Genomic DNA, 57671 nt, shown 5'->3' with positions numbered 1-57671 from the left:
GCGTTATCGTTGACGACCATCGTCGGATCGCCGCCCGGAGCACTCGCTCCTACATTCCCCCAATGCATTGCGCAGTGACAGGCGCACCCAATCACAGGATAATGCGCCATCTTTTTCGACGGCCCTGCCTTGCGGGCTGTCTGATGTGTTTGCTTGTTTGGCCGCCATAGCCTGACAACCCTGGAGTGTCTGGTTTGATTGTCTTCCGTTATCTATCCCGCGAAGTCCTGTTGACCTTGAGCGCCGTCAGTGCGGTGCTGCTGGTCATCATCATGAGCGGACGCTTCATCAAGTACCTCGCGCAGGCCGCTTCCGGTCAACTGGATCCGGGCTCGCTGTTCCTCATCATGGGTTTTCGCCTGCCGGGGTTCCTGCAGCTGATCCTGCCGCTGGGCCTGTTTCTCGGGATCCTGCTGGCGTACGGTCGCCTGTACCTTGAAAGCGAAATGACCGTGCTGTCGGCCACCGGCATGAGCCAGCAACGCCTGTTTCGCATGACCCTGTTCCCGGCCACCCTGGTTGCACTGCTCGTTGCCTGGTTGAGCCTGAGCCTGGCGCCACAGGGCGCCAATCAGTTCCAGTTGCTTCTGAACAAGCAGGATGCCCTGACCGAGTTCGACACCCTCGAGCCTGGCCGCTTCCAGGCCCTGCGCGATGGCACGCGGGTGACCTATACCGAGCAGCTGTCTGACGACCGCATCAATCTGGCGGGGGTCTTCATTTCGCAAAAGAACATCAGTTCCGACAAGAAGGATCGCGGGATCTCCGTGCTGGTGGCGGAAAAAGGCCGACAGGAAATCCGCCCCGACGGCAACCGCTACCTGATCCTCGATAACGGCTACCGCTATGACGGCAACCCTGGGCAGGCCGATTACCGGGCGATCAAGTACGACGAATACGGCGTGCTGTTGCCCAAGCCGGACGTCAGCGACGAAGTGACCGATCGTGACGCCATGACCACGGCTTCCTTACTGGGCAGCGAAGACATCCGTTCGCGCACCGAACTGCAATGGCGCCTGTCCCTGCCGTTGCTGGTGTTCATCGTCACCTTGATGGCGGTGCCGCTGTCGCGGGTCAACCCGCGCCAAGGGCGTTTCCTCAAGCTGTTGCCGGCAATCCTTCTCTATATGGCCTACCTGACCATCCTGATTGCCGCTCGCGGCGCCCTTGAAAAGGGCAAGATCCCGCCAGCGCTGGGCTTGTGGTGGGTGCACGGGATATTCCTGGCCATTGGCCTGGGCCTGCTCTACTGGGAGCCTTTACGCTTGAAGATGGCGAGTCGCCGCAGCGCGCTGGAGGTGGCCCGTGGTTAAGCTCGACCGCTACATCGGTAGCAGCGTGTTCGTGGCGATCCTGGCGGTATTGGGGATTATTCTCGGCCTGGCCACGTTGTTCGCGTTCATCGACGAGATGGGCGACGCCAGCGATACCTACACCCTGGTCGACGTCCTGAGCTACGTGTTGCTGACGGCGCCACGCCGGCTCTACGACATGCTGCCGATGGCGGCCCTGATCGGTTGCCTGATCGGTCTCGGCAGCCTGGCCAGCAACAGCGAGCTGACCATCATGCGTGCGGCCGGCGTGTCCATCGGGCGGATCGTCTGGGCGGTCATGAAGCCGATGCTGGTGCTGATGGTGGTGGGGGTGCTGATTGGTGAGTATGTGGCGCCAGCGACTGAAAGCGCCGCCCAGGCCAACCGCTCGCTGGCCCAGGGCAGTGGCGACGCGCAAAGCGCCAAGCACGGCCTGTGGCATCGCCAGGGTGACGAATTCATCCACGTCAACTCCGTGCAACCCAATGGCCTGCTGTATGGCGTGACCCGCTATCACTTCGACAAAGAGCGGCACATGCTGTCGGCGAGCTTCGCCAAGCGCGCCGAGTTCGACAAGGATCACTGGCAGTTGTCCGATGTCACCACCACGGTATTCCACGAAAAGAGCACCGAAGTGGTGGCTGCCCCAGTCGAGCGCTGGGACGTGGCGTTGAGCCCGCAATTGCTGAGCACGGTGGTCATGGCACCGGAATCGCTGTCGATCTCGGGGCTGTGGGGCTATATCCACTATCTTGCCGACCAGGGACTGAACAATGGCCGCTACTGGCTGGCATTTTGGGTCAAGGTGTTGCAGCCGCTGGTTACCGCTGCCCTGGTACTGATGGCAATCTCCTTCATCTTTGGTCCGCTGCGCTCGGTGACCCTCGGTCAGCGGGTGTTTACCGGTGTGCTGGTGGGCTTCACCTTCCGTATTGCCCAGGATCTGCTGGGGCCTTCAAGCCTGGTTTTCGGTTTTTCGCCCCTGTTTGCGGTGCTCGTGCCAGCCAGTGTCTGTGCCCTGGCCGGGCTGTGGTTGTTGCGTCGCGCCGGTTGATGGCGACCAATTCCTCGCTTCACTGCTGATAAAAAACGCCCCTGTCGCAAGACCGGGGCGTTTTTGTACGGGCCGTCTGGCCTGCAAACGTGACGCTTGCGCCGTGGATCAGGTACAATTCCCGGCTATTTTTCGGCGGGCTATGCCTGCAGCCTTTTTGAGTGTTGATCCGTGAGTGATTTGAGTCATATCCGCAATTTCTCCATCATCGCCCACATTGACCATGGCAAGTCGACGCTGGCCGATCGTTTCATCCAGATGTGCGGCGGCCTGGCCGAGCGTGAAATGGAAGCCCAGGTATTGGATTCCATGGATCTTGAGCGTGAGCGCGGGATCACCATCAAGGCGCACAGCGTCACGCTGTATTACAAGGCTCGCGATGGGATCAACTACCAGTTGAACTTCATCGATACCCCAGGTCACGTTGACTTCACCTATGAAGTGAGCCGCTCGCTGGCAGCCTGTGAAGGCGCGCTGCTGGTGGTCGATGCCGGTCAAGGTGTTGAAGCGCAGTCGGTTGCCAACTGCTACACGGCCATCGAACAGGGCCTGGAAGTGATGCCGGTGCTGAACAAGATCGACCTGCCACAGGCCGATCCGGACCGCGTCAAGGAAGAAATCGAAAAAATCATCGGCATCGATGCCACCGACGCGGTCACGTGCTCTGCCAAGACCGGCCTGGGCGTTGATGAAGTGCTTGAGCGCCTGGTCACCACCATTCCTGCGCCGACCGGCAACATCGAGGATCCGCTGCAAGCGTTGATCATCGACTCCTGGTTCGACAACTACCTGGGCGTCGTGTCCCTGGTGCGAGTGCGCCACGGTCGCGTGAAGAAGGGTGACAAGATCCTGGTCAAGTCCACCGGCAAGGTCCACCTGGTGGACAGCGTCGGTGTATTCAACCCGAAACACACCCCGACCGTCGACCTGAAGGCCGGTGAAGTGGGCTTCATCATCGCCAGCATCAAGGACATTCACGGTGCGCCGGTGGGTGACACCCTGACCTTGAGCTCGACGCCGGATGTCGATGTACTGCCAGGTTTCAAGCGCATCCAGCCGCAGGTCTACGCCGGCCTGTTCCCGGTCAGCTCCGACGACTTCGAAGACTTCCGTGAGGCCCTGCAAAAGCTCACCCTGAACGATTCGTCGCTGCAGTACACCCCGGAAAGCTCCGACGCCCTGGGCTTCGGCTTCCGTTGCGGGTTCCTCGGCATGCTGCACATGGAAATCATCCAGGAGCGCCTGGAGCGCGAGTATGACCTGGACCTGATTACCACGGCGCCGACGGTAATCTTCGAACTGCTGCTCAAGACCGGCGAGACGATCTACGTCGATAACCCGTCGAAGCTGCCGGACCTGTCTACCATCGAAGACATGCGCGAGCCGATCGTGCGCGCCAACATTCTTGTGCCGCAAGAGCACCTGGGTAACGTCATTACGCTGTGCATCGAGAAACGTGGTGTGCAGGTCGACATGCTGTTCCTTGGCTCCCAGGTCCAAGTGACCTACGACTTGCCGATGAACGAAGTGGTCCTGGACTTCTTCGATCGCCTGAAATCCACCAGCCGCGGCTATGCTTCGCTGGATTACCATTTCGATCGTTACCAATCGGCTAGTCTGGTGAAACTGGACGTGCTGATCAACGGCGACAAGGTCGACGCCCTGGCGTTGATCGTGCACCGTGACAATGCGCACTACAAAGGTCGCCAGTTGACCGAGAAGATGAAAGAACTGATTCCGCGGCAGATGTTCGACGTGGCAATCCAGGCCGCCATTGGCGGGCAGATTGTGGCGCGTACAACCGTCAAGGCGCTCAGAAAGAACGTATTGGCCAAATGCTACGGCGGTGACGTAAGCCGTAAGAAAAAGCTGCTGGAAAAGCAAAAGGCCGGTAAAAAACGCATGAAGCAGGTCGGCAACGTGGAAATTCCACAGGAAGCCTTCCTTGCCGTGCTCAGGTTGGATAGCTAGGTCCTATGTCACTAAATTTCCCGCTGTTGCTGGTCATCGCCGTGTTCGTCTGCGGCCTGTTGGCGTTGCTTGATCTGTTGATCCTGGCGCCGCGTCGGCGTGCTGCCATCGCTTCCTATCAGGGCAGCGTCAGCCAGCCTGACGGGGTGGTGGTCGAGAAGCTGAGCAAGGAACCCTTGCTGGTCGAATACGGCAAGTCGTTCTTCCCGGTGTTGTTCATCGTGCTGGTGCTGCGTTCGTTCCTGGTGGAACCGTTCCAGATCCCTTCCGGCTCGATGAAACCGACCCTGGACGTCGGCGACTTCATCCTGGTGAGCAAGTTTTCCTACGGGATTCGCTTGCCGGTGATCGACAAGAAAGTCATCGAAGTCGGTGAGCCGCAGCGTGGCGATGTGATGGTGTTCCGTTATCCGAGCGATCCGAACGTCAACTACATCAAGCGTGTAGTGGGGCTGCCGGGCGATACGGTGCGGTACACCGCTGACAAGCGTCTGTTCGTCAACGGTGAGTCGATTGCCGAAAAGCTGGTCGGCTCCGAGCCGGGCACGCTGGGCAGCGCCGAGCTCTACAAGGAAAAACTCGGTGTCGCCGAGCACCTGATCCGCAAGGAAATGAGCCGTTACCGCGCAGCGCCGGACCGTACATGGACCGTGCCCGCCGGGCACTACTTCATGATGGGCGACAACCGCGACAACTCCAACGACAGTCGCTATTGGGATGATCCAGCCATTCCCAAGGATCTGCTGGGCATGGTTCCCGACAAGAATATCGTCGGCAAGGCCTTCGCGGTCTGGATGAGCTGGCCGGAACCCAAACTCAGTCACCTGCCGAATTTCTCGCGGGTTGGCCTGATCCAGTAATCAGACACGGCGCTGTTGAACACAGCGCCGAATGCATTTCTGGAGTCGGCACAATCGGCGACAGAGGCATGAAAACAACGATATTCAGGACGTTATTTTTGAACACAGCGTTAATTGTCCCAAGCCTGCGCCAATTCCCGGCGATGGCGGTGGAATCCAACCACGAACTCAGCGTGGGTAAACCGTGAGCGTCTCCTTAAGCCGTCTCGAGCGTCAGCTCGGCTACACCTTCAAGGACCAGGAACTGATGGTCCTGGCCCTGACTCACCGCAGTTTTGCCGGGCGTAACAACGAACGCCTGGAATTCCTCGGTGATGCCATCCTCAACTTCGTTGCCGGCGAGGCGTTGTTCGATCGCTTCCCGCTGGCCCGCGAAGGCCAGCTGTCGCGTTTGCGCGCACGCCTGGTCAAAGGTGAGACCCTGGCCGTACTGGCCCGTGGTTTCGATCTGGGCGAATACCTGCGCCTGGGCTCCGGTGAACTGAAAAGCGGCGGTTTCCGTCGCGAGTCGATTCTGGCCGATGCCCTGGAGGCACTGATTGGCGCGATCTACCTGGACGCCGGCATGGAAGTGGCGCGCGAGCGCGTGCTGGCCTGGCTGGCTGGGGAGTTCGAAGGCCTGACGCTGGTCGACACCAACAAAGATCCAAAAACCCGCCTGCAGGAATTCCTGCAGTCCCGTGGTTGCGAGCTGCCGCGTTACGAAGTGGTGGATATCCAGGGTGAACCGCATTGCCGGACGTTCTTCGTCGAATGTGAAATCACCCTTCTGAATGAAAAAAGCCGAGGTCAGGGTGTGAGCCGTCGTATTGCCGAACAGGTAGCGGCCGCCGCAGCACTGATTGCCCTGGGTGTGGAGAATGGCAATGACTGATACAAACGCAACGCGCTGTGGCTATGTTGCCATCGTCGGCCGTCCGAACGTGGGCAAGTCCACGCTGCTCAACCACATCCTCGGCCAGAAGCTGGCGATCACCTCGCGCAAGCCGCAAACCACCCGTCACAACATGCTCGGCATCAAGACCGAGGGTGATGTGCAGGCGATCTACGTCGATACGCCCGGTATGCACAAGGGCGGCGAAAAGGCCTTGAACCGCTACATGAACAAGACCGCTTCGGCGGCGTTGAAAGACGTCGACGTGGTGATCTTCGTGGTCGACCGTACCAAGTGGACCGACGAAGACCAGATGGTCCTCGAGCGCGTGCAATACGTGACCGGTCCGCTGATCGTGGCGCTGAACAAGACCGATCGTATCGAGGACAAGGCCGAGCTGATGCCGCACCTGAGTTGGTTGCAGGAGCAGCTGCCGAACGCACAGATCATCCCGATTTCCGCGCAGCACGGGCACAACCTCGACGCGCTGGAGCGGGTGATCGCCGACCATTTGCCGGAAAACGATCACTTCTTCCCGGAAGACCAGATCACCGACCGCAGCAGCCGTTTCCTCGCCGCCGAGCTGGTACGCGAGAAAATCATGCGCCAGATGGGCGCCGAGCTGCCGTACCAGATCACCGTCGAAATCGAAGAGTTCAAGCAGCAGGGCAAGACCCTGCATATCCATGCCTTGATTCTCGTCGAGCGTGATGGCCAGAAGAAGATCATCATTGGCGACAAGGGCGAGCGTATCAAGCGCATCGGCACTGAAGCGCGCAAGGACATGGAGCTGTTGTTCGACTCCAAGATCATGCTCAACCTGTGGGTCAAGGTGAAGGGCGGCTGGTCCGACGACGAGCGCGCCTTGCGTTCGCTGGGTTACGGCGACCTGTAAACCTGAGTCCAGGTGATAAAACTGTGGGAGCGAGCCTGCTCGCGATAGCGGTCTGTCAGTCAACAGATTTGTTGAATGTTAGTCCCTCATCGCGAGCAGGCTCGCTCCCACAGTGGTTTTGGGTGGTCAGTAAAATCGCGATCCATCATTGAGAGCTCCATGTCCCAACCCATCCCGCAACCCGCCTACGTCCTGCATTCCCGAGCCTACCGCGAAAACAGCGCCCTGGTGGACTTCCTCACGCCCCAAGGTCGGCTGCGGGCGGTATTGCGCAGTGCGCGGGGCAAGGCCGGGACGCTGGCGCGGCCGTTCGTGCCGCTGGAGGTCGAGTTTCGCGGGCGTAGCGAACTGAAGAATGTCGGGCGCATGGAGAGTGCCGGCATCGCCACCTGGCTCAACGGCGAGGCACTGTTCAGCGGTCTTTACCTCAACGAGCTGCTGATTCGCCTGCTGCCCGCTGAAGACCCTTTCCCTTCGGTGTTCGATCACTATGCCGCGACCTTGCTCGCCCTGGCCGAGGGTCGGGCGCTGGAGCCGTTGCTGCGTTCGTTCGAATGGCGCTTGCTGGATGATCTGGGCTACGGCTTTTCATTGACGGCCGATATCCACGACGAACCCATTGCACCAGACGGTCTTTACCGTCTGCAGGTGGATGCGGGACTGGAGCGGGTCTATCTGCTGCAGCCCGGGTTGTTCAACGGCGCCGAACTGCTGGCCATGGCTGAAGCCGACTGGAGTGCACCGGGTGCGTTGTCCGCGGCCAAGCGTTTGATGCGCCAGGCACTGGCCGTTCATTTGGGCGGTCGTCCCCTGGTCAGTCGCGAGCTGTTTCGCAAGCCGTAGTCTCCCCGTATGCTGTGCACCGAACTTTTTCTTATTCTGGAGCGCTTCCGTGACCACCAGCACCCGCATTCTTCTTGGCGTGAACATCGACCACGTTGCCACCCTGCGTCAGGCCCGGGGCACTCGCTACCCGGACCCGGTCAAGGCAGCACTGGATGCGGAAGAGGCGGGTGCGGACGGCATCACCGTGCACCTGCGCGAAGACCGCCGACACATCCAGGAGCGCGACGTGCTGGTGCTCAAGGACGTGCTGCAAACCCGCATGAACTTCGAAATGGGCATCACCGAGGAAATGATGCAGTTCGCCGAACGCATCCGCCCGGCGCACATCTGCCTCGTGCCGGAAACCCGTCAGGAACTGACGACCGAAGGTGGACTGGACGTGGCAGGGCAGGAGGCGCGGATCAAGGCCGCCGTGGAGCGCCTGTCGAAGATCGGCTCTGAAGTGTCGCTGTTCATCGATGCCGACGAACGGCAGATCGAAGCCTCACGCCGTGTGGGTGCACCGGCCATCGAATTGCACACCGGTCGTTATGCCGATGCCGAGACACCGACCGAAGTGGCTGAAGAGCTCAAGCGCGTCGCCGACGGCGTAGCGTTCGGCCTGGCGCAAGGCCTGATCGTCAATGCCGGCCACGGTCTGCACTATCACAACGTCGAGGCGGTGGCCGCGATCAAGGGCATCAACGAACTGAACATCGGCCACGCGCTGGTGGCCCATGCGTTGTTCGTGGGCTTCAAGTCGGCTGTTTCGGAGATGAAGGCGCTGATTCTGGCGGCTGCCGCCAAGGCCTAAGATCCAATACAAAACCCTGTAGGAGTGAGCCTGCTCGCGATAGCGGAGTGTCAGCCAACAGAAATGTTGAATGATGAACCGCTATCGCGAGCAGGCTCGCTCCCACATTTGATGGGTGGTGGCGATTAGAGCGGGGCCGGTTCCTGGGTCGGTTTGGACTTGTCGATCCCCGGCACATGCAATTTGCCCTCGGCCACCTGTTCGCCTTCAAGCTGTGGCTGCGTTACCCAGGTCAGGATGTCGTAATAGCGACGAATGTTCGCCACGAAATGCACCGGCTCGCCGCCACGGGCGTAGCCGTAACGGGTTTTGCTGTACCACTTCTTCTCGGACAGGCGCGGCAGGATTTTTTTTACGTCCAGCCATTTGTCCGGATTCAAGCCTTCCTTGGCCGCCAGCTTGCGGGCGTCGTCAAGGTGACCGCTGCCGACGTTGTAGGCGGCCAGGGCAAACCAGGTGCGATCTGGTTCCTGGATCGACTCGTCCAGCTGATCCTTCATGTAGGCCAGGTACTTGGCGCCACCCATGATGCTCTGCTTGGGATCGAGGCGGTTGGACACGCCCATGGCTTGCGCGGTGTTCTGGGTCAGCATCATCAGGCCGCGCACGCCGGTCTTGGACGTCACTGCGGGCTGCCATAACGATTCCTGATAACCGACTGCCGCCAGCAGACGCCAGTCGACTTTCTCTTTCTTGGCATACGCCTTGAAGTGCTGCTCGTACTTGGGCAGGCGTTGCTGCAGGTGCTGCGCGAACGTGGTGGCGCCCATGTAGCCGAGTACGTCGACGTGCCCGTAGTAGCGGTCCTTCAAGCGTTGCAGGGTGCCGTTTTTCTTGACCTTGTCGAGGTACTCGTTGATCTCGTTGAGCAGGCTGTTGTCGTCACCGGCCGCCACCGCCCAGCTCTGGTTGCTGGCGTCACCCAGGTCGAAGGCGACCCGGATGTTGGTGAAGTACACCTGGTTCATCGCCACTTCATTGGAGTCGACCAGGGTCAGATCGATCTGACCTTCGTCGACCATGCGCAGGAGATCAACGACCTCGACCGCGTCGGATTCTTCGTATTCGATGCCGGGAAACTTCTGTTTCAGCTGTGCGAGCTGCTCGGCATGGGTGCTGCCCTTGAGCACCATGATCTTCTTGCCGACCAGGTCCTTCGCATCGGTAGGGCGCGACTTGCCGTTGCGGTAGATGATCTGCGGAGTGACTTCCAGGTAGGGGTGGGAAAACCGCACCTGCTTCTTGCGTGCTTCGCTGCTGACCAGGCCGGCGGCCGCCAGCACCGGGCCATTGGGCTTGCCCACCTGGTTGAACAGGTCGTCGAGGTTGTCGGCCGTCTCGATCTTGAGCTCGACCCCCAGATCGTCGGCGAAGCGCTTCACCAGCTCGTATTCGAAGCCGGTTTCACCGTTGCGATCCTGAAAGTAGGTGGCGGGGCTGTTACGGGTAACCACCCGCAGCACACCATCCTCCTTTACGCGCTCCAGTGTGTTGGGTTTATCAACACAGCCACTGAGCATCAGGAAGAGTCCGGTTGCGATCAGCCATTTGGCGTACCGCGGACGCAAAGCCGTTGGGGAAAACATTTGCGCAGTATACGCAAAGGACCACGAGCGCCATATCTCGACAGTGATGGGGGAGTCTGCTAGCAATCAAAAAAAGGGCTGAAACACCGTAGGAATGGGCCTTTTCTGCATTTTGATACAGTAAAAATAACCTGCCGTTACACGCCCGGTTAACCTGACTTTCGAATCAGAAACACAGATCGGCACTCGAGTGCAACCGTGCGTAGCGTTTCGGGTGCTGTCGCGGGCTGTTTAGGCTAGAATGCACGGCCTCAAAGCACACCCCTTCCCGAGGCTGTCCCGAAGATGTTGATCCTGCGCGGCGCTCCTGCCCTTTCTGCCTTTCGCCACAGCAAGCTCCTTGAGCAACTGAGCCAGAAGGTCCCGGCTGTCAGTGGCCTGTATGCTGAATTCGCTCACTTCGCCGAAGTTACCGGCGTCCTGACCGGCGACGAACAGCAGGTGCTTGCGCGCCTTCTGAAGTACGGTCCAAGCGTTCCTGTCCAGGAGCCTACCGGTCGTCTGTTCCTGGTGCTGCCGCGTTTCGGCACCATCTCGCCGTGGTCGAGCAAGGCCAGCGACATCGCTCGCAACTGCGGCCTTACCAAGATCCAGCGCCTGGAACGCGGCATTGCGTTCTACGTTGCCGGCCAGTTCAGCGATGCTGACGCCCAGCTGATCGCCGATGCACTGCACGATCGCATGACCCAGATCGTCCTGGGCAACCTGGAACAGGCCGCCGGCCTGTTCAGCCACGCCGAGCCAAAACCCCTGACCGCGATCGACGTGTTAGGTGGCGGCCGCGCCGCGCTGGAAAAAGCCAACACCGAGCTGGGCCTGGCCCTGGCCGAAGACGAGATCGACTACCTGGTCAACGCCTTCGTTGGCTTGAAGCGCAACCCGCACGACATCGAATTGATGATGTTCGCCCAGGCGAACTCCGAGCACTGCCGCCACAAGATCTTCAACGCCAGCTGGGACATCGATGGCGAGAGCCAGGAAAAAAGCCTGTTCGGCATGATCAAGAACACCTACGTGATGCACAGCGAAGGTGTCCTGTCGGCTTACAAGGACAACGCTTCGGTGATCGTCGGCTCCGTGGCCGGGCGTTTCTTCCCGGACCCTGAAACCCGCCAGTACGGCGCGGTGCAGGAGCCGGTGCACATCCTGATGAAAGTCGAGACCCACAACCACCCGACCGCGATCGCCCCGTTCCCGGGCGCATCCACCGGTTCCGGTGGCGAGATCCGCGACGAAGGCGCGACCGGTCGTGGTGCCAAGCCAAAAGCCGGCCTGACCGGTTTCACCGTGTCCAACCTGCAGATCCCGGGCTTCGAACAGCCGTGGGAAGTGCCGTACGGCAAGCCGGAGCGCATCGTCACCGCGCTGGACATCATGATCGAAGGCCCGCTGGGCGGCGCTGCGTTCAACAACGAATTCGGTCGTCCGGCCCTGACCGGCTACTTCCGTACCTTCGAGCAATCGATCACCACCCCGCACGGTGACGAAGTTCGCGGTTACCACAAGCCGATCATGCTGGCCGGCGGCATGGGCAACATCCGTGAAGAGCACGTCAAGAAAGGCGAGATCCTGGTCGGCTCCAAGCTGATCGTGCTTGGCGGCCCGGCAATGCTGATCGGCCTGGGCGGCGGCGCCGCTTCCTCCATGGCCACCGGCACCAGCTCGGCAGACCTGGACTTCGCCTCCGTACAGCGTGAAAACCCTGAAATGGAGCGCCGTTGCCAGGAAGTCATCGACCGTTGCTGGCAGCTGGGCGACAAGAACCCGATCAGCTTCATCCACGACGTGGGTGCCGGTGGCCTGTCCAACGCCTTCCCGGAACTGGTCAACGACGGCGACCGCGGTGGCCGTTTCGAACTGCGCAACATTCCAAACGACGAGCCGGGCATGGCCCCGCACGAAATCTGGAGTAACGAATCCCAGGAACGCTACGTACTGGCAGTCGGCCCGGCCGATTTCGAGCGCTTCAAGGCGATCTGCGAACGCGAGCGTTGCCCGTTTGCCGTCGTCGGCGAAGCCACGGCCGAGCCGCAGCTGACCGTCACCGACAGCCACTTCGGCAACAGCCCGGTGGACATGCCGCTCGAAGTGCTGCTGGGCAAAGCCCCGCGCATGCACCGTTCGGTGGTCCGTGAAAACGAGCTGGGCGACGATTTCGATCCGTCGACCCTGGACATCGCCAACTGCGTCGAGCGCGTCCTGCATCACCCGGCCGTGGCGAGCAAGAGCTTCCTGATCACCATCGGCGACCGCACCATCACCGGCCTCGTGGCACGTGACCAGATGGTCGGCCCGTGGCAGGTTCCGGTGGCCGACGTTGCCGTTACCGCCACCAGCTTCGACGTCTACACCGGTGAAGCCATGGCCATGGGCGAGCGTACTCCGCTGGCGCTGCTGGACGCTCCGGCGTCGGGCCGCATGGCCATCGGTGAAACCCTGACCAACATCGCGGCTTCGCGCATCGGCAAGATCTCCGACATCAAGTTGTCGGCGAACTGGATGTCCGCTGCCGGTCACCCGGGTGAAGACGCGCGTCTGTACGACACCGTGAAAGCGGTCGGCATGGAGTTGTGCCCTGAGCTGGGCATCACCATTCCGGTGGGCAAGGACTCGATGTCCATGGCCACGCGCTGGAACGATGACGGCGTGGACAAGGCCGTGACTTCGCCAATGTCCCTGATCGTGACCGGTTTTGCGCCAGTGACTGACATCCGTCAGACCCTGACCCCGCAACTGCGCATGGACAAGGGCACCACCGACCTGATCCTGATCGACCTGGGCCGTGGCCAGAACCGCATGGGCGCCTCGATCCTGGCACAGGTTCACGGCAAGCTCGGCAAGCAGGCTCCGGACGTCGACGACGCCGAAGACCTGAAAGCGTTCTTCGCGGTGATCCAGGGCCTCAACGCCGACGGCCACCTGCTGGCCTACCACGACCGTTCCGACGGTGGTCTGTTGACCAGCGTGGTGGAAATGGCCTTCGCCGGTCATTGCGGCCTGAGCCTGAACCTCGACGGCCTGGCGGAAACGTCTGCTGACATCGCCGCGATCCTGTTCAACGAAGAACTGGGCGCCGTGATCCAGGTTCGTCAGGATGCAACCCCGGACATCCTCGCGCAGTTCAGCGCTGCCGGCCTGGGCGAGTGCGTGTCGGTGATCGGTCAGCCGATCAACAACGGCCAGATCGACATCACCTTCAACGGTGACACCGTGTTCGAAGGCCAGCGTCGTCTGCTGCAGCGCCAGTGGGCCGAGACCAGCTACCAGATCCAGCGTCTGCGTGACAACGCCGACTGCGCCGATCAGGAATTCGACGTGCTCCTGGAAGAAGACAACCCGGGCCTGAGCGTCAAGCTCAGCTACGACGTCAACCAGGACATCGCCGCGCCTTACATCAAGAAAGGCATCCGCCCACAGGTTGCCGTGCTGCGTGAGCAGGGCGTCAACGGTCAGGTGGAAATGGCGGCTGCGTTCGACCGCGCCGGCTTCAACGCGATCGACGTGCACATGAGCGACATCCTGGCCGGTCGCGTCGACCTGAACGAGTTCAAGGGCCTGGTTGCCTGCGGCGGCTTCTCCTACGGTGACGTACTGGGCGCCGGTGAAGGCTGGGCTAAGTCGGCGCTGTTCAACAGCCGCGCCCGCGATGCGTTCCAGGGCTTCTTCGAACGTAACGACAGCTTCACCCTGGGTGTATGCAACGGTTGCCAGATGATGTCCAACCTGCACGAGCTGATCCCGGGCAGCGAGTTCTGGCCGCACTTCGTGCGTAACCGTTCCGAGCAGTTCGAAGCCCGTGTGGCCATGGTGCAGATCCAGGAGTCGAACTCGATCTTCCTGCAAGGCATGGCCGGTTCGCGCATGCCGATCGCCATCGCCCACGGTGAAGGCCATGCCGAGTTCGCCAGCGAAGAGGCATTGCTGGAAGCCGATCTGTCCGGTTGCGTGGCGATGCGTTTCGTCGACAACCACGGCAAGGTCACCGAAAGCTACCCGGCCAACCCGAACGGCTCGCCGCGCGGGATCACCGGTTTGACCAGCCGTGACGGTCGCGTGACCATCATGATGCCGCACCCGGAGCGTGTGTTCCGCGCCGTGCAGAACTCGTGGCGCTCGGAAGACTGGAACGAAGACGCACCTTGGATGCGTATGTTCCGTAACGCTCGCGTTTGGGTGAACTAAGAGCCGTGTACAAGCTCAGCTTTTTTGTTCCCGACAGTCATGTCGATGGGGTCAAGAGTGCCGTATTCGCCGCTGGTGGCGGACGGATCGGCGCTTACGACCACTGTTCATGGCAAGTGCTGGGGCTTGGTCAGTTTCGCCCTCTGGACGGTAGCCAGCCGTTCATTGGCGAGGAAGGGCAGGTCGAGCAGGTCGAGGAATGGAAGGTTGAACTTGTGGTGGCCGATGAGTTGATCCGCTCGGTGGTGGCGGCTTTGAAACAAAGTCACCCCTATGAGACACCGGCTTATGAGGTGTGGCGACTGGAGGATTTTTGATCCTTTGATTACCGCCCTGAAAACCCGCTGATTCGTCAGCGGGTTTTTTTATGATCTTCATTTCTCGAACCGAAAAAAACCCGGCATGAAAGCCGGGTTTTTTTCAGGAGCGTCGAGCTTAAGCGGTGAAGGTTTTGCCTTCGAACTGCTCAGCCACGAACTTCCAGTTAACCAGGTTCCAGAACGCTTCAACGTACTTCGGACGCAGGTTGCGGTAGTCGATGTAGTAAGCGTGTTCCCAGACGTCGCAGGTCAGCAGCGGAGTGTCGCCGTTGGTCAGCGGGTTGCCGGCGCCGATGGTGCTGGCCAGGGCCAGGGAACCGTCAGCCTTTTTCACCAGCCAGCCCCAACCGGAACCGAAGGTGCCGATGGAAGTCTTGCTGAACTCTTCCTTGAACTTGTCGAACGAACCGAAAGCGGCGTTGATGGCTTCAGCCAGCGCGCCGGTTGGTTGACCGCCGGCGTTTGGCGCCAGGCAGTTCCAGTAGAAAGTGTGGTTCCACACTTGAGCGGCGTTGTTGAAGATGCCGCCCGAGGAAGTCTTGACGATTTCTTCCAGGGTCTTGCCTTCGAACTCGGTGCCAGGCACCAGGTTGTTCAGGTTCACGACATAGGTGTTGTGGTGCTTGTCGTGGTGAAATTCCAGGGTTTCCTTGGAAATGTGCGGCTGCAGGGCATCGTGTGCGTACGGCAGCGGCGGCAATTCGAAAGCCATTATGATTCTCCTAATCAGGTCAGTTGCGGTGAGCGCAAGGCCGATCACGGGCGGCCAGACAAGCGCCGGGGAGTTTGTACTCTTTGCGGCGCATCGGATCGGATCATAGCACCGGGGGTGCGGCATAACCACGCAACATCTGTGTGGAATAGAGGTTCCAGAGCCTTTTGGAATAAATCAGCCAGCGCTGATCAACTGTAATGCTACGGCGAACATCATCACCGCCACCAACAGGTCAAGAATCCGCCAGGTGCTCGGCCGGGCCAGCCACGGCGCCAACCATGCCGCGCCGAGCGCCAGGGTGAAAAACCACAACAATGAGGCACTCGCTGCGCCCACCACATAAGCGCCGGGCTCTGTCTGTTGGGCGCCGAGGGAGCCGATCAGCAAAACGGTGTCCAGATAGACATGCGGATTAAGCAGCGTCACCGCCAGCGCACTGAGCATCACCGCGCGCAGCGAACGAACGGTCTGGCTTTCACCCTGTTGCAGGCTCTGTCTGGAGCAGGCCCGACGCAACGCCTGACTGCCATACCACACCAGAAACGCCGCGCCACCCCAACGGGCGATGGCCAATAGGGTGGGGTTCTGTGCCAGCACGGTCGCCAGGCCAAATACTCCGGCAGCTACCAGCAAGGCATCGCAGGCCACGCAGAGTGCCGCCACCGGCAAGTGATGTTCGCGGCGCAGGCTTTGCGCCAGTACAAAGGCATTCTGCGTGCCGATCGCCATGATCAGGCCGAAGGCCACCAGCAGGCCGTTGATATAGCTTTGCCACATGTTTTTTACTCCGCGTTGGCTGCCAGGTTGCGCAGCACCTGCAGGGCGCGCTCGGCGTCGGCCTGGCCGACAAACAAATGGTCGTGGTAGTAACCGGCGATCACATTGCAGCTGATGCCGGCCTGGCCCAGGGCCGTGGCGAACGCCGCGGTGAGACCGACCGCCTCAAGGGCCGAATGCACATTCAGGGTGATCCACGCGGCGACATAGTCGAAGCTCAAGCCCGCCTGCTCGGCGCGGGAGCGTTCGACAATCACGGTCAGGCCTTCCTGCTCGCGAAAGCTGCCGACGATTTCCAGGCCCGCGGGCAATTGGCCGTCGGCCAGGGTGCAGAACACGTATTCGCCGGCATTGAGTTGCGGGCTCATGCTGCGCAGCAGCGTTGCCAATGAAGTTTCGCCAGCCATGGGGGGATCCTTGTGCAAGAGTTCGTGCTGGCCATTCTCCGGTAGGAACATGTATAAGAAAAACCAATATTGCTGATCGCTCATTAGGAAAACTGATGTTCGACTATAAATTGCTCTCTGCCTTGGCCGCGGTCGTCGAGCAGGCAGGTTTCGAGCGGGCAGCCCAGGTGTTGGGTTTGTCACAATCGGCCATTTCCCAACGCATCAAATTGCTCGAGGCGCGGGTCGGCCAACCGGTGTTGGTGCGGGGCACGCGGCCGTCGCCGACCGAGCTCGGCCGGCGTCTGCTCAACCACGTGCAGCAGGTGCGTCTGCTTGAGCGGGATTTGCAGACGCTGGTGCCGGCGCTGGACGAAGAGGGCCTGCCGGAACGCCTGCGGATCGCCCTGAATGCCGACAGCCTGGCGACCTGGTGGGCCCAGGCCGTGGGGGATTTTTGTGCGCAGCAACACCTGTTGATGGATCTGGTGGTCGAAGACCAGACCGTCGGCCTCAAGCGCATGCGCGCAGGCGAAGTCGCGGCGTGCCTGTGTGCCAGCGAGCGCCCGGTAGCCGGTGCGCGCAGCGTATTGCTCGGGGCGATGCGTTACCGGGCGTTGGCCAGCCCGGCCTTCATTGCCCGGCACTTTCCTCGAGGCGTGCGCGCCGATCAGTTGGCCCGGACCCCGGCGCTAGTGTTCGGCCCGGACGACTTCCTGCAGCATCGCTACCTCGCATCCCTCGGCGTCGATGGCGGTTTCGTACACCACCTGTGCCCATCGTCCGAAGGCTTTATCCGCCTCACCGAAGCTGGGCTTGGCTGGGGCCTGGTGCCGGAACTGCAGGTGCGCGAACAACTGGAGCGCGGCATTTTGCTGGAGCTTTTGCCAGATAAACCGATCGACGTGCCGCTGTACTGGCATCATTGGCGCAATGGCGGTCAGTTGCTGGGGTTGCTGACCGAGCAATTGGTACAGGCGTCCAGGCAATGGTTGGTGCCGTTGGACTGACGGGCAGCGTCAAGACCTCACGCAATACGCAAAAAACGAAATATTCGGAGCACTACATGAAGATTCTGGTCACCGGCGCAAGCGGCTTCATTGGCGGGCGCTTTGCGCGTTTCGCCCTGGAGCAGGGCCTGGACGTGCGGGTCAACGGTCGCCGGGCCGAAAGTGTGGAGCATCTGGTGCGCCGTGGCGCCGAGTTCATCCAGGGCGACTTGAACGACCCGCTGCTGGCACGCGACCTGTGTTCCGGGGTCGAGGCCGTAGTGCATTGCGCCGGTGCCGTTGGCCTGTGGGGGCGTTATCAGGACTTCCACCTGGGCAACGTCCAGGTCACCGAGAATGTGGTCGAAGCCTGCCTGAAACAGCGGGTGCGGCGCCTGGTGCACCTGTCGTCGCCATCGATCTATTTCGATGGCCGCGATCACCTGGGGCTGACCGAAGAGCAGGTGCCAAAACGCTTCAAGCACCCGTACGCCGCGACCAAGTACCTGGCCGAGCAAAAAGTCTTCGGCGCCCAGGAATTTGGCCTCGAAACCCTGGCGCTACGCCCGCGTTTCGTGACCGGGGCAGGTGACATGAGCATCTTTCCGCGCTTGCTCAACATGCAGCGCAAGGGGCGCCTGGCGATCATCGGCAACGGTTTGAACAAGGTCGACTTCACCAGTGTGCACAACCTCAATGAAGCGTTGCTCAGCAGTTTGCTGGCCAGCGGTTCAGCCTTGGGCAAGGTGTACAACATCAGCAACGGAGCGCCGATCCCGTTGTGGGACGTGGTCAATTACGTCATGCGCAAAATGGAAGTCCCACAAGTGACGCGCTACCGTTCCTACGGCCTGGGCTACACCGTCGCGGCGCTCAATGAGGGGTTTTGCAAGTTGTGGCCGGGACGTCCCGAGCCGACCCTGTCGCGACTGGGCATGCAGGTCATGAAGAAAAATTTCACCCTGGATATCAGTCGCGCCCGGCATTATCTGGACTACGACCCCAAGGTCAGTCTCTGGACGGCGCTCGATGAGTTTTGCGCCTGGTGGAAGGCTCAGGACATTCGCTGACACCGGGTTCACTGAACCGAGGTTCGGGTTCAGGGTCAATGGTTGCGGCCATGGGGGTATACTGCGCCGCATCAAGCCATCACCGCGTTTCACAAAGGTTGAGTCAATGTCCATGCGTAACGATGCCAACGATGACTTCGACGATGTACCGAGCCTGCGTGCAGACATCCTCGATGACGATGATTTCCCGAAGAGCACTCGCACCACCGTGCATTCGCGTACACCGCCCGTGGTCAAGGTCAAGGCGGCAAGCACCGGCCCGTTGTGGGCACTGGTCGGCGCCTTGTTCTTTGCCTTCGCGGGCCTTGCCTGGTGGAGCTTCCAGCAGATTTCGCTGATGGAGCAACAGCTGGTGGCAACCCAGGAAAGCTTTGCGCGAATCAGTGAAGAAGCGGCGGGGCGCCTGCAGGATATTTCCGGCAAGGTGGTCGCCAGCCAGACCAATGTCAGCACCGACAGCGAGGCGCTGAAGCTGCAAATCCGCCAGCTGCAAAGCCAGTTGCAGGACCAGGGCAAGCAACAGCAGGGCGTCGCCGGCCAGGCCTCGGACCTGGACAAGCGCCTGGCGCAGATGACCGCGCAAACCAGTGAGCTGGACAAGCGCCTGGCCCAGATTGCCGCACAGGACACCGAGCAGCAGAAGGCCAATGCGCAGGTGCAGGAGCAGGTCAAAGCCTTGGGCACTGAACTGACCACGCTGAAAAATACCCCGGCGGACACCGAGAAATTCGACGCGCAACTGAAGAGCCTGGGCGCTGACATCACGGCGCTGAAGAAACAGGGCAATCCGAACGCCGCCATCGACCGCCTGGAACAGGACATCGTCGTCCTCAAGAGCCAGCAGGACAACCGTCCCGGCGCCCCTCAAGGCGCAAGCACCGCTGAGTTCGATGCCTTTCGTAGCCAGGTCACCCGGACCATCAACAGCTTGCAAGCGCAGATCCAGAACCTGCAACAGCAGCTGCGCACTCGCCAATAAGCCCTGCCTCATTCCCGGTTCGCCGGGAATGATCCCCTTGTGCACCTCGATTCGCTGAATGTCCCTGCATGCGCCATTGCCGTCTACGCTCCTTCAAACATCTAAAGGAACGAGGGACGCGCCATGGGAGTTGTGCACAAGTTGGCCTGGCTGTGCGGCATGCTGCTGATGTGCCTGGGCCAGGTTCAGGCTGCCGGAACCGAAAAGGCTGACAGCCAGGCCGCCATCGCCTTGCTGGAAAAAGCCCTGGCCTACTATCACGACAATGGCGACAAGGCCTTCGCCGCCTTCAGCCGCCAGGGTGAGTTCGTCGACCAGGACCGGTATGTCTTCGTGGTCGATACCAAGGGTGTAATGCTCGCCAGCGGCGGGCCATCGGCGGCGCTGATTGGCCGGGATGTGTCGGATGTGCTCGGGCCTGATCTGCAAAAAGCTTTCAAGGATGCGCTGAAAGTGCCCGAGGGCAACGGCATCCAGCAGGCGGAGTACCGTTGGCAAAACTGGTCTGACGGCAAGGTAGAGCGCAAGCATGTCTACTACCAGCGTGTCGGTCAGCGAATCCTCGCAGTCGGCTACTACCTGCCGCGGGCTTCGGCGGAACAGGCCATGGCCTTGCTGAACAAGGCAGCGACGGACCTGGCCAAGGACGAGAAGGGCACCCTGAAAGCGATCAACTCCCTGAAGGGTGGCTACCTGCAGGATGATCTGTATGTATTCGTCGTCGACCTCGATACCCGGCGCTACGTCGCCCACGGCACCAACTTGCGGTTGATCAACACCGATTTCAGCAAGATCACTGATCCGGATGGAAAGCCGGTAGGGGAGCCGATGCTGGCGCTGATCGCGCAACAGGATTACGGCGAGTATGAGTACCGCTGGAAAAACCCGGTGACCGGGAAGGTCGAGAACAAGCATGCCTACCTGAAAAAGGTCGGGCATTTCCTGGTGGCTGTGGGGTATTACAGCCCTTGAGATCACAGACCTGTAGGAGCGAGGCTTGCCCGCGAACCAGGCGCCGCAGTGTATCTGATGTACCGCGTAATCGTTCTTCGCCGGCAAGCCTGGCTCCTACAAGTCTCGGTCTTCGCGTCCGCGCAACAGCATATTCGGCATGGCGATCGCCGCTGCCAGCCCCAGCAGCGACACCGCCGCACTCACCATCAGCAAATGCCTGAACGTCAGCAGCAGTTCCGCGCGCAAGACATCCTGCGCATCCCCCGGCGCGGCGTTCAGGCCGTCCAGCAATACATTCCCCGAGTGACCTTCGGCCATCAGCGAAGAGCCGGCCAGATGGGCGAAGCTCGAATCCTGCAACAACGCCAGCAACAGCGCCGACATCAACGCCACGCCCACCGCACCGCCCAATGAGCGGAACAGGTTGGTGGTGCTGGTGGCAACGCCGATGTCACGCTGTTGCACCGAGTTCTGCGTGCCGACCAGGGAGGTCGGAAACTGCATGCCCGAGGCGATTCCGCACAACAGCATGAACAGGCTGCTCAGCAAAAAGGCCTGGGGCGGGCTGAACGCCATGCCGAGGATCGACAAGGGCATGAGCACGGCGCCAGTCAGGATCATCGGTTTGTAGCGCCCGGTCACGGAGGTACGGCGGCCGGCGAAATACGCACCGATCGGCAAGCCCATGGCCAGGGGCAGCAGGTGCAGGGCGGCGCTGTCCGCACCGGCACCGGTGACACTCTGGAATCGCAGGGGCATCAGCACGATCAACGAGATGGCCTGGAAGCTGGTGAAGAAAATCGTGCACCAGCACAGGATTGCATTGCGGTTGGCAAACAGGTGCATCGGTAGCAAGGGTTCCGACGTCCGTCGTTCATGCAGCACGAACAGGCCCAGCACTGCTGCCGCACAAGCCAGCAACCCCAATACCTCGGCACTGCGCCAGGAATGGCCCTGGCCGAACTGGGTGATGCCCAGCAACAGGGCCGTCAGCCCGATGATCATCAACAGGGTACCGAGGTAATCGATCACCGGCTTGCGTTGCGGAACCGGCAAGCCCACCAGCGTGCGATTGGCCACCAGCCACGCCCCCAGCCCCAGCGGCAGGTTGATCAGGAAGACCCAGCGCCAGGACAGGTATTCGGTCATGTACCCGCCCAGCACCGGGCCGGCGACGCTGGCCACCGCATACATGCTGCTGAAGTAGCCCTGGTAACGGCCGCGCTCGCGGGGCGGCACGATATCGCCGATGATCGCCTGGCTGACCGAGATCATGCCACCGGCACCTATCCCCTGGAGAATGCGCGCCAGCACCAGCTGCTCCATGCTCTGGGCCATGCCGCAGAACAGCGACGCCAGGGTGAACAGGCCCATGCCGAACAGCATCAATTTGCGTCGGCCATACAGGTCGCCCAATTTGCCGTAGATCGGCACGGCCACCGTCATCGCCACCATGTAGCCGGAAATCACCCAGGCCAGCAGGCTGACGTCCTTGAACTGCGCGGAAATGGCCGGCATCGACACGGCCACGATGGTCTGGTCCAGCGCACCGAGGAAAATCGCCAGCATCAGCGCGATCAGCACGCTGCGGATGGCCGGTTTGGGCAATTCAGGCTGGTGGAGATTGGTCACGGGTAAACCTGCGGCAGTGGTGGACCCGCCAGAGGCAAGGCGAGCGGATGCTCGCCAGTTTAAGTCGGTAGGAAGCTATTCGATAGCCTCATATGGAAGGCTTGGCAAATCATCTGCAAACCTTCGACCTGACGAGCGGCCATCAGGTCGCGGGTGACTTCGGTCTGGCCGTCAATCATCACCGTTTTGCCACTGGCCAGCGCTTGCAGATCGCAGGCGATCAAGGCCGGAAAATGGTTTTTATGCAGTGAAAGCTTGCATTTTTCCCTTGCGGGCCGGTCAATTGAAGGTGAAAACTGAGCGGATAGCTGTACATTCTGCCAATCGGTGCGATTATCGCCCGTCGTCCATTCCGAAACCTGGATTGAAGTGATGAACAAGCCTGACCTGCCTTCGATTCCGGTGTTCAAGCTCTACGGTGAAAGCCTGGATTGGCCGACCCCGGACTTGCTGCACTGTGAAACCATTTCCAACCGTAGTCGCGAACATCAATGGGAAATCAAACCCCACCGCCACGCCGATTTATGTCAGTTGCTCTTCGTTTTCAAAGGTCAGGCAGAGCTTGAAATCGAAGGTAAACGTACGCAACTGACCGAGCCGGCGATCCAGATCCTGCCGCCGCTGTCAGTGCATGGCTTCCGGTTCAGCGAAGATGTCGAGGGGTTCGTGGTCACGCTCGCGGCACCGCTGATCGCGCATCTTCAGGCGCAGCTGGGGCATTCGGTGAATGCCCTGGCCCAGGCCGAGAGCTACCCGGCGGGCCTGGACGCCGAGTACCTCAATAGTCTGTTCAGCGCGTTACAGAGCGAATATACCGGCCACCAACCGGCGCGTGAAATGCTCATGCATTCGCTGGTCAGCGTGATCATGGTGTGGGTCAGCCGCCAGGTGATCCAGCGCCGCTCAGTCGGTCAACGACCGCAGCGGGCGCGGGAATACCTCAATGGCTACATCCAGTTGGTGGAAGAAACCTATCGCCAGCACGTCAAGGTTGAAGACCTGGCTCATCGGCTGGGGATTTCGGTCTCCCATCTCAATGGCACCTGCCGTGAGCTGGCGGGCCAACCGGCGTTGCAGATCATGCACGAACGGCAGTTGCTGGAAGCCAAGCGCCTGCTGACCTATACCAGCATGACCATCTATGAAATGTCCGATGTGTTGGGGTTCTCTGATCCGACCAACTTCACGCGGCTGTTTCGGCGCCGCGTGGGCATCTCGCCAAAGGCGTTCCGCGACCGCTTGAAGGCCGATCAGGACAACGAGGCCTGACCCGTTCGTTACCGCAGGGCGTTAAGGGTCGCGTTGTGCGGAATGCAGCGTTCGAAATTGCAGCTGGCGGATTCCCGGGGCAAGTTGCGCAGCTGCTCGACGCGCCAGGCGGCAGCGCCATACAGCCCGAGCGTCACCGCGCAGGTGATGAAAATGGCGAGGTACCTTCTTGTTTTGATGTTCATGGCGTAGACCTCTGAACGAATACCCTTCGGTACTACCTTGAGCATAGAACAAGATCAGGTCTTTAAAGGCCAACATCCCACGCCGGTTCTTCGGGAAACCTCACCACCAGAAAATCCAGCAGGCAGCGCAGCGCCGATGGCATGTGTTTGCGTGAGGCGTACACCGCGTACACGTTCATCTGCCGGGGTTCGGCCTGGGGCAGCAGGCGCACCAGTTCGCCGCTGTGGATATGCACACCCGCCTGATAAGTCGGCAACATCGCCACCCCGGCGCCGGCCAGGGTGGCGCGCAGCAATGTGCTGGCTTCGTTGGCGCTGATGTTGCCTTGCACCGGCACCGACACCTGCTCGCCGTCCTGTTCGAAATGCCAGAGGCTTTTGCCGAAATAGGAGTGGGTCAGGCAGTTGTGCTGGCTCAGGTCTTCGACCCGCCGGGGCATCGGGTGCTCGCGCAGGTAAGCGGGGGAGGCGCAGATCACTGAACGGCAGACGGTCAGTCGCCGGGCGATCAGGTTCGGGTCCAGGTCATTGCTGGTGCGAATGGCCAGGTCGATGCGCTCATCCACCAGGTTCACCGTGCGGTCAAGCATCTGCATGTCGACGCTGACACCCGGGTAGCGCTTGACGAATGCCGCCATGGCACCAGCCAGTTGCGCCTGTCCGAACGAGGTGCTGACGCTGATTCGCAGCAGGCCGCGGGGTGCATCCTCCGGCACGCTGACGGCCGCTTGCATGTCCGTGGACAAGTCGAGCATCTGCCGGCAGCGGGGCAGCATTTCGCTGCCGGCGGCGGTCAGGCTCAACTTGCGCGTGGTGCGGTGCATCAGGCGTGCGCCGACCCAGTTTTCCAGTTCCGCCAGATACCGCGAAACCACCGGCCGTGACAGCTCCAGGTGATCGGCGGCGGCTGACTGGCTGCCGAGATCGACCACCGTGACGAACACCCGCATAGCGTGTAGACGATCCATGATTTGACCGATTTCAGAAACAAACTATGTTCGATCATCGCATTTTTTGTACTGAAGCTGGCAACTAAGCTCTGTTCCCATATCGGCCAAGCCTGGCCCGCGAACCACGGAGCAACAGATGATCGGTTTCACCACACTCAAACGCGTTTTGCTGGCGACCACCGCCCTCGGTTTCGCCGCCCACGCGGCCGCGTCGACATTGACGCTGGATGTCTACAACCCCGGCGATAAAGCGATATTTCCGGTGACCTCGGTACTGGTCAGCGGCGAGAAAGAGGCGATCCTGGTGGACGCCCAGTTCGGCAAGTCCCAGGCCGCGCAAGTGGTGGAAAAAATTCGCGCCAGCGGCAAGCAACTGACCACCATCTACATCAGCCACGGCGACCCGGATTACTACTTCGGCCTCGATACCCTGACGGCTGCTTTTCCCAAGGCCAAAGTGCTCGCTTCACAGCCGACCGTCGATCACATCAAGCACACCGTCGACGGCAAGCTGGCGTTTTGGGGACCGAAGCTGGGGGCTGACGCACCCGCCAAAACCATCGTGCCGCAGGTGCTTAAAGGCGACAGCCTGATGCTCGAAGGGCAGAAACTGCAGGTGATCGGCCTTGAGGGCAGGCAACCGGATCGCAGCTTCGTGTGGATTCCGTCGATCAAGGCCGTGGTGGGTGGTGTGGTCGTGGCGGAAAACATCCACGTGTGGATGGCCGACACCCAGACCGCGCAGTCCCATGCCGATTGGTTGGCTACGCTGCATTCGATCGAAACCCTGAAGCCGAACACCGTCGTGCCGGGGCATTACCTCGGCGAGACTGGTCGCTCCCTGGCCGCCGTGCAGTTCACCGCCGATTACATCAAGGCCTTCGACGAAGAAACCGCCAAGGCCAAAGATTCGGTGGCACTGATCGCGGCGATGAAAAAACGCTACCCGGCACTGGGTGAGGAAAGCTCGTTGGAGCTAAGCGCCAAGGTCGCCAAGGGCGAGATGAAGTGGTAACCCGCAGTTCCTGATGGTGATCGTTCCCACGCAGAGCGTGGGAACGATCATTCGAGTACACCCAATCCAACTGGAGAACGCTATGAGCAAAATCGCAATCATCGGTGCCACCGGTCGTGCCGGTAGCCAACTGTTGGAAGAAGCCCTGCGTCGTGGTCACAGCGTTACCGCCATTGCCCGTGACACCTCAAGGATCGGCGCGCGTGAAAGTGTGGTGAGCAAGGCTGTCGATGCGCTGGATGCCGCCGCGCTGCAGGCGGCAATCGCCGGGCATGACGTGGTGATCAGCGCGGCGCATTTCGCGACCCTGCCTGCCAGTGCCGTCATCGGTCCGGTGAAACAGGCCGGGGTCAAACGCCTGCTGGTGGTGGGCGGTGCCGGTTCTCTGTTGTTGCCGGACGGTACCCGGGTGATCGATAGCGCAGGCTTCCCGGCGGAGTACAAGGCAGAGGCGGGTGCGGGTGCCGAGTTCCTGGAAAACCTGCGTCAGGAAAAGGATCTGGACTGGACCTTCCTGTCGCCATCGGCGGAGTTTGTCGAAGGTGAGCGTACCGGGACTTTCCGGGTCGGCAAGGATGATTTGCTGGTGAGCAGCGCGGGGCGCAGCTGGATCACGTTCGCTGACTATGCGATTGCGATGCTAGATGAAATCGAAGCGCCGAAGCACTCTCGCCAGCGGTTTACCGTCGGATACTCAGCTCATTGACCCCTGTAGGAGCGAGCCTGCTCGCGATGGTCGTTAACGATGACGAGGGCTACCTGATTCAACGCGGTGCCCCTACCTCCATCGCGAGCAGGCTCGCTCCCACAGGTTTCGATTATCGCGATTGCGCCTGCTCCACCAACCACCCCATCAACTCGCGCAACTTCGCCGAAGGCGCAGGCTTCTCCGGGAAAACCAGGTAATACGCCAGCCCGGTTTTCACCTTCAATTCAAAGGGCATGACCAGCCTCCCGGCACTCAGGTCATCGCCGATCAACGACCAGTCACCGATCGCCACGCCTGTGCCTTGGGAGGCCATCGACATGGCCAGGTCCAGGGTTTCGAAATGCTGGCCCTTGCTCACATTGCTCAGGCGAATATCCGCAGTGGCCAGCCAGGCCTTCCAGTCCCGTTCATCCCGGGTCGGGTGCAAGAGCATGTGCTGCTCCAGATCTTCCGGTGACTGGAGCGGCACCGAACCTTCGAGCAACGGCTTGGAGCACACCGGCGTCAGTTGCTCATCGAAGAGTTTTTGCGACACCAGCAAGCCGTCCGGCGGTGCGCCATACATCACTGCCGCATCGAACTGTTCACGATGAAAATCCACGCCGTGCTTGACCGTCGTGGTGAGCTCCACCGGCACGTCCGGGCGTTCCCTTTGCCATTGCAAGAGGCGTGGCAGCAACCAGCGCATGACGCAGGTCGGCGCCTTGAGCTGCAGGGTTTCGCGCTTCTCGCCGATCTGCTCCACCGCCTCGTCGATCAGGCCGAAAATCTGCTGGACCCGTGGCAGCCATTCCCGACCTTCGGCGGTCAGGTCCAGGCCTCTAGCCTGACGGATGAACAATTCATAACCCAGGAAATCTTCCAGCCCGGCGATCTGCCGACTCACCGCGCCCTGGGTGATAAACAGCTGTTCGGCAGCACGGGTGAAATTGCAGCACTGCGCGGTAATCAGGAATGTGTGCAGCGCCGGCAGGGGAGGCAGTCGTTTCATTGGGATCCAAGGTATGACGTGAGGACATGGCTAGTATGACTTTTTATCCATTGTTGCGGCTATGTGTCGCCCGTTCCAATGAGGCCATCCCTGGACCTGCGAATCCATCATAAACACTGCGCAGGCCCGGCGTCTCAAACGAACAAGAAGGGCAATGACATGGCGACGTGCGGCGAAGTATTGGTCAAGTTACTCGAAGGTTACGGAGTCGAGCAGGTGTTCGGCATTCCCGGGGTTCACACCGTGGAGCTGTATCGCGGGCTGGCCCGTTCGAGCATCAACCACGTCACCCCGCGTCACGAGCAAGGCGCCGGCTTCATGGCTGACGGCTATGCCCGCACCAGCGGCAAGCCGGGTGTGTGCTTCATCATCACCGGCCCTGGCATGACCAACATCACCACGGCGATGGGCCAGGCGTATGCCGACTCGATCCCGATGCTGGTGATCTCCAGCGTACAGACCCGCAACCAGCTGGGCGGCGGTCGCGGCAAGCTTCACGAGCTGCCGAACCAGAGCGCACTGGTCGGTGGCGTGGCGGCGTTCTCCCATACCCTGATGTCGGCGTCCGAGTTGCCGGGCGTGCTGGCCCGTGCCTTCGCGCTGTTCCAGGCCGGTCGTCCGCGTCCGGTGCACATCGAAATTCCACTGGACGTATTGGTTGAAGAAGCCGACGACCTGCTGGCCAGCGTCCCGGTCAACATCGAGCGCGCCGGTGCCGCACCGTCCGCCGTGAGCCGCATGACCGAGCTGCTGGCCGGGGCCAAGCGTCCGTTGATCCTCGCCGGTGGTGGCGCCATCGATGCTGCCGCCGAGCTGACCGAACTGGCCGAACTGCTGGACGCGCCCGTCGCGCTGACCATCAATGCCAAGGGCATGCTGCACTCCGCTCATCCGCTGCTGATCGGTTCGACCCAGAGCCTGGTCGCCACCCGCGCACTGGTTGCCGAGGCCGACGTGGTGCTGGCCATCGGTACCGAACTGGCCGAGACCGACTACGACGTGACCTTCGCCGGTGGTTTCGAGATTCCTGGCAAGCTGCTGCGCGTCGACATCGATCCGGACCAGACCGTACGCAACTACCCGCCACACGTGGCCTTGGTCGCCGACTCGCGCAACGCCGCCCAGGCCTTGCTCAGCGCGCTGTCGCACAAGCCGTTGGCCGAGCGCCGTAACGATTGGGGCCAGGTGCGCGCCGCCCGTTTGCGCGAAGAGCTGGCCGCCACCTGGGATGCGCCGACTCTGGCCCAGACCCGTTTCCTGGAAACCGTCCTGCACGAACTGCCGAACGCGGTATTCGTCGGCGATTCGACCCAACCGGTGTACACCGGCAACCTGACCTTCAACCCGGAACGCCCGCGTCGCTGGTTCAACTCCTCTACCGGCTACGGCACCCTCGGTTACGCCTTGCCGGCGGCGATCGGCGCCTGGTTGGGCGGCACCGTCGAAGGCGGCGCGCGTCCGCCAGTGGTGTGCCTGATCGGCGACGGCGGCCTGCAGTTCACCCTGCCGGAACTGGCCAGCGCCGTTGAAGCGCGCACCCCGGTGATCGTGCTGCTGTGGAATAACCAGGGTTACGAAGAGATCAAGAAATACATGGTCAACCGTGCCATCGAGCCGGTGGGCGTGGACATCTACACCCCGGACTTCATCGGTGTGGCCAAGGCTTTGGGTTGCGCTGCCGAGGCGGTCAACGGTGTTGAACAACTGCGTACGGCATTGCGTGTGGCCACCGATCGCCAGGGTCCGACCCTGATTGAAATCGATCAGACCGAGTGGACGAAGGCGGTGTCGAAATGAGCTTTGCCACGACTTTTCCGACGACTCTGGATGGCCTTTTCATCGAGGGTAAATGGTCGGCGGGCAACGAACACTTGCGCGTGATCAACCCGGCCACCGAAGCGCTGTTGACCACGGTCAACGGCGGTGACGAACGCGCCGTCGATCTGGCCGTGGGCGCGGCAACCAAGGCTTTCGCCGCCTGGTCGCAAACCAGCGGCGCCGAGCGCGGTGCGATCCTGCGCAAGATTGCGCAGGGCGTGCAGGCCGGTCGCGAGCGCCTGATGCACTTGCAGTCGAGCAACAATGGCAAGCCATTGTTCGAAGCGGCCATCGACGTCGATGACGTGATCGCCACATTCGAGTATTACGCAGGTCTGGCCGAAGGGCTGGACGCGAAACAGGACAGCCCGGTTGAACTGCCGACCGACGATTTCAGTGCGCGCCTGCGTCGTGAACCTTGCGGTGTGGTCGGCCTGATCGTGCCGTGGAACTTCCCGATGGTCACCACTGCCTGGAAGCTCGCCCCGGCCCTGGCCGCCGGTTGCTGCGTAGTGCTCAAGCCCTCGGAAGTGACGCCGCTGCCAGAGCTGGAACTGGCGACGATCATTGCCCAGGCCGGCTTGCCTGCCGGTGTGTTCAACCTGGTGTGCGGCACCGGCCTGGCCGTTGGTGCGCCGCTGTCGGCGGACCCGCGTATCGCCAAGGTGTCGTTCACCGGCAGCAACGCGGTGGGCGTGCAGGTCATGCAACGGGCTGCGGAAACCGTCAAGGGCGTGAGCCTGGAACTGGGCGGCAAATCCTCCTTGCTGGTGCTGGCCGATGCCGACCTCGACCTGGCGGTGGAAGTGGCCTGCGGTGGCGGTTTCTTCAACGCCGGGCAGATGTGCTCCGCCACTAGCCGCGTGCTGGTCGCCGATGAGCTGGCCGATGAGTTCCTCAGCCGGGTGAAGGCCCGTGCCGAAGCCATCCGCGTGGCCGACCCGTTCGACCCGAACGTAGAGATGGGCGCGCTGGTCAACCAAGCGCAATACCAGCGTGTGCTCGGCCACATCGATCGCGGTTTGAGCGCTGGCGCCAAACTGGTTTGCGGCGGCAATCGCCCTGCAGACCTGCCGCGCGGATATTTTTTGCAGCCGACCGTCTTCACCGACGTGCCCCTGGACAGTGCGCTGTGGTGCGAAGAGATTTTTGGCCCGGTGATTTGCGTACGCCGTTTTGCCACCGAAGCCGAAGCGATTGCCTTGGCCAACGACAGCCAGTTCGGCCTGGTCGCCAGCGTCGTTACGCGTAACGCCGAAACGGCGGACCGCGTCGCCAACGCTTTGCAGGCGGGGCTTGTATGGATCAATGCGCCGCAAGTGATCTTCCCGCAGACCGCCTGGGGTGGCTACAAGCAGAGCAGCATTGGCCGCGAATTGGGGCCGTGGGGCTTGCAGGCTTTCCAGGAAATCAAGCACGTGATTCGCGCCGTCTGAAGGCCCGAAAAAGGTCAGCGCATGCCTCCTGTTGAGGCATGCGCCGGCGTCATGGCTTCAATGAATTTTTATCGATAGTCAGGTGTTTTACACGACCTCAGGATGAACCCGCTGGCTCAGTAAAGCCCCCGAAAATACGAGGGGTAACGCGGGTCCAGCCGCGCGGATGCAACAGTTTCGACCTGCCTTATACCTACAAAAACAAAGGGAGTCCGTAATGGGCGAGCATGATCTGAACAGACGTCAATTCATCAAGACCGTGGGCGTAGCCTCGGTTGCCGCGGCGGCCATGAGCCTGCCGTTCGTCAAGGCCAACGCCAGCGACACCCGCTTTCAAGGCAAGACCCTGCGCCTGCTGACCTGGTCCGACGACACCGGCCTGGCTGCACTGCGCAACATCGCCGCGACCTTTGAAGACAAGTACGGCTGCAAGGTCATCGCCGACCGCACCGGCAGTACCTCGGAAATGGTCGCCAAACTCAAGGCCGGCGGGGATCGTCCGCAATACGACATCATCACCCTGGCCGGCGTCGGTGCCGAAGGCCTGGCCGCCGCCAACCTGCTGGAAAAACCCGACCTCAACCGCATTCCCAACCTGGTCGACGTACCGGAAAAATACCGCACCGGCGCCAATGGTCACGGCATCGGTTACCTGCTCTGGTGCAACAGCCTGGTCTACAGCACGCGCACCATCAAGGAAGCGCCGAACAGCTACGCCGCCCTGTGGGACGCCGACCTGTCGCCGAACATCTTCCTGCCGCCGCCGAACTGGACCGAGGCCATGGACCTGATCATCATCGCCGCCAAACTGGCCGGTGGTGACGAACACAACATCGAGCCTGGCTTCAAGAAACTCGCTGAGCTCAAGGATCGTGTGGTGACCCTGGGCGAGAACCCGAACCAGATCGCCGAGCTGTTCCGCACCGGTTCCCTGGACATGGGTGGCCTGTACGCACCGGCCTTCTTCCCGAAACAGATCCGCGATCCGAACTACGGCCTGGGTGCCACCTTCGGCATGAAGGAAGGTTTCTACACCGACCTGATGCTCTCGGTGATGCCGAAGAATCGTCCTGGCGATACCGACCTGACCTACGCGTTCATCAACCACTCCCTGGACCCGTTGGTGCAGGGCAAGATGGCTGAAGACATCTACAACGGCCCGGTCAACGCCAAGGCGATCATCTCCGCCGAAGCACGCAAGAGCCCGTTCATCCTCACGCCTGAGCAGATTGCCGAGAAGGCGATCATGCACGACAACGCCTTCCTGGCCACCGTGCATGACCAATGGATTCGTCGTTACACGGAAATCTTTTCTTCCTGATCGTGTGACCTACACAGGATCTTCAAACACTGAAGATCCCTGTAGGAGTGAGCCTGCTCGCGATTGCGCACTGACATTTACCCACAATGTTGGCTGATAGATCGCCATCGCGAGCAGGCTCACTCCTACAAGGGACCGGGGTGGCCTGAGGTCCTGTGTTCGCCAGCAGCTTTCCATTGACGAGACCTTTGCTATGGAACACCAACCTTTGACCCATTCGGTCAGCGTCGCTGAGCCGCGCCCGAATCGGGGTGTTTCGCCGACGGCCCGTGCCTGGTTTTTTCTCACGCCGTCGATGCTGTTTCTGGGCGTGCTGATCGCCGCCAGCCTGCTGGTGCTGCGCATGAGCGTGGGCACCAAGGGCGCGGAATGGTCCGGGTTCAGCCTGGCCAGCTACGCCCAATTGCTCGAACCCTACTACCTCAAATCGCTGATGCTGACCCTGCGCCTGGCGCTGATCAGCGCGGTGATCGCGGTGATACTGGCGATCCCGGTGGCCTACACCATGTCACGCCTGACTTCGCCATTCGTGCGGCGGATTTTCCTCGCCGCGGTGCTGTTGCCGTTGCTGGTCAACCTGCTGCTGCAAAGCTACGGCTGGCTGGTGATTCTCGGTCCCGGCGGCATGCTCAACCAGGCACTGATGGGCCTGGGCCTGATCAAGCGCCCGATCATGCTGCTGTACAACCAGAACGGCGTACTGATGGGGCTGGTGCAAACCGCCTTCCCGCTGGCCGTGCTGCCGATTGCCAGCGCCATGCGCGGCGTCGCCCGCAGCTACGAAGAAGCTGCCGCCACCCTTGGCGCCAGTCGTCTGCAGGTGTTCCGCCAGGTGGTGCTGCCGATGAGCCTGCCGGGGATCATCACCGGCGCGACGCTGGTATTTGCCTACAACGCCAGCAGCTTCGTGGTGCCTTTGCTGCTTGGCGGTCGTCGCGTGCCGATGCTGGCGGTGATGGTGCATGACCAGATCGCCCCGCTGATGAACTGGCCCGCCGCATCCGCCGCTGGTGTGGTGCTGATCGTCACGACCCTCGCGATCATGACCCTGTCCGAATACATCACTGGCCGTCGTCGACGCATGCTGGAGGCTTCGCAATGAGTACCCTGATCAAGAAGCGCCAGTCGTTGTTGCCAGGTGATACCGGCAAGTTCGCCGGCATCCTCTCGGGCTTCATCCTGCTGCTGGCGGTGCTGCCGATCCTGACCATGATCGTCATGTCGTTCAGCGGCGCGTCGAACCTCGACTTCCCGCCGAGCAGCTACAGCCTGCAATGGTACAAGGCGGCCTGGCACACCTTCGTCTCGCCGGATGCCAGCGATGTGCTGAGCCTGGGCAAGGCCATGACCACCAGCCTGATGGTGGCGTGCCTGACCATGGTCTTCGCCACGCTGATCGCGGTGCCGGCGGCCTATGCGCTGACCCGTTGCGAATTCCGTGGCAAGGCGGTGGCCCTGCAACTGATGTCGCTGCCCCTGGTGTTCCCGATGGTGGTGCTGGGCCTGGCGTTGCTGCTGGTGTTCGACAGCCTGCCGTTCCAGATGACCACCTCGCGGCTGGTGATCGCCCACGTGATCCTGGCGTTGCCGTTCGTGGTGAAGAACTGCACGGCGGCCATGCTCTCGATTGGCAACGAAGTCGAGGAGGCCGCGCAAATGCTCGGCGCTTCACCGCTGCGGGCGATTGTCGACGTGGTGGTGCCGTTGATGAAGTCGGGGATCCTGGCGGGCATGCTGCTGGCGTTCATCGTCTCGTTCAACGAATTCACCGTGACTTATTTCCTCTACACCATCGATGTGATGACCGTGCCGATCTGGATGTACAGCCGCACCGTGTCTTCGCTCGACCCCACCGTATTTTCGTTTGCCGTGCTGATCGTGCTGATCGACTTCGTCCTGATCTGGGCGCTGGAGAAGCTGGTTGGTGAAGGTGGCGTTTCGTTCTGATTTCTTGAGGTGCTTTATGTCTGGTCTGATTCTGGAAAACGTCGAGAAACACTACGGCTCGGCCTGCGCGGTAAAGGATGTAAACCTGCATTTGCCCGAGGGCAAACTGGTGTGTTTCCTCGGGCCTTCGGGCTGCGGCAAAACCACCTTGCTGCGGATGATCGCCGGGCTGGAAACCCTGACCGGCGGCGAGATTCGCCTGGATGGCGAGGATATCGGCCAAACGCCTGCGCACCTACGCAATTTCGGCATGGTGTTCCAGTCCCTGGCGCTGTTCCCGCACATGACCGTGGGCGAGAACATCGCCTATCCACTGAAACTGCGCGGGGTCAGCAAGGCTGATCAGCAGGCGCGGGTGGTGGAGTTGCTGGAATTGATCCAGCTGCAACCGATGATTGATCGGCCGGTGGCGAAACTCTCCGGTGGCCAGCGTCAGCGCGTGGCGATTGCCCGTGCGATTGCCAATCACCCGAAAATCCTGCTGCTCGACGAACCGCTGTCGGCGCTGGACGCCAAGCTGCGTGAGTCGATGCAGGTGGAAATCCGCCAGCTGCAACAGCGCCTGAACATCACCACCATCATGGTCACCCATGACCAGCGCGAGGCCATGACCATGGCCGATATCGTCGTCGTGCTGGGCGAGCACCGGGTGCAGCAGGTGGGTACGCCTATCGAGATCTACCGCCACCCGGCCAACGAATTCGTCGCGGACTTCATCGGCTCGGGCAACATCTTCCCGGCCACGGCGCTGGGCAACGGCAAGGTCAGCCTGCCGGGCGGCGATGCGCTGCAAGTGCCGATCTGCAGCAGCATTGTGGTCGGTGAAAAAGTGAAGATGCTGATTCGCCCGGAAGACCTGCAACTATCGGCACCGCAAGCCACGGCGGGTAACCGCTTGCTGGGCAAGGTGACGTTCGTGCGCGATATCGGCGCGACCATCGAGACGACGGTCGAGTGTTCTGGGGTGTCGTTTACGGCGTTGAGCACGCCGTGTCAGGGGATTGGCTTGAGCGTTGGGCATCCGGTGTCGGTGACATTGCCGGCGGAGGCTTGCCGCGTACTCGGCGCCTGATCCGGATTTGATGGTGGCCTTTCTGGCCTAATCGCGAGCAGGCTCGCTCCTACAGTGGATCTTGGGTGTTCACAAATGTTGTGTTCACTGGAGATCCAATGTGGGAGTGAGCCTGCTCGCGATAGGGCCGGTGGGAGCAGCACAAATCTCAGCTAAACACTCAACCGCAACCGCGCCAGATCCCTCAACGGCGGAGCCCCGAACAACCGGCTGTACTCCCGGCTGAATTGCGAAGGGCTTTCATACCCCACCCGATACCCCGCCGCCGAAGCTTCCAGGCCTTCGGCCAACATCAGGCGCCGCGCTTCCTGCAGGCGTAGCTGCTTCTGATACTGCAGCGGACTCATCGCCGTCATCGCCTTGAAGCGGTGATGCAGGGTCGACACGCTCAGGTTCACTTCCTTTGCCAGGTCATCGATGCGCAGCGGCTGCTCGAAGTTGCCATTGAGCCACTTGATCGCCTGGCTGATGCGATGACTCTGGCTGTTGGCAATAGCGATTTCATACAGCCGGTGCCCCTGCTTGCTACGTAGCAACCGGTAGAGAATTTCCCGGCGAACCAGCGGCGCGAGCATGGCGATGTCTTTCGGTGTGTCGAGCAACCGTGCCAGGCGCAGCACGGCGTCGAGCATTGCGCTGTCGAGTTGTTCGACATACAAGCCGCGCCCGGTCGGCCGGGTGGGCAAGCCGAGGGGCCCGACGTCGGCGATCAGCGCAGTGATTTCCGTCGGGTCGATGTCCAGCCGCACCGCGAGGATCGGTTCTTCGACCGAAACATTCACCACCCGCCCACTGAGCGGCATCGAAACCGAGACCACCAGGTAATTCAGCGGGTCGTAATTGAAGTACTCGTCGGCCAGGCGAACTTCCTTGCGACCCTGGGCCATGATGCACAGCGCCGGTTGTGCAAGCACCGGGGCGAAATCGTGGTTCTGGCTGTGGCGCGACATGAACAGCGAGCCGACAGCGGTGGCATAAGTGCCATCTTCGGCGGTGTTGCGACGGATGATCGCCGCCAGTTCCGCGCGCTGCTTTTCCATGTCGGCGTCCAGCGGAGCTTGCGGCGGCTGTGAAAAGTGATCGAGAGACGACATGCAAGGCATCCTCGGCAAGGCATGGGTGATGGGGCAGAGCATATGTTTGTGCAAGCAACAGCGGTAGACACATCCTGCCTGATGCTTGCCTGATTCTGCACGGGGTTATTCCGTGTCATGGACAAGGCAGGACGCAGACGGGAAAACTTGCTTGAAACTCGTATCGCAGCACCCCGGCAGTGTTTTACACATTGTTACAGGCAGCCCACTCACGCTCGCAGGATTGTGCAACACGCCGGCAGGAATCGACTAACGACAGGCGCATGTCGGCCTTTAATCTTGGATCCTGTCGCAGCCCGTCCCCTGGCTGCCACGCGACTCCCCGGGAGGGTTGAACATGTCAAAGCAGATCCCCGTCAGTCATATGGCCTTTGTCCGGGCGCGCCCTGGGCGTTCTCAAGAGCTGGGTGTTCGCCTGAGCGCGCTGATCGAGCCGTCCCGCGCAGCGCCAGGTTGCCTGAGCTTTGCCTTGCAACACTCGCAATGCGATCCGCAGCTGTGGCTGGTGTCCGGTTTCTGGACCAGCCAGCAGGCCATGACCGCGTACTTCGGCACGCCGGCCATGGAGGTTTTTGCCGAACTGGTGCAGGAGCTGGTGGTCGACAGCCTGGATTTTCACACCTTCAAGGAGGTGTCGGCGGCACAGGCGTTGCGTCAGTCCGGGGCGGCAGTACACAAACTGGCCGGTTGAGGGTTTAATGGCAACATTCTCAACCAGCCAGGATGCGCGACATGGCACGCAAAGCCTTTGAACACTTCGAAGCCGTTTCAGCCGTAGTACCGGGCGAGGGTGGTTACCATGCCGCAATCGCCGTCAAAGCGTTGGGTGGTTCCGGCGCCCCGCGTTTTCACAAAGTGCTGGAAGGCCAGACCTTCAAGACCGCCCATGATGCCGATCTGGCGGCCGCCAAAGAGCTGACCCGCCTCAAGGACGTCAAAGAAGACGCCGACCTGCTCTGGTAATTACTTCACCGCCCCCGGGCGATACATCTTGAATAACGCCTCAGGCCCCAGCTGGAAATAATCCGCCGGCCCACCGCCGCGCAGGATCGGTTCTGCCGCGGCGGTGTCGTACACCCCATCCTTCAACAGCCACTTGGCGATGTGCACGGCGACCACTTCGCCGAGAATCAGCCAGCTCGGCACCACATTTCCGTCCGCCCGCTGCAGCTGAATGATCTGGGTGACCTTGCATTCGAAGGACACCGGGCTTTCGGCAACCCGTGGCACCGCGATGACTTTCGAGGCGACGGTTGTCAGCCCGGCCAATTCGAACTCATTAACCTGCGGACCGACAGCGGCGCAGCTCTGGTTCATCTGCTCGGCCAATGGCCGGGTGGCCAGGTTCCAGGCGAATTCACCAGTTTGTTCAATGTTGTTCAGGCTGTCTTTGCGCCCGATGCTGGAAAAACCAATGATCGGCGGAATGTAGTTGAAGGCGTTGAAAAAGCTGTAGGGCGCCAGGTTCAAGTGGCCTTCGGCATCCTGTGAAGAAATCCAGCCAATGGGACGCGGGCCGACGATCGCGTTGAACGGATCATGGGGCAGGCCGTGGCCGTTGGCGGGTTCGTAATAGTGGATGTCGTCGGTCATGGCCGGTCTTCCTGGAGGCGTGAATCGGAGGAGCGCCATAGTGCAAGGGCAGGCCGCTGATTTCCAGTCGGATGAAATGCCTATGGGAGGAATCTGCTCAGCCCCAGAAATGACTAAGCCCGGCCGAAGCCGGGCTTTGGTGCCGCTGTTTAGGATTAGCTGACGGAAGCACCGCCAGTACGATCGTAGCCATCTTCTGCGACGGTGGCGCCGCCGGTGCGGTCATAGCCGTCTGCGGCGACGGTGGCGCCGCCGGTGCGGTCATAGCCGTCTGCGGCGACTGTGGCGGAACCGGTGCGGTCATAACCGTCTGCTGCAACAGCGGAGCCGGTACGGTCATAACCGTCGGCGGCGAAGGTGTTGGCGGCCAGTACGGACAGGGCGATGGCGAGGAACAGTTTGGTTTTCATCTTCATTTCTCCAGGTTCTTTGGCGTTTTGTCTCTTGGGCATGGGTTTCATGCTACGCCAATTAAACTGATTAAAAAGCGCAAAATAATGTTAGAAGCAATCGATTAAGTAGATGTTAACGCCGATAGACGTCAGCGCTTTCAGGGGCTGAATGGGCGCATGGCAGTTAATCGATCAGGCAGGTTCAGGATGAGGGGAGCGCATTAACTCGTGATTAATCCGCTCTTTTGCCCGTGTGACAGATTTTTCATAAAGCGCCTACCCATTTTTCACCCACTGACCTCCAGTCTGCGCACCGCGGCATCACCCGAAGAAAGGGTCGTCATGAATACTGGAGCTCTATCCCCGATGAATAAACTTCCTCAAATCACCCTGGCGTTCTGGGTGATGAAAATCTGCGCGACGACTCTGGGGGAAACCGCCGGAGATTTGCTGTCGATGACCCTTAACGTGGGCTATGCCATCAGCTCGCTGATTTTGATCAGCGTGTTTGTGCTGACACTGGCTGCGCAATTGATGGCGAAAACCTACAAGCCGGTGCTGTACTGGATCGTGATCCTGTCGACCAGCACGGCGGGCACCACCATGTCCGACTTCATGGACCGCACCCTTGAACTGGGCTACGCCACGGGCTCGATGATCCTGATTGCGGTTTTGATAGGGATTTTTGCCGCCTGGCGCCTCAGCGGCGATTCGCTGAACGTGACCAAGGTCCAGACCTTTCGCGGTGAGATGTTCTATTGGATGGCGATTCTGTTTTCCAACACCCTGGGCACCGCACTTGGCGATTACCTGGCCGATGATTCGGGGCTTGGCTTTGCCGGTGGTGCGCTGTTGATCGGCTCGGCCATTGCGTTGGTCGTGCTATTCAAATACTTCACGAAAATTTCGTCGGTGCTGTTGTTCTGGGTGGCGTTTGTGCTTACCCGGCCGTTCGGCGCGACGCTGGGTGATTTCCTGACCAAGCCCCATGAAAAGGGTGGCCTGGACTTCGGCACTGTCGGTTCATCGCTGGTGTTGGCGGGGATTCTGGTGGTGATGATTGCGGGGGCTTCGTATGCGCAGAACAAATACGGTAAACGGGCGGCAGCCGAGTTGACTTGATACCGAGGTGCCCCCTTCGCGGGCAAGCCTCGCTCCTACAGTTCGATGCCGTTCACACATTTGTGATCGACTCAAACCTGTAGGAGCGAGGCTTGCCCGCGAAGAGGCCGGTATGACCGACCTCGATGCGGCTGTCAGTCAGTGACGATCCGCGAATGCTTGCGGGTGTCCTTCATGGTGACATACACCAGCAACGACACGGCGATGCACGCGGTGACATACCAGTAGTAACCGGTTTCCATGCCAATGCTCTTGAACCACAGCGCGATGTATTCAGCGGTACCGCCGAAGATCGACACGGTCAGGGCGTACGGCAGGCCAACGCCCAGGGCGCGGATTTCGGTCGGGAACAGCTCGGCTTTGACCACTGCGTTGATCGAGGTGTAGCCGCTGACGATGATCAGTGCCGCCATGATCAGGAAGAACGCGCCCCACCAGGTCGTGATGGTGTGCAGGGTGGTGAGGATCGGCACGGTGAAAATCGTGCCCAGTACGCCAAAGGCGATCAGGATCGGACGACGGCCGATCTTGTCCGACAGGCCACCGATGATCGGTTGCAGGCACATGAACAGGAACAGCGTGGCGGCAGAGATGGTGGTGGAATCGGAAATGCTCATGCCGACGGTGTTCACCAGGTATTTCTGCATGTAGGTGGTGTAGGTGTAGAACGCCAGGGTACCGCCCATGGTCAGGCCGACCACGGTCATCAGTTCCTTCGGATGGCGCATCAAGGTGCGCATCGCGCTTTCCTTGGCCTTTTCCTTCTTGGTGAACGACTCGGTTTCTTCCATGCCACGACGCAGGTACAGCGCGACCACGGCACACAGCGCGCCGATGGCGAACGGGATGCGCCAGCCCCAGGCGTACAGCTCTTCGGTGGTCAGTACGTTTTGCAGGATGATCAGTACGCCCAGTGCGATGAGCTGGCCGGAGATCAGGGTCACGTACTGGAAGCTGGAGTAGAAACCACGACGTTCCTTGGTTGCCATCTCGCTGAGGTAAGTGGCGGAGGTGCCGTATTCGCCACCGACCGACAGGCCTTGCAGCAAGCGGGCGAACACCAGCAGGATCGGCGCACCGATACCGATGATTTCATAGCCCGGGCTCAGGGCGATCAGCAGCGAGCCGAAGCACATCAGGTACACCGAGGCCATCAGGGCCTTCTTGCGTCCGACCTTGTCGGCGTACAGGCCCATCAGCCATCCGCCGATAGGGCGCATCAGGAAGCCCACGGCGAAGATCGCAGCGGTGTTCAGCAGTTGTGCGGTGGTGTCGCCTTTGGGGAAGAAGGTCTTGGCGAAATAGAGGGAGAAAGCGGCGTAGACATACCAGTCATACCACTCGACCATGTTGCCGACGGAACCGCTGAAGATCGACTTGATGCGGCTGGAGGTGGTTCGTTCTTTTGTCGGCGCGGCAACCGACCCACGGGGCAGGGTATTGGAGTTATCCATTGAAGGATCCTTCGTCTAATTATTTTTTGTGGAGCGCGAATAAACGCAGCCTGCGGGGGCTATAGCAGGAGCTGTGCCAAGAGGGAGAGGGCCGGTTTAGAGGGGTATTGAGGTTTGATTGAGCGGAAATCCGCTTATTCTGGAGAGGGTGTAAGCGAAAAACCGCTTAACAGTTCCTGAAGTTGCTTTGCGTGTACCGGCCTCATCGCGAGCAGGCTCGCTCCCACAAGGGGGCGATGTGCACAGCTCAAATGTGGGAGCGAGCCTGCTCGCGATGAGGCCAGAAGAAGCACTGCAAGAATCAGTTCTCTTGCAGGAACATCTCCCGCGTCAGTCCATGCCGCTGCATCTTTTCATTAAAGGTACGGCGCGGCAGTTGCAGCTCTTCAAGCACCGCTTTCACATCACCCTTGTGCCGGGTCAACGCGGCGCGCAGGCACTGCGCTTCAAAGGCTTCCTGCTGCGCTGCCAGAGACTGACCCGGCTCGATGCCCGCCGGTACAGGCTCGCCAAGACCCAACACCTGGCGCTCGGCAACGTTGGCCAGTTCGCGCACATTGCCGGGCCAGTCGTGGTTCAACAGATGGCTCAACTGCGGCCCGCTCAACGGTGCAAAGGTGCGCCCCAGGCGCTCGGCGGCACTCTGTGCAAAGGCCTCGTACAACAAGGGAATGTCTTCGCGCCGGTCGCGCAACGGTGGCAGGCGCAATTCTGCGACGTTCAGGCGGTAAGCCAGGTCTTCGCGAAAACGTCCGGCCCGTGCTTCGTCGAGCAGGTCCGGCTTGGTCGCGGCGATGATGCGCAGATCCACACGAATACTCTGGTTCGAGCCCAGGCGCTCAAGCTTCTGCTCCTGCAACACCCGCAGCAATTTCACCTGCTGCGCCAGGGGCATGCTTTCGATTTCATCGAGAAACAGCGTGCCGCCATCGGCGTATTCGAGCTTGCCAATGCGCTTGCCTTGGGCGCCGGTGAACGCGCCGCTTTCGTGGCCAAACAGCTCGGCCTCGAACAGTTGTTCGGGGATAGCCGCGCAGTTCAAGGCGACGAAGGGTTTAGCGGCGCGTGGGCCGAAGTCGTGCAGACAGCGGGCAACCAGCTCCTTGCCGCTTCCGGTTTCACCGCGGATCAATATGTTGACCGGCAACGCCGCCAGGTCCAGAACTTGCCGCCGCAACGTTTGCAAGCCCCGGGACACCCCCAGCAGCGTCGCGTCGAGTTTGGCACGGTTGTCAGCCTGCTCATGCAGGGCGCGGTTTTCCAGCACCAGCCGGCGCTTGTCCAGCGCGCGGCGCAGGCTGCCAAGCAGGGTCTGCGGGCTGAAGGGTTTTTCGAGGAAGTCGTAGGCGCCATCGCGCATCGCATCGACCGCCATCGGCACGTCGCCATGGCCGGTCAGCAGAATCACCGGCAAGTCGGCATCGCGGCGCTGGACTTCGGCCAGCAGTTCCAGCCCGGACATGCCAGGCATGCGCACGTCGCTGAGGATCACGCCGGGGTAATGCGCGGGCAGTTGCGCCAGGCATTCATCGGCGCGGCTGAACAGTTGCACCTGGAAACCCGACAGGCTCAGCCATTGTTCGACGGCGCTGCGGATGCTGCTTTCGTCGTCGACCACCATTACTGAATTGAGCATGTGCCAGGGGCCTCCGGATCGATAGGCAAGGTGAGTGTGAACACCGCGCCGTTGTCGTGATTATCGGCGCTCAGGCGTCCGCCCGATTCATGAACGATGGCAAAGGATACGGCCAGACCGATGCCCAGGCCATCGCCCACCGGTTTGGTGGTGAAAAAGGGATCGAAGACCTTCGACAGGTTTTCTTCGGCGATGCCGCCGCCATTGTCGATGACGCTCAGGCGCCACAGTTGTTCGTCGGCTTCGAGGCGGATTTCCAGGCGTTTGCAGGGTTTATCCTGCATCGCATCCAGGGCGTTGCGCAGCAGATTGATCAACACCTGTTCCAGGCGAATCGCATCGCCGCGCACCCACGCCGGGCGCGTCAGGTGCAGCACGGTGCTGACCTGTTCGTCGCGCAGGCGAGTGTCGAGCAGCTCAAGCGATTGGTCCACCACCGCCGCCAGGTCCAGGCGTTCACGCAAGCCGCTGGGGCTTTTGCGGGCGAAGGTTTTCAGGTGGCCGGTGAGGGCGGCCATGCGCGTCAGCATGTCATCCACAGGTTTGAGTGCCTTGTAGGCGTCGTCGACCCGGCCGTGTTCGAGCAGCAGGCGCAAGGTCGCCAGCTGCATGCGCTGGGCGGTCAGCGGCTGATTGATTTCATGGGCGAGCGCCGCCGACATCTGGCCCAGGGCCGCGAGTTTGGCCGATTGCACTAGGCCGTCCTGGGCGGTGCGCAGGTCGCGGGTGCGTTCTTCCACCAGCTGTTCGAGTTCTTCACGACTGCGCTGGCGCATTTTCGCCAGGCGCCAGCGCTGATTGAGAAACAGCAGCAGGAACACCAGCGTCAGCCACAAGCCGGCCGCGGCGAGGGCGGCGTTGCGACTGTCCTCGAACGCCACTTGCGGACGACGCAGCAGGTGTAGCGTCCAGCCCTCGGCGGTCAAAGGCAGGGATTCCCACAGGTAATCCGTTTTGCCGTCCGGCCCGTCGACCCGCGCCAGTTCGCTGTTGTCGTCGAATCGGCGCAGCGATTGATAGTCGAGCAGCGTCAGCGGCTGCTTGTCGTATTGGCGGGTGGCCTTGAGCTCGGCTTGATCGCTGTCGCTCAGCGGTTTCAATTGGCGATAGCGCCAGCCCGGCTGATTGGCGATGAAGATAATCCCGCGTGCATCGCTGACCAGCAGCGTGTCGCTGCCCTGGCGCCATTCGCGCTCCAGCTCGGGAAACTCCAGCTTCACCACCATGGCGCCGAGAAACTGCCCGTCGTCATTGGTCACGGCGCTGGACAGAAAGTAACCCGGTATCCCGCTGGTCACCCCCACGGCATAAAAACGCCCGGTGCCCTGGGTTCGGGTCTGGTTGAAGTAGGGGCGAAAACCATAGTTATGGCCGACGTAACTGCTGGGCAAACGCCAGTTGCTTGCCGCAACGGCAAAGCCAGTACGATCGAGCAGTTCCAGGGTCGAGGACTCGGCGGCGCCGTTGATCTTTTCCAGCTTGCGGTTAAGCACCTCCTGTTGTTCGGGGCTTACCGGGCCTTTGAGTGCGTCACGCAATTGAGGGTCCAGCGCCAGCACCGAGGGCAGGGCGCGGTAGCGTTCGATCAGGGTATGCAGCGACGTGGCGTACAGCGCCAATTGCTGATTGGCACGGGCCGCGTCTTCAACCAGGGATTGGCGTACGGTGTGGCGCATGGCCAGGGTGGCAGCAATGGCGGCACCGGCGATGATCAGCACGGTGTACAGCGCCAGGCGCAGGGATCGGGAAGTCGGCAGCATGCAGTGGACAACAGGTGAAAATGAGGGGGAGCACCATACCATGTGGACGGCAGTCATCTCTCGCCCGAAACCATGCGCTGGCGCGGGTTTTACCGTGATGGTCGATTGCAGGCGTTTCAGCTTGTTACCAGCCAAAAAAAACCGGCCTGTCGTTGCCGACCGGCCGGTTTTTTCAGGAGGGTTCAGTGCAGTTTATTGCACTTCTACCGCCAGGCTTTCACTGATCTTTTGCTGCCAGATGGCAGGACCGGTGATGTGTACCGACTCGCCCTTGCTGTCGACTGCAACAGTCACAGGCATGTCTTTCACGTCGAACTCGTATATGGCTTCCATCCCCAGTTCGGCGAAAGCAACAACGCGAGACTTCTTGATCGCTTGCGCCACCAGGTAAGCCGCGCCGCCCACTGCCATCAGGTAAACGGCCTTGTGGTCCTTGATCGCGTCGATCGCGGTCGGGCCACGCTCGGATTTGCCGATCATGCCCAGCAGGCCGGTTTGCTCGAGGATCTGACGGGTGAACTTGTCCATCCGCGTTGCGGTAGTAGGACCGGCAGGGCCAACCACTTCTTCGCGCACCGGATCGACCGGGCCAACGTAGTAGATGAAGCGACCTTTCAGGTCCACCGGCAGGGTTTCACCCTTGTTCAGCATCTCGACCATGCGCTTGTGCGCGGCGTCGCGACCGGTGAGCATCTTGCCGTTGAGCAGGACGGTTTCGCCCGGCTTCCAGCTCTGCACTTCTTCCGGGGTCAGGGTGTCGAGGTTGACCCGACGGGCCGACGGGCCGGCTTCCCAGACGATTTCCGGGTAGGCGTCCAGCGGTGGCGCTTCCAGGGAGGCTGGGCCGGAACCGTCGAGCACGAAGTGTGCGTGACGGGTGGCGGCGCAGTTCGGGATCATGCACACCGGCAGGGACGCGGCGTGGGTCGGGTAATCCATGATCTTCACGTCGAGCACGGTGGTCAGGCCACCGAGGCCCTGGGCGCCGATGCCCAGTTGGTTGACCTTCTCGAACAGCTCCAGGCGCATTTCTTCGATGCGGTTCTGCGGGCCGCGGGCTTTGAGCTCGTGAATGTCGATGGATTCCATCAACACTTCCTTGGCCATCACCGCGGCTTTCTCGGCGGTGCCGCCGATGCCGATGCCGAGCATGCCCGGTGGGCACCAGCCGGCGCCCATGGTCGGAACGGTCTTGAGCACCCAGTCGACGATCGAGTCGGACGGGTTGAGCATGGCCATTTTCGACTTGTTCTCGGAACCGCCGCCCTTGGCCGCCACGTCCACTTCCACGGTGTTACCCGGAACGATGGAGTAGTGGATAACGGCCGGGGTGTTGTCCTTGGTGTTTTTACGAGCGCCCGCCGGGTCGGCGAGGATCGAGGCACGCAGGACGTTTTCCGGCAGGTTGTAAGCCCGGCGCACGCCTTCGTTGATCATGTCGTCCAGGCCCATGGTGGCGCCATCCCAACGTACGTCCATGCCTACACGCACGAACACGGTGACGATGCCGGTGTCCTGGCAGATCGGGCGGTGGCCGGTGGCGCACATCCGCGAGTTGATCAGGATTTGCGCCATCGAATCGCGGGCCGCTGGCGATTCTTCGCGCAGGTAGGCCTCGTGCATCGCCTGGATGAAATCCACGGGGTGGTAGTAGGAAATGAACTGCAGGGCGTCGGCAACGCTCTGAATCAGGTCGTCTTGCTTGATCACGGTCATGAGTCGCGCTCCTCTAAAAGACGGGAACATTCAATAAGGTGCTTGCAGCTTGGGTGCATCGGTCGGTTGCAAGCACCTTTCAAGGCACGCCGGGCATGCTGGCGCGACGCTAAAAAGGCGCGGCAGTATACCTCGCCTCGGTTCCGGGTACACGCGCCGGCAGTCAATCGTTGGTTGTAGACGTCCCGAAACGCTTCGATATGGAAAGAGATATTCACGTGTTCAGGTATAAAAAATAAATTTTTATACCTGTCATTTTTGACAGTATCCAATTAAGCAGTCGTGTTATAGGTTAAAAGCGCAGTCAATAAGTCTGCCGTAAAATCACCTACGGAGTGGATGCGATGAATAGTTTGGAAAAAAACGATGCGTTGGCGAGCCTGGAAGAAGTCACGAAATTTATTCAGTCTCACAAGTCAAAAGCTGCTACCGGCCACATATCGTTCACTTTTGGCGGCACTAAATATCGCTGGGAGCACGTGCTTGCTGTAGTAGCGGGGCGCACCGTATTAACCGCGACGCACGATGATTCGGGTGAGCCTATGAACGGTACTCTATTGATCACCTTTCCAAACACTCTCACGGCAGGACAACCGATAAATTTTGGGCTAGGTGAAGCTCAGGCAGCGGCCGTTTTTGTTTTTGGTGATTATCCGTCGTTTCCTGGGTTGGGCCCTGTTTTTACGTTGACAAAATCCACGCCAGGAAGCCATTACGAAGGTACTTTCAGTTGTGCAAACCTGTTTTTGACCGAGGGAACATTTAGTATCTCTGCCTGACATCGTTAGCCCGCCAGGGACATACATTTAACCTATATGTCCCTGCGGGTGATTTACGTCCCCCCTCGTACAGGAGTCGCGAAGCATGAACATCTGCCAAAATATGATTCGTCTCACTAACGTGGCATCCGACCTGTAGAGTAGGATACTCAAGCAGCCTCCCTTCGCACGGTGAGTCAACGATTGACCCATAACGCCATCCAGCGCCTGTTGCTCAAACGTTTTGGCCTCGCAGCCGGCACCTACGCCCTGGCTCTGCTACTGCTGTGGCTGGCGTTTTTCACTGGCCATTACGATGTACCACTGGCCGATGTCGCGGTCGGCAGCGCGCTGGTGGTCATCAGCCAGGCGGCGTTGTTCGTGGTGTTCTACAGCGGTTGCAACCTGCGTTTTTCCGACCCCAGCCTGACCGAGCCGCAAGTGCTGCTGGGGCTGGGCTGGCAAACCTGGTTGATTGCCAATCTGGATGAGGCCCGCGGCGCGTTCCTGGTGTTCTACGTGCTGATTCTGTTGTTCGGGCTGTTTCATCTGTCGCGCCGTGCCTTTGCGCGGTGCGCGTTGCTGGTGTTTTTCAGTTTCAGCGCGATCACGCTGTGGGAGGGCTACCACTTCCAGCTGGCCGATCCGGCGCTGGCCGTGTTGCAGGTGTGCGTATTGTTTATCGTGCTGGTCTGGCTGGAGTTGTACGCCCGTTATGTCCAGGCCTCGCGCCTGCGCATGCGTCAGCGCCGCTTCGCCTTGCAGGCGCACCAGGACACGTTGCGCGGGATGATGCGCCAGCTCGAGGACCTGGTGGCCACCGACGAATTGACCGGACTGTTCAATCGCCGGCATTTCCTGCGCCTGGCTTCGCGCGAACTCAAGGCCATGGACGCCAGCGTCGTGCATGGCCTGGCGCTGATCGACCTCGATCATTTCAAACGCATCAACGACGTTCACGGCCATGCGGCGGGCGATCAGGTGTTGCAGGCATTTGCCGGCGTGGCGTCGGCCTGCCTGCGCGACGGTGATGTCCTGGCGCGCTACGGCGGAGAAGAGTTCGTGGTGTTGCTGCCTGATTGCGATGCCGAGCGATTGACGGCTTGTTGCGAGCGGCTGCGCCTCGCCTTTATCGATGTCGAGTTGATCGGCTTGAAGGTCGGCAGTCTCAGCCTGTCCGCCGGTATGACCCTGTTGTTACCGGGCGATGATCTTGACGAGGCCTTGCAGCGGGCCGACCAGGCGCTTTATCGGGCCAAGCGTGACGGCCGCAACCGGTGCGCGGCGGCATGGGAAAACGTCGATGCCTGAGTTGCGTGTTGGCGACCGCCAATGGTCAGTGGCAGCTGGCAGTAATCTGCTGGATGCCCTGAATCAGAACGGCGTGTCGGTGCCTTACAGCTGTCGTGCCGGCAGTTGCCATGCGTGCCTGGTGCAATGCGTGCAAGGGCTGCCGAGCGACAGCCGCCCCGACGCCTTGAGTGCAGAGCAGCGCCAGCAAGGCTGGCGCCTGGCATGTCAGTGTCAGGTGGTCGAGGACTTGCAGGTGCACACCTTCGACCCGCAGCAGGACGGTCGCCCGGCCGAGGTCGCCGCCGTCGATTGGCTGAGCCCCAGCGTGTTGCGCTTGCGCCTGACTGCACAGCGGCCATTGCGCTACAGCGCCGGCCAGCATCTGGTGCTATGGGCGGGCAACGTGGCGCGGCCATATTCCCTCGCCAGCCTGCCGGAAGAGGACCGCTTTCTTGAGTTTCACCTCGATTGTCATCAGTCGGGGGAATTTTGCGATGCGGCCCGTCACCTGAGCATCGGTGATCCGATCCGCCTTGGCGAATTGCGCGGCGGGGCTTTGCACTACGATCCGGACTGGCACGATCGACCGCTGTGGCTGATGGCCGCGGGTACCGGGCTGGGGCCGTTATTTGGCGTGTTGCGCGAAGCGTTGCGTCAGGATCATCGGGGCGCCATTCGCGTCATTCACCTGGCCCATGACGCCAATGAGCATTATCTGGCCAAACCGCTGCAAGCCATGGCGGCCAGCCGCCCGAACCTCAGTATCGAGCTGTGGACTCCGGCCGAGTTGCCGGCGGCTTTGGCGCAGCTGCGGCTGGTTTCTCGGCAAACCCTGGCCTTGGTCTGTGGGGCACCGGACAGCGTCGATGCGTTTGCCCGGCGCTTGTATCTGGCGGGATTGCCGCGCAATCAACTGTTGGCCGATGTGTTCCTGCCCCGTGGTTGAGTGAATCATTCCGTTGTACCGGAAGACAAAAAATCCTGTCATGACAATGGCAGGATTTTGTGTTTATGCCGGCGAAAAAAAAGACTTACGGTCAGTCTAGCTGTCAGTTTTGACAGTGGTTTTCCCGATCTCCCTGGGCTCTACTGTTCACTCCACAAGGACACTGGCCGAGCTACCTGGCGTCGGTCACAAATCACGGTTTGAAGGAGCAAAAAAGTGTCAGCACTCGATCAACTCACACCTATTCTCGATCCCGTTTTTGGTAACGGCGGTGTTTCTTCTTTAAGATTTGCTGGCATTTCCAAGGATTTGTACGTCTTTGGTCTTACAGCAGCCGCGGATGGGAGAATTTATTACACCGGTCGATTCGATTATAGAGAAGACGACGTCAAGTACATGCTCGGACGCCTTAATGCGGATGGATCGCCAGACTATACGTTTGCAGATGGCGGTCTCATTGTTGACTCGTTTGGGCATTGGTCAGATGGGAAGGCCATTTACCTGCTTGATAATGGGAAAGTTCTTTTGGTGGGGAAAAAGGAATCGAACACTACGCTGGCTCGGTATGAGCACAATGGTGTTCTTGACTTGACGTTCGGTACCCGCGGCAAAGTAATGCTTGATGCTACAGATGCTGTTTCTGTCACTTCGCAGGATCCGGAATCAACCCGTATGGAACAGGGGGCGCTTGCCACGACCCCCGTGCAATTGTTGCCCGACGGGAAAATTCTGGTGGGTGTTGCACAGGATCAGTCATCCAGCTATATCAACAGGCTTTACCGGCTACAGAGTGATGGTTCTCCTGATCTGAGTTTCAACGACCTCGGCTACATCGACGTGCGACCACCTGACACTCCCGGTAACGATAATTCAGTACTGAAAAACGTGTTGGTTCAGGCGGATGGAAAGTACTTGGTCTGTGGTCAAACGCTTGTATCACGCGCCTTTGTCGCTCGCTATAACACAGACGGTCAACTGGACCGCACTTTCGGAGGAACAGGATTCGTGGTAGTGCGGCCCACCGACCACCTACATATGTTTAACGAACTTATGCTTCAACCCAATGGGCGAATTTTGTGCTCAGGCTACCGCGACCCGGGGGAAACGGGACTTCTTGCCAGCTTTGAACCCGATGGCAGTTTCAATATTCAATTCAACGCTGGTCAGCCGCTGTACATCAGGGTGGAGCAGAGTACGATTTTCAGCCGATCTGTGATGCAAGCAGACGGCAAATTCCTGGTCTCCGGTGTGGCGCCTAAGGGCAGCGCATCACTGTTTCGTTTTGAAAGCAGTGGCAGGCTCGACCTCTCCTTTAACGGAACCGGCTGGGCTCGCACGGGGTTTTCTACAAGACGATGGGAGATTGCCATGACAGCGCAGGGCGATGGAAAAATACTGATTGCGGGCTACGACAACGATAACCAATGCTCGGTGATTTCGCGTTATCTGCCTTAATTTTCGATGCGGTATCTCACCCTCAGCGTGCAAAACGTGCGCAGCTACGGCCGTGCATGACGAGCTGCAGTGGGTGCGCTCTTCTTGGCATCAGGCGGCGTTTTGCGGTACTGACAGATCTGTTAGGCACGGGGAGGGATCATGAATTTTGATCAAAAAAAGGCCCCCCAGCGCGAACTGGGAGGCCTGTTTATTGGCGAAGGTCTCAGACCATCGGATCGCCAACGTGCAGGATCTTCATCCCATTGGTGCCACCAGTGGTGTGGTAGCTGTCGCCCTTGGTCAGGATGACCCAGTCGCCTTTCTGCACGACGCCGCGCTTGACCAGCTCGTCGATCGCCTTCTGGCTGACTTCGTTCGGCGCCAGCGAAGCCGGGTCGAACGGAATGGTGTACACGCCACGGAACATTGCAGCGCGGGCCTGGGCTTCACGGTGCGGAGTGAACGCGTAGATCGGCACCGAGGAACGGATGCGCGACATGATCAGCGGGGTGTAGCCGCTTTCGGTCAGGGCGATGATCGCTTTTACGCCCGGGAAGTGGTTGGCGGTGTACATGGTCGCCAGCGCAATGCTCTCGTCACAGCGCTGGAACTCTTTGCCGATGCGGTGGCTGGAGGTCTTGCTGGTCGGGTGCTTTTCAGCGCCGATGCAGATGCGCGCCATCGCTTGCACGGCTTCCAGCGGATACAGGCCGGCAGCACTTTCTGCCGAGAGCATCACGGCGTCGGTGTAGTCGAGCACGGCGTTGGCTACGTCGGACACTTCGGCGCGGGTTGGCATCGGGTTCTGGATCATCGACTCCATCATCTGGGTCGCCACGATCACGGCCTTGTTGTGGCGGCGTGCGTGCAGAATGATCTTCTTCTGGATACCCACCAGTTCGGCGTCGCCGATTTCCACGCCCAGGTCACCACGGGCCACCATCACGGCGTCGGAGGCATTGATCAGGCCATCGAGGGTTTCGTCGTCGGCCACGGCTTCGGCACGTTCGATCTTCGCCACCAGCCAGGCGGTACCGCCGGCTTCGTCGCGCAGTTGACGGGCGTATTCCATGTCGGCGGCGTCGCGCGGGAAGGACACGGCGAGGTAGTCGACCTGCATTTCGGCAGCGAGCTTGATGTCGGCCTTGTCTTTCTCGGTCAGGGCCGGTGCGGTCAGGCCACCACCGCGACGGTTGATGCCTTTATGGTCCGACAGCGGGCCGCCGATGGTCACGGTGCAGTTCAGTTCGGTGGCGGTGGCGGTATCGACGCGCATCACCACACGGCCGTCGTCGAGCAGCAGCTCGTCGCCTACACCGCAGTCCTTGACCAGGTCCGGGTAGTCGATGCCGACCACTTGCTGGTTGCCTTCGGTCAGGGGATGGCTGGTGGAGAAGGTGAATTGATCACCGATCTTCAGCTCGATCTTCTTGTTGGCGAATTTGGCGATACGGATTTTCGGGCCTTGCAGGTCACCCAGCAGGGCCACGAAGCGACCGTGCTTGGCAGCCAGGTCACGCACCAGCTTCGCGCGAGCCTTGTGCTCGTCGGGGGTGCCGTGGGAGAAGTTCAGGCGGGCGACGTCCAGGCCAGCCAGGATCAGCTGTTCGAGAACTTCCGGCGAGTTACTGGCCGGGCCAAGGGTGGCGACGATTTTGGTACGACGGACGGACATGCAAAGACTCCTGAGTTCAAGCGCTGAGTGAGGCTACTATGCTCTTGGGGTGTAGTCATTGTTCATGTGCACTACTTATTCGTTTGTTTATTGAACCGAACACTTTTGGTTACCGGCCGCCTGAAGATTTTCGCCCACGGGTCGATACAGAGCTCAAGTCAGGAGAACTCCCATGCGATTCGTGCTCATAGCCGTCCTTGCCCTCAGTGTCGTGGGCTGCACCCGTTGGTCGATGAACCACCATTTGAACCTGGCCTACAGCGCCTATGACCGTGGCAATTGCGAGCAGGTGACGCTCGAGCTGTCCAAAGTGGAACGCGCCAGCCGCGCGCGGCCATATGTGTGGCCGGAAGTGTCGATGCTGCGCGGTTTGTGCCTGGAACGGCAGAAACTGTTTGTCGATGCGGCGCAGACCTACCAGTTCATCCTCGCGTCCTATCCGCAAAGTGAATACGCCTACCGCGCCCAGGCCCGTCTGGAAACCTTGCAAGCGCTGGGTCATTACCCGTTGCGCAGCTCGGCGGCGGTGCGCCCCACCCGCTTCTGATTACGTTTCTCATTCAATGGCTGGCTCACCGGTGACGGTGAGCTATAGTCGAATAAGCCGGTTCGGAGCCTTGCCTCCAAACCGAGGTAACACCTGTGATCGGCAGGAGTAAGCGGCAGCGGTTCATGGACTGCCGCACCAGGATCGGGGAGAGCGCGCCCATGCCTGATTCAACAAGAGGCAGGCCCGTTCCGAAGCATTAGTGCGGCCCTGCTTAAGGGCCTGGCATAGCGAATTCAGCATGTTCACTCACCGCCGGATCGAGCGGCATCAACTGCCGTATTTTCTGAAAGTGTTCAACCGCATTACCGACAAACCGATTGGCTACCTGGGCAACGTCTCCGAAGACGGGCTGATGCTCATCAGCCAGCTGCCAATGATGATCGGTGCGGATTTCGATTTGCGCCTGAAAATCCCCGCGAGCGGCGGGTGCATGCAGGTCATCGACCTGCGGGCGTGTTGCCTGTGGTGCCATGAAGACGCAACCCCCCACTACTATGACGCCGGGTTCAGCCTGCAACGGGCACCGCCGGAGTATGGGCAGCTGGTGGAGGCGTTGAGGCAGTATTTCAGCTTTCAGCCATTGCCGGCTTCGGCTTGATGCAGCAGAAATCGCGCTTGGAGGGGGTCGCTAAATCGTCCCTGCTTTTTTCCAGCTTAAGTATCGCGTGACCAACGCGGGCCCCAACGCCTCAGGTTGCGTATCCACTACCGGTACTCCGTGGGCGCTCAAGCGTTCATGGAGTGCTGCGCGCGAATTCAGATATTCGACGTTCCCGCAGTAAACCAGCGCCTCTGACAAGGTGTGCACCGGCAATACTCGCGTGGTATCCAGGACGTTTTCACGCAAGCTTGCGACCAACACCTGATGCTGCTGGCTCAAGCGCTTGACGGCAGTCAGCAGTTCTTCATCGTCTTCGTCGCGCAGGTTGGTCACCAGCAGCAACAGCGCCCGCCGTTTCTGCCGAGACAGTAGTTGGGTGGTAGCCGCTTGATAATCGGCGCTGCGTTGAGTGCTGTTCAGGTCGTAAACCGCGTTGAGCAACACGTTCAGCTGGCCAGCGCCTTTCACCGGGGCGAGGTAGCGCGGGTGATCGCTGGCAAAGGTGCAGAGGCCTACGGCATCCCCCTGGCGCAGCGCGACGTAGCTCAGCAACAGGCAGGCATTGAGCGCGTGATCGAAGTGCGCCAGATCGCCGTCCTGGCTGCGCATGCGTCGACCGCAATCGAGCATGAAGATGATCTGTTGGTCACGCTCGTCCTGGTACTCCCGGGCAATGGGCGTGCGTTGGCGGGCGGTGGCTTTCCAGTCGATCTGGCGCAGGCTGTCGCCTTCGCGAAATTCCCGTAGCTGATGAAACTCCAGGCCCAGGCCGCGTCGTTGGCGCTGGCGCACGCCGAGTTGGCTGAGCCAGTTATCCACCGCCAGCAATTGGCCGCCGTAGAGTCGGGCGAAGTCGGGGTAGACGCGGGTATTGTCGAACACGCTCAGCAGGCGTTTGCCGAGCCATAGACCCAATGGGCTGGGCAGGCTGATTTCGCAGTTCTCGAAGCTGAAGTGGCCGCGCTTGAGCGGGCGCAGGCGATAGTCGACGTAACTGAGTTGACCGGGTTGAAGTTCGACCGACAGGGGCAAGTTCTCGAAGCTCAACCCGTCGGGTACGTGGTCGTAGATCTGGATGTTCAGTGGCAGGGGAAAGTCGTGCTCGACTTGCAGTCGCACCGCAGTCCAGCGGCCGAGGGCCAGGCTGCCGGGCATTTGTCGTTGTACCCGGGGCGAAGGCAGGCGTTTGAGGCGGATGGCGTCGAGCATCGCCAGGGCCAGGAGTGCCAGTAGCAAGCCCCAGTTGATCGAGAACAGCGTTGATGGAACGGCGATGTTCAATGCGCGCAATGTGCCCAGAATGAGGCCGATAGCCAGCAGGATCGCGAGCCAGACCAGCAGCAGGCGCGAGGGTTTCACAATCGTGGTGCCGGAACTTGGTCGAGCAGTTGCCGCAGCACCTGGTCGACGTCCAGCCCTTCGATATCCAGCTCCGGTGCGATGCGCACGCGATGGCGCAGCACGGCCAGGGCGCAGCCTTTTATGTCGTCCGGGATAACAAACTCACCGCCGCGCAACAAGGCCCGCGCCCTGGCGCAGCGCACCAGCGCAATGGACGCACGAGGCCCGGCACCGAGGGTCAGGCCGGGCCAGCTGCGGGTGGTGCGAGCCAGGCGTACGGCGTAGTCGAGGACCTGGTCGTCCAGCGGCAAATCACTGGCGATGCGCTGCAACACTAGTACCTCCTTGGCTTGTAGCACCATGCGCAGCGGTTGCACATCGAGCATGTCGGCCCGGGTCGAGCGGCTGACCTGGCGCACCATGTCCAACTCCTGCTCGGCGTCGGGGTAGTCCATGCGCACCTTGAGCATGAAGCGATCGAGTTCGGCTTCGGGTAACGGGTAAGTGCCTTCCTGTTCGATGGGGTTTTGCGTGGCGAGCACCATGAACGGCTGCGCGATGGGCAGGGCGCGGCCTTCTAGGGTGACTTGGCGTTCCTGCATGGCTTCGAGCAGCGCGGCCTGGGTTTTTGCCGGGGCACGGTTGATCTCGTCGGCGAGCAGCAGGTTGGTGAACAACGGTCCCTTGCGCAGTTTGAATTGCTCGGTCTGCAAGTCGTACACCGCATGCCCGGTGACATCGCTGGGCATCAGGTCCGGCGTGAACTGGATGCGCGCGAACTCGCCGCCGAAACAGCGGGCCAGCGCCCTGACCAGCAACGTCTTGCCCAGACCCGGCACGCCTTCGAGCAATACATGGCCGCCGGCAAGCAGGGCGGTGAGCACGTCGTCGATGATCGTGTCCTGGCCGATCACGGCTTTTTGCAGTTCCTGGCGCACCGCCTGGGCCAACTGGCAGGCGCGCTGGCGTTGCCGGGTGGCATGGTCGATTGCGTCGGGCTCGATCGGTTGACTCATAACGCATTCCTCAAGGTTTGCAGGCGGGCGACCTGGCGGCTGAATTCAGCGCTGGAAAGCCGCTGCTTTGCCTGCGGGCCCATGGCTTGGCTGATCGCGTCTGCGGGCTGGCCGCTCAGGCGGGCGAGTACCCGCCATTGTTCGGCGACGTCGAGTTGTTCATAGCCAGGATGACGATGTCTCACGCGGCGCAGTATGTCTTGCTGCAAGGCCTGCAGCAGGCGGTCCTGGCCATTGTGCCGCAACATGAAATCGGCGCTGGCGCGCAGGTGTTCCTGCAGTTGGCGGCGGGCTTTAACCTGCGGCTCCAGCAGTGGGCCTTGGCGCATGCCGAAGTGCCAGCAAGTCAGGCCGATCAGGGCGACCAAGGCGACCAACGCCTGAGGGAAATAACGCAGCAGCAGTGTCAGCAAGCTGTCGTGCTCGGTGTTGAACAGCAGGGTCACATCGGTATTGGCGGTCAGGTACCAGAGCAGCCAGGCATTGTCGTATTGATCGATGGCCGGGGTTTTCCACAGGTCGGCGTCGGTCACCACGATGATCGAGCCAAGCCCGTGGTCCAGTTTCATCATATGGGTGGCTTTGCCACTGTTGGCCCGGGTCTGGGCGAGGTTTTTCGGGTCTTCGAGATGGAACGCGGTATCGAAGCCGGCGTAGGCCGGTGCTTCTTCATGTTCCAGATAGAGTTTGGTCAGTTGCGGGTAGGGATCGCCGGGCGGATCGGGCGGCGGGTCCTTGAGGTCTTTGCTCAGCGATTGCTGCAGTTGCACCCGATCCAGCAACAGGTCATTGCTTTGCCCGGTCTTTTCATCCCACAGCGATTGCGCGACGAACAGCAGGCGCCCGCCGGCTCGGGTCCAGTTCAGCACCTGATCGATCTGCCTGGGCGTCATGTTGTAGCGGTCGCCGAACAACAACAGGCTGTGATGGTCTGGTGCCAGGGTTGGCAGGACGTCGAGGCTGTTGGCATGGCTGACACTCAGGCCCTGCTTGCGCAGAAAAAGCTCGGCGGCCAGGTAGGGATTGGCCAGGGCTTCAGGCGAAGGGCCGTGATCGATTTCGGTCGTATAGGGCGTTGCCTTCAAGTACAGATAAGTCATCAGTGCAGCCAGCAGAACAGCGCCCACGGCGCTGACGATCGGCCAGGTGTGCCGGTTCATCGGACGATTCCCGGGCCAAATACGCTGCGCCAGGCCTCGCACAGTTCGCGCTGCACTTGTGCGGGCGGCAGGCGGTGCCCGTAGGCCATGTTTTGCCAGTGCGCGGTCAGGTCCTCGCTGAAGGCCAACAGTGCCGGTTGCTGCAGTTGCTTGATGCGTTCCAGTACCTGGCCTTCGGTGTCGGCGGCTTTGAGCGGTATGTCGAAGTCGTGCAACAGACGGCTGAGCAGGGCGCGATAGAGCAAGCCAAGCGCTGCACGCGGGTTGCTTTGCCAGAGGCTTTCGGCACTGGCAGCGATGTCGGGGGGCAGAGTTTCGGGGCTGAGGTCCAGGCCAAAGGCCTGCGGGGTAGGCGGGTGCGGGGCTTTTTCAGCGGGGCGCGGGCGACGGCTGACGAACGCTTGCAACCACTCACGGTAGTACCAGATCAGGACCCCAATGGCGGTAATCATGGCTGCCCACAGCGTGGTTTCGATCAGCGTGGCCAACGCGCCAAAGTGCTGGCTGTGAAACATCTGGAGCAGTGCCTTCAGCCATTGAGGTGTCTCGTCTTCGTCCGCGCGCTCGTCGACCGCCTGGTTTTCGCCGAATCGATAGCGGGTGACGGTTTCCCTGTTTTTGAACGGTGGTTGATCGAGGAGGGCCTTGATGCTGTCCCGGGACGCCTGGCTGGTCAGTGGTTGCTCCAGCAAGCGCGGGCTGTCGGGCGGCGCAGGGGCAGACCCGGCCGCCCAGACGGTTGGTGTAACTTGCAGCAGCAAGGTCACTGCCAGCAACAGGGCAAGGGTTGCTCCGCTCAAACGCTGGGACAGGCGGCGAAACACCAGCTCGATATCCCAGGCTTCGAGTGCGGTGCGTCGGTTTAGATACAGGCTGAAGCCAGCGGCCACGTAGACCGGTTCCCAAACCACCAGTACCAGGACGTAGAAGCCGTTGGACAGATGTTCCAGCCAATGCCAATCCTGTGTCGCGGCGCTGATCAGCGACTGCCAGCTCCAGTCGAGGGCGACCTGTTGCGGCAGCAGCAGATAAAACAGCACCATCAAACCGATCCATAACGCGCCTTCCAGATGCGCACCGATCACGGTCAGCCAGCGTGCCGCGCTGGCGTCACGCTGCAACAACACCTGTAATCGCTGTTGGCGCACATCACCGCTCAGGCCTTCGAGCTGCAACACGGGCAGCACGAAGCTGCGACTCAGGCTCAGGCGTCGCCAG

The 57671-nt window shown here is 60.8% G+C and carries 53 protein-coding genes (1 of these 53 cut by a window edge); 32 read left to right on the top strand and 21 right to left on the bottom strand.

What is annotated here, in order from left to right; genetic code table 11:
* Nucleotides 1-194 precede the first annotated feature (194 nt).
* The 8 genes from lptF (at nt 195) to pdxJ (ending at nt 8606) form a co-directional block, all read left to right on the top strand.
* Nucleotides 195-1313, top strand: coding sequence for an LPS export ABC transporter permease LptF (gene lptF / locus OH720_RS26085; protein WP_008056607.1), 1119 nt, complete (start codon nt 195-197; stop codon nt 1311-1313).
* Entirely contained in the window at nt 1306-2367 is a 1062-nt protein-coding gene (gene lptG / locus OH720_RS26080; protein WP_008056605.1) for an LPS export ABC transporter permease LptG, read from the top strand. Before lptF ends, lptG begins: the two co-directional genes overlap by 8 nt.
* A 171-nt stretch (nt 2368-2538) precedes the next feature.
* Complete coding sequence (gene lepA, locus OH720_RS26075; RefSeq protein WP_272603419.1) at nt 2539-4338, top strand: translation elongation factor 4; 1800 nt, start codon at nt 2539-2541, stop codon at nt 4336-4338.
* Between the two features lie 5 nt (nt 4339-4343).
* Nucleotides 4344-5198, top strand: a complete 855-nt coding sequence (gene lepB / locus OH720_RS26070; protein ID WP_008056599.1) for a signal peptidase I — start codon at nt 4344-4346, stop codon at nt 5196-5198.
* A gap of 184 nt (nt 5199-5382) precedes the next feature.
* Nucleotides 5383-6072: a ribonuclease III gene (gene rnc / locus OH720_RS26065; protein WP_008056598.1), complete on the top strand. Its 690-nt coding sequence runs from the start codon at nt 5383-5385 to the stop codon at nt 6070-6072.
* Nucleotides 6065-6967: a GTPase Era gene (gene era / locus OH720_RS26060; protein WP_008056597.1), complete on the top strand. Its 903-nt coding sequence runs from the start codon at nt 6065-6067 to the stop codon at nt 6965-6967. The genes rnc and era overlap by 8 nt, the downstream gene beginning before the upstream one ends.
* A 159-nt stretch (nt 6968-7126) precedes the next feature.
* Nucleotides 7127-7810, top strand: coding sequence for a DNA repair protein RecO (gene recO / locus OH720_RS26055; RefSeq protein WP_272603418.1), 684 nt, complete (start codon nt 7127-7129; stop codon nt 7808-7810).
* Between the two features lie 49 nt (nt 7811-7859).
* Nucleotides 7860-8606 (top strand): pyridoxine 5'-phosphate synthase, encoded by a 747-nt coding sequence (gene pdxJ, locus OH720_RS26050; protein ID WP_007973957.1) that lies wholly within the window; start codon nt 7860-7862, stop codon nt 8604-8606.
* A gap of 125 nt (nt 8607-8731) precedes the next feature.
* Here pdxJ and mltF read toward each other — a convergent pair whose 3' ends face one another.
* Nucleotides 8732-10192, bottom strand: a complete 1461-nt coding sequence (gene mltF, locus OH720_RS26045; RefSeq protein ID WP_272603417.1) for a membrane-bound lytic murein transglycosylase MltF — start codon at nt 10190-10192, stop codon at nt 8732-8734.
* A 285-nt stretch (nt 10193-10477) separates the two neighbouring features.
* On the opposite strand from mltF, the gene purL reads away from it, so the two are divergent.
* Together purL and cutA are read left to right on the top strand one after the other, a co-directional pair.
* On the top strand, nt 10478-14374 hold the full coding sequence (purL, locus tag OH720_RS26040) for a phosphoribosylformylglycinamidine synthase (protein WP_272603416.1): 3897 nt from the start codon (nt 10478-10480) through the stop codon (nt 14372-14374).
* A gap of 5 nt (nt 14375-14379) precedes the next feature.
* A complete protein-coding gene (gene cutA, locus OH720_RS26035; RefSeq protein WP_272603415.1) occupies nt 14380-14691 on the top strand; it encodes a divalent cation tolerance protein CutA in 312 nt (103 codons plus the stop codon).
* A 118-nt stretch (nt 14692-14809) separates the two neighbouring features.
* Here the strand turns inward: cutA and OH720_RS26030 are convergent, their stop codons facing one another.
* The 3 genes from OH720_RS26030 to OH720_RS26020 form a co-directional block, all read right to left on the bottom strand.
* Nucleotides 14810-15406, bottom strand: a complete 597-nt coding sequence (locus tag OH720_RS26030; RefSeq protein WP_008022038.1) for a superoxide dismutase — start codon at nt 15404-15406, stop codon at nt 14810-14812.
* 177 nt (nt 15407-15583) lie between these two features.
* Entirely contained in the window at nt 15584-16186 is a 603-nt protein-coding gene (locus OH720_RS26025; RefSeq protein ID WP_008061886.1) for a LysE/ArgO family amino acid transporter, read from the bottom strand.
* Between the two features lie 5 nt (nt 16187-16191).
* Nucleotides 16192-16593, bottom strand: a complete 402-nt coding sequence (locus OH720_RS26020; protein ID WP_272603414.1) for an ACT domain-containing protein — start codon at nt 16591-16593, stop codon at nt 16192-16194.
* 95 nt (nt 16594-16688) lie between these two features.
* On the opposite strand from OH720_RS26020, the gene OH720_RS26015 reads away from it, so the two are divergent.
* The 4 genes from OH720_RS26015 to OH720_RS26000 all read left to right on the top strand — a co-directional run bounded on the left by OH720_RS26015 (nt 16689) and on the right by OH720_RS26000 (nt 20582).
* Nucleotides 16689-17582: a LysR family transcriptional regulator ArgP gene (locus OH720_RS26015; RefSeq protein ID WP_272603413.1), complete on the top strand. Its 894-nt coding sequence runs from the start codon at nt 16689-16691 to the stop codon at nt 17580-17582.
* 56 nt (nt 17583-17638) lie between these two features.
* On the top strand, nt 17639-18631 hold the full coding sequence (locus tag OH720_RS26010; protein WP_272603412.1) for an NAD-dependent epimerase/dehydratase family protein: 993 nt from the start codon (nt 17639-17641) through the stop codon (nt 18629-18631).
* A gap of 106 nt (nt 18632-18737) precedes the next feature.
* Nucleotides 18738-19610 carry a hypothetical protein gene (locus OH720_RS26005; protein ID WP_008061898.1) on the top strand — a complete coding sequence of 291 codons (873 nt, stop codon included), beginning with the start codon at nt 18738-18740 and terminating at the stop codon, nt 19608-19610.
* A gap of 123 nt (nt 19611-19733) precedes the next feature.
* Nucleotides 19734-20582 carry a cache domain-containing protein gene (locus tag OH720_RS26000; protein WP_180205226.1) on the top strand — a complete coding sequence of 283 codons (849 nt, stop codon included), beginning with the start codon at nt 19734-19736 and terminating at the stop codon, nt 20580-20582.
* A gap of 96 nt (nt 20583-20678) precedes the next feature.
* Here OH720_RS26000 and OH720_RS25995 read toward each other — a convergent pair whose 3' ends face one another.
* Together OH720_RS25995 and OH720_RS25990 are read right to left on the bottom strand one after the other, a co-directional pair.
* Nucleotides 20679-22196 carry an MDR family MFS transporter gene (locus OH720_RS25995; protein ID WP_272603411.1) on the bottom strand — a complete coding sequence of 506 codons (1518 nt, stop codon included), beginning with the start codon at nt 22194-22196 and terminating at the stop codon, nt 20679-20681.
* A gap of 59 nt (nt 22197-22255) precedes the next feature.
* Nucleotides 22256-22576, bottom strand: a complete 321-nt coding sequence (locus OH720_RS25990; RefSeq protein WP_272606547.1) for a hypothetical protein — start codon at nt 22574-22576, stop codon at nt 22256-22258.
* Between OH720_RS25990 and OH720_RS25985 the strand changes: the two genes are divergently transcribed.
* Nucleotides 22569-23465: a helix-turn-helix domain-containing protein gene (locus OH720_RS25985; RefSeq protein ID WP_272603410.1), complete on the top strand. Its 897-nt coding sequence runs from the start codon at nt 22569-22571 to the stop codon at nt 23463-23465. The two genes, OH720_RS25990 and OH720_RS25985, sit on opposite strands and share 8 nt — an antisense overlap.
* Nucleotides 23466-23473: 8 nt before the next feature.
* Here OH720_RS25985 and OH720_RS25980 read toward each other — a convergent pair whose 3' ends face one another.
* Nucleotides 23474-23650 carry a hypothetical protein gene (locus OH720_RS25980; RefSeq protein ID WP_008061905.1) on the bottom strand — a complete coding sequence of 59 codons (177 nt, stop codon included), beginning with the start codon at nt 23648-23650 and terminating at the stop codon, nt 23474-23476.
* A gap of 62 nt (nt 23651-23712) precedes the next feature.
* On the bottom strand, nt 23713-24618 hold the full coding sequence (locus OH720_RS25975) for a LysR family transcriptional regulator (protein WP_272603409.1): 906 nt from the start codon (nt 24616-24618) through the stop codon (nt 23713-23715).
* 118 nt (nt 24619-24736) lie between these two features.
* On the opposite strand from OH720_RS25975, the gene OH720_RS25970 reads away from it, so the two are divergent.
* Nucleotides 24737-25615, top strand: coding sequence for an MBL fold metallo-hydrolase (locus OH720_RS25970; protein WP_272603408.1), 879 nt, complete (start codon nt 24737-24739; stop codon nt 25613-25615).
* An 82-nt stretch (nt 25616-25697) separates the two neighbouring features.
* Nucleotides 25698-26321: an NAD(P)-dependent oxidoreductase gene (locus OH720_RS25965; protein WP_272603407.1), complete on the top strand. Its 624-nt coding sequence runs from the start codon at nt 25698-25700 to the stop codon at nt 26319-26321.
* 112 nt (nt 26322-26433) lie between these two features.
* Here the strand turns inward: OH720_RS25965 and OH720_RS25960 are convergent, their stop codons facing one another.
* Nucleotides 26434-27315, bottom strand: a complete 882-nt coding sequence (locus OH720_RS25960; protein WP_272603406.1) for a LysR substrate-binding domain-containing protein — start codon at nt 27313-27315, stop codon at nt 26434-26436.
* 159 nt (nt 27316-27474) lie between these two features.
* Here OH720_RS25960 and OH720_RS25955 point away from each other — a divergent pair, with 159 nt between their 5' ends.
* The 6 genes from OH720_RS25955 (at nt 27475) to OH720_RS25930 (ending at nt 34909) form a co-directional block, all read left to right on the top strand.
* Nucleotides 27475-29112, top strand: coding sequence for a 5-guanidino-2-oxopentanoate decarboxylase (locus OH720_RS25955; protein ID WP_272603405.1), 1638 nt, complete (start codon nt 27475-27477; stop codon nt 29110-29112).
* Nucleotides 29109-30569 (top strand): aldehyde dehydrogenase family protein, encoded by a 1461-nt coding sequence (locus OH720_RS25950; protein WP_272603404.1) that lies wholly within the window; start codon nt 29109-29111, stop codon nt 30567-30569. The genes OH720_RS25955 and OH720_RS25950 overlap by 4 nt, the downstream gene beginning before the upstream one ends.
* A 217-nt stretch (nt 30570-30786) precedes the next feature.
* Nucleotides 30787-31890: an extracellular solute-binding protein gene (locus tag OH720_RS25945; RefSeq protein ID WP_008061921.1), complete on the top strand. Its 1104-nt coding sequence runs from the start codon at nt 30787-30789 to the stop codon at nt 31888-31890.
* Between the two features lie 193 nt (nt 31891-32083).
* Nucleotides 32084-32992 (top strand): ABC transporter permease, encoded by a 909-nt coding sequence (locus OH720_RS25940; RefSeq protein WP_008061922.1) that lies wholly within the window; start codon nt 32084-32086, stop codon nt 32990-32992.
* Nucleotides 32989-33837: an ABC transporter permease gene (locus OH720_RS25935; RefSeq protein ID WP_272603403.1), complete on the top strand. Its 849-nt coding sequence runs from the start codon at nt 32989-32991 to the stop codon at nt 33835-33837. The genes OH720_RS25940 and OH720_RS25935 overlap by 4 nt, the downstream gene beginning before the upstream one ends.
* A 16-nt stretch (nt 33838-33853) precedes the next feature.
* Entirely contained in the window at nt 33854-34909 is a 1056-nt protein-coding gene (locus OH720_RS25930; protein ID WP_180205216.1) for an ABC transporter ATP-binding protein, read from the top strand.
* A gap of 152 nt (nt 34910-35061) precedes the next feature.
* Here the strand turns inward: OH720_RS25930 and OH720_RS25925 are convergent, their stop codons facing one another.
* Nucleotides 35062-36003, bottom strand: a complete 942-nt coding sequence (locus OH720_RS25925; RefSeq protein ID WP_272603402.1) for an AraC family transcriptional regulator — start codon at nt 36001-36003, stop codon at nt 35062-35064.
* 337 nt (nt 36004-36340) lie between these two features.
* Between OH720_RS25925 and OH720_RS25920 the strand changes: the two genes are divergently transcribed.
* Both OH720_RS25920 and OH720_RS25915 read left to right on the top strand, forming a co-directional pair.
* A complete protein-coding gene (locus tag OH720_RS25920) occupies nt 36341-36694 on the top strand; it encodes a putative quinol monooxygenase (RefSeq protein ID WP_272603401.1) in 354 nt (117 codons plus the stop codon).
* Between the two features lie 41 nt (nt 36695-36735).
* Entirely contained in the window at nt 36736-36966 is a 231-nt protein-coding gene (locus OH720_RS25915) for a hypothetical protein (protein WP_008061930.1), read from the top strand.
* Here the strand turns inward: OH720_RS25915 and OH720_RS25910 are convergent, their stop codons facing one another.
* Together OH720_RS25910 and OH720_RS25905 are read right to left on the bottom strand one after the other, a co-directional pair.
* Nucleotides 36967-37596 (bottom strand): flavin reductase family protein, encoded by a 630-nt coding sequence (locus OH720_RS25910; RefSeq protein WP_272603400.1) that lies wholly within the window; start codon nt 37594-37596, stop codon nt 36967-36969. It abuts the gene before it with no gap.
* 155 nt (nt 37597-37751) lie between these two features.
* On the bottom strand, nt 37752-38006 hold the full coding sequence (locus OH720_RS25905; protein WP_272603399.1) for a hypothetical protein: 255 nt from the start codon (nt 38004-38006) through the stop codon (nt 37752-37754).
* A 348-nt stretch (nt 38007-38354) separates the two neighbouring features.
* On the opposite strand from OH720_RS25905, the gene OH720_RS25900 reads away from it, so the two are divergent.
* Complete coding sequence (locus tag OH720_RS25900) at nt 38355-39110, top strand: COG4705 family protein (RefSeq protein ID WP_272603398.1); 756 nt, start codon at nt 38355-38357, stop codon at nt 39108-39110.
* A gap of 134 nt (nt 39111-39244) precedes the next feature.
* Here the strand turns inward: OH720_RS25900 and OH720_RS25895 are convergent, their stop codons facing one another.
* From OH720_RS25895 to OH720_RS25880, 4 genes are all read right to left on the bottom strand, one after another.
* A complete protein-coding gene (locus OH720_RS25895; protein ID WP_272603397.1) occupies nt 39245-40564 on the bottom strand; it encodes an MFS transporter in 1320 nt (439 codons plus the stop codon).
* Between the two features lie 301 nt (nt 40565-40865).
* Entirely contained in the window at nt 40866-42200 is a 1335-nt protein-coding gene (locus tag OH720_RS25890) for a sigma-54-dependent transcriptional regulator (protein ID WP_272603396.1), read from the bottom strand.
* A complete protein-coding gene (locus OH720_RS25885) occupies nt 42185-43960 on the bottom strand; it encodes a sensor histidine kinase (protein ID WP_272603395.1) in 1776 nt (591 codons plus the stop codon). Before OH720_RS25885 ends, OH720_RS25890 begins: the two co-directional genes overlap by 16 nt.
* A gap of 192 nt (nt 43961-44152) precedes the next feature.
* A complete protein-coding gene (locus OH720_RS25880) occupies nt 44153-45676 on the bottom strand; it encodes a fumarate hydratase (RefSeq protein WP_008061943.1) in 1524 nt (507 codons plus the stop codon).
* Between the two features lie 344 nt (nt 45677-46020).
* On the opposite strand from OH720_RS25880, the gene OH720_RS25875 reads away from it, so the two are divergent.
* From OH720_RS25875 to OH720_RS25860, 4 genes are all read left to right on the top strand, one after another.
* The gene (locus tag OH720_RS25875; RefSeq protein ID WP_272603394.1) at nt 46021-46455 is read left to right on the top strand and encodes a hypothetical protein; all 435 of its coding nucleotides are present in this window, start codon (nt 46021-46023) and stop codon (nt 46453-46455) included.
* A 183-nt stretch (nt 46456-46638) separates the two neighbouring features.
* Nucleotides 46639-47745, top strand: coding sequence for a GGDEF domain-containing protein (locus tag OH720_RS25870; protein WP_272603393.1), 1107 nt, complete (start codon nt 46639-46641; stop codon nt 47743-47745).
* Nucleotides 47738-48673 (top strand): iron-sulfur-binding ferredoxin reductase, encoded by a 936-nt coding sequence (locus OH720_RS25865; protein ID WP_272603392.1) that lies wholly within the window; start codon nt 47738-47740, stop codon nt 48671-48673. Before OH720_RS25870 ends, OH720_RS25865 begins: the two co-directional genes overlap by 8 nt.
* A 216-nt stretch (nt 48674-48889) precedes the next feature.
* Nucleotides 48890-50128 (top strand): hypothetical protein, encoded by a 1239-nt coding sequence (locus tag OH720_RS25860; protein WP_272603391.1) that lies wholly within the window; start codon nt 48890-48892, stop codon nt 50126-50128.
* Between the two features lie 205 nt (nt 50129-50333).
* On the opposite strand, the gene pyk is transcribed toward OH720_RS25860, so the two are convergent.
* Nucleotides 50334-51785: a pyruvate kinase gene (gene pyk, locus OH720_RS25855; RefSeq protein ID WP_272603390.1), complete on the bottom strand. Its 1452-nt coding sequence runs from the start codon at nt 51783-51785 to the stop codon at nt 50334-50336.
* Nucleotides 51786-51957: 172 nt separating this feature from the next.
* On the opposite strand from pyk, the gene OH720_RS25850 reads away from it, so the two are divergent.
* Both OH720_RS25850 and OH720_RS25845 read left to right on the top strand, forming a co-directional pair.
* A complete protein-coding gene (locus OH720_RS25850; protein ID WP_008058695.1) occupies nt 51958-52332 on the top strand; it encodes a tetratricopeptide repeat protein in 375 nt (124 codons plus the stop codon).
* Between the two features lie 241 nt (nt 52333-52573).
* The gene (locus OH720_RS25845) at nt 52574-52933 is read left to right on the top strand and encodes a PilZ domain-containing protein (RefSeq protein ID WP_272603389.1); all 360 of its coding nucleotides are present in this window, start codon (nt 52574-52576) and stop codon (nt 52931-52933) included.
* Between the two features lie 30 nt (nt 52934-52963).
* Here OH720_RS25845 and OH720_RS25840 read toward each other — a convergent pair whose 3' ends face one another.
* The 4 genes in view from OH720_RS25840 to OH720_RS25825 are tightly spaced (each overlapping or abutting the next) and all read right to left on the bottom strand, a layout consistent with a single transcriptional unit that may run on beyond the window.
* The gene (locus tag OH720_RS25840; protein ID WP_272603388.1) at nt 52964-54295 is read right to left on the bottom strand and encodes a DUF58 domain-containing protein; all 1332 of its coding nucleotides are present in this window, start codon (nt 54293-54295) and stop codon (nt 52964-52966) included.
* Nucleotides 54292-55293, bottom strand: a complete 1002-nt coding sequence (locus OH720_RS25835; RefSeq protein WP_272603387.1) for an AAA family ATPase — start codon at nt 55291-55293, stop codon at nt 54292-54294. Before OH720_RS25835 ends, OH720_RS25840 begins: the two co-directional genes overlap by 4 nt.
* Nucleotides 55290-56453 (bottom strand): DUF4350 domain-containing protein, encoded by a 1164-nt coding sequence (locus tag OH720_RS25830; protein ID WP_272603386.1) that lies wholly within the window; start codon nt 56451-56453, stop codon nt 55290-55292. The genes OH720_RS25835 and OH720_RS25830 overlap by 4 nt, the downstream gene beginning before the upstream one ends.
* Nucleotides 56450-57671, bottom strand: partial view of a DUF4129 domain-containing protein gene (locus OH720_RS25825; RefSeq protein ID WP_272603385.1) — the 3' portion only. 326 nt of this gene lie beyond the right edge of the window; 1222 of the gene's 1548 nt are visible here — the last part of the coding sequence; the start codon falls outside the window, past its right edge — the gene reads right to left on this strand; it ends in the stop codon at nt 56450-56452. Before OH720_RS25825 ends, OH720_RS25830 begins: the two co-directional genes overlap by 4 nt.

Origin of the sequence: Pseudomonas sp. WJP1, assembly GCF_028471945.1 — a bacterium.
Classification (GTDB): Bacteria; Pseudomonadota; Gammaproteobacteria; order Pseudomonadales; family Pseudomonadaceae; genus Aquipseudomonas.
Note: the sequence above shows the minus strand (reverse complement) of the source record. Positions and strands in the feature narration are given on the sequence as shown.

Excerpts from the sequence above, each read along its gene's own strand:
- lepB (WP_008056599.1), top strand. The coding sequence starts at position 4,344 with ATGTCACTAAATTTCCCGCTGTTGCTGGTCATCGCCGTGTTCGTCTGC.
- era (WP_008056597.1), top strand. The coding sequence starts at position 6,065 with ATGACTGATACAAACGCAACGCGCTGTGGCTATGTTGCCATCGTCGGC.
- recO (WP_272603418.1), top strand. The coding sequence starts at position 7,127 with ATGTCCCAACCCATCCCGCAACCCGCCTACGTCCTGCATTCCCGAGCC.
- mltF (WP_272603417.1), bottom strand. The coding sequence starts at position 10,192 with ATGTTTTCCCCAACGGCTTTGCGTCCGCGGTACGCCAAATGGCTGATC.
- purL (WP_272603416.1), top strand. The coding sequence starts at position 10,478 with ATGTTGATCCTGCGCGGCGCTCCTGCCCTTTCTGCCTTTCGCCACAGC.
- OH720_RS26030 (WP_008022038.1), bottom strand. The coding sequence starts at position 15,406 with ATGGCTTTCGAATTGCCGCCGCTGCCGTACGCACACGATGCCCTGCAG.
- OH720_RS26025 (WP_008061886.1), bottom strand. The coding sequence starts at position 16,186 with ATGTGGCAAAGCTATATCAACGGCCTGCTGGTGGCCTTCGGCCTGATC.
- OH720_RS26020 (WP_272603414.1), bottom strand. The coding sequence starts at position 16,593 with ATGGCTGGCGAAACTTCATTGGCAACGCTGCTGCGCAGCATGAGCCCG.
- OH720_RS26015 (WP_272603413.1), top strand. The coding sequence starts at position 16,689 with ATGTTCGACTATAAATTGCTCTCTGCCTTGGCCGCGGTCGTCGAGCAG.
- OH720_RS26010 (WP_272603412.1), top strand. The coding sequence starts at position 17,639 with ATGAAGATTCTGGTCACCGGCGCAAGCGGCTTCATTGGCGGGCGCTTT.
- OH720_RS26005 (WP_008061898.1), top strand. The coding sequence starts at position 18,738 with ATGTCCATGCGTAACGATGCCAACGATGACTTCGACGATGTACCGAGC.
- OH720_RS26000 (WP_180205226.1), top strand. The coding sequence starts at position 19,734 with ATGGGAGTTGTGCACAAGTTGGCCTGGCTGTGCGGCATGCTGCTGATG.
- OH720_RS25985 (WP_272603410.1), top strand. The coding sequence starts at position 22,569 with ATGAACAAGCCTGACCTGCCTTCGATTCCGGTGTTCAAGCTCTACGGT.
- OH720_RS25980 (WP_008061905.1), bottom strand. The coding sequence starts at position 23,650 with ATGAACATCAAAACAAGAAGGTACCTCGCCATTTTCATCACCTGCGCG.
- OH720_RS25975 (WP_272603409.1), bottom strand. The coding sequence starts at position 24,618 with ATGGATCGTCTACACGCTATGCGGGTGTTCGTCACGGTGGTCGATCTC.
- OH720_RS25970 (WP_272603408.1), top strand. The coding sequence starts at position 24,737 with ATGATCGGTTTCACCACACTCAAACGCGTTTTGCTGGCGACCACCGCC.
- OH720_RS25965 (WP_272603407.1), top strand. The coding sequence starts at position 25,698 with ATGAGCAAAATCGCAATCATCGGTGCCACCGGTCGTGCCGGTAGCCAA.
- OH720_RS25960 (WP_272603406.1), bottom strand. The coding sequence starts at position 27,315 with ATGAAACGACTGCCTCCCCTGCCGGCGCTGCACACATTCCTGATTACC.
- OH720_RS25955 (WP_272603405.1), top strand. The coding sequence starts at position 27,475 with ATGGCGACGTGCGGCGAAGTATTGGTCAAGTTACTCGAAGGTTACGGA.
- OH720_RS25950 (WP_272603404.1), top strand. The coding sequence starts at position 29,109 with ATGAGCTTTGCCACGACTTTTCCGACGACTCTGGATGGCCTTTTCATC.
- OH720_RS25945 (WP_008061921.1), top strand. The coding sequence starts at position 30,787 with ATGGGCGAGCATGATCTGAACAGACGTCAATTCATCAAGACCGTGGGC.
- OH720_RS25940 (WP_008061922.1), top strand. The coding sequence starts at position 32,084 with ATGGAACACCAACCTTTGACCCATTCGGTCAGCGTCGCTGAGCCGCGC.
- OH720_RS25935 (WP_272603403.1), top strand. The coding sequence starts at position 32,989 with ATGAGTACCCTGATCAAGAAGCGCCAGTCGTTGTTGCCAGGTGATACC.
- OH720_RS25930 (WP_180205216.1), top strand. The coding sequence starts at position 33,854 with ATGTCTGGTCTGATTCTGGAAAACGTCGAGAAACACTACGGCTCGGCC.
- OH720_RS25925 (WP_272603402.1), bottom strand. The coding sequence starts at position 36,003 with ATGTCGTCTCTCGATCACTTTTCACAGCCGCCGCAAGCTCCGCTGGAC.
- OH720_RS25920 (WP_272603401.1), top strand. The coding sequence starts at position 36,341 with ATGTCAAAGCAGATCCCCGTCAGTCATATGGCCTTTGTCCGGGCGCGC.
- OH720_RS25915 (WP_008061930.1), top strand. The coding sequence starts at position 36,736 with ATGGCACGCAAAGCCTTTGAACACTTCGAAGCCGTTTCAGCCGTAGTA.
- OH720_RS25910 (WP_272603400.1), bottom strand. The coding sequence starts at position 37,596 with ATGACCGACGACATCCACTATTACGAACCCGCCAACGGCCACGGCCTG.
- OH720_RS25905 (WP_272603399.1), bottom strand. The coding sequence starts at position 38,006 with ATGAAAACCAAACTGTTCCTCGCCATCGCCCTGTCCGTACTGGCCGCC.
- OH720_RS25900 (WP_272603398.1), top strand. The coding sequence starts at position 38,355 with ATGAATAAACTTCCTCAAATCACCCTGGCGTTCTGGGTGATGAAAATC.
- OH720_RS25895 (WP_272603397.1), bottom strand. The coding sequence starts at position 40,564 with ATGGATAACTCCAATACCCTGCCCCGTGGGTCGGTTGCCGCGCCGACA.
- OH720_RS25890 (WP_272603396.1), bottom strand. The coding sequence starts at position 42,200 with ATGCTCAATTCAGTAATGGTGGTCGACGACGAAAGCAGCATCCGCAGC.
- OH720_RS25885 (WP_272603395.1), bottom strand. The coding sequence starts at position 43,960 with ATGCTGCCGACTTCCCGATCCCTGCGCCTGGCGCTGTACACCGTGCTG.
- OH720_RS25880 (WP_008061943.1), bottom strand. The coding sequence starts at position 45,676 with ATGACCGTGATCAAGCAAGACGACCTGATTCAGAGCGTTGCCGACGCC.
- OH720_RS25875 (WP_272603394.1), top strand. The coding sequence starts at position 46,021 with ATGAATAGTTTGGAAAAAAACGATGCGTTGGCGAGCCTGGAAGAAGTC.
- OH720_RS25865 (WP_272603392.1), top strand. The coding sequence starts at position 47,738 with ATGCCTGAGTTGCGTGTTGGCGACCGCCAATGGTCAGTGGCAGCTGGC.
- pyk (WP_272603390.1), bottom strand. The coding sequence starts at position 51,785 with ATGTCCGTCCGTCGTACCAAAATCGTCGCCACCCTTGGCCCGGCCAGT.
- OH720_RS25850 (WP_008058695.1), top strand. The coding sequence starts at position 51,958 with ATGCGATTCGTGCTCATAGCCGTCCTTGCCCTCAGTGTCGTGGGCTGC.
- OH720_RS25845 (WP_272603389.1), top strand. The coding sequence starts at position 52,574 with ATGTTCACTCACCGCCGGATCGAGCGGCATCAACTGCCGTATTTTCTG.
- OH720_RS25835 (WP_272603387.1), bottom strand. The coding sequence starts at position 55,293 with ATGAGTCAACCGATCGAGCCCGACGCAATCGACCATGCCACCCGGCAA.
- OH720_RS25830 (WP_272603386.1), bottom strand. The coding sequence starts at position 56,453 with ATGAACCGGCACACCTGGCCGATCGTCAGCGCCGTGGGCGCTGTTCTG.